Source organism: Nonomuraea lactucae (genome assembly GCF_003313395.1).
Taxonomy (GTDB): Bacteria; Actinomycetota; Actinomycetes; order Streptosporangiales; family Streptosporangiaceae; genus Nonomuraea; species Nonomuraea lactucae.
On record NZ_QNFZ01000287.1, the window covers coordinates 1 to 50,198 of the forward strand.

At 69.7% G+C, this 50,198-nt stretch carries 51 protein-coding genes and 3 pseudogenes; 22 read left to right on the forward strand and 32 right to left on the reverse strand.

The genetic code is table 11. From position 1 onward, the window contains the following. Window positions 1–698: pseudogene (locus tag DQW85_RS46950) on the reverse strand (Tn3 family transposase); the annotation flags it as partial. Window positions 699–753: 55 nt separating this feature from the next. Next, window positions 754–831: pseudogene (locus tag DQW85_RS48230) on the reverse strand (hypothetical protein); the annotation flags it as partial. Between the two features lie 232 nt (window positions 832–1,063). Here DQW85_RS48230 and DQW85_RS19705 point away from each other — a divergent pair. After that, window positions 1,064–1,702 carry a TetR/AcrR family transcriptional regulator gene (locus DQW85_RS19705; RefSeq protein ID WP_113701765.1) on the forward strand — a complete coding sequence of 213 codons (639 nt, stop codon included), beginning with the start codon at window positions 1,064–1,066 and terminating at the stop codon, window positions 1,700–1,702. A gap of 429 nt (window positions 1,703–2,131) precedes the next feature. On the opposite strand, the gene DQW85_RS19710 is transcribed toward DQW85_RS19705, so the two are convergent. Further along, the gene (locus tag DQW85_RS19710; RefSeq protein ID WP_113701766.1) at window positions 2,132–2,656 is read right to left on the reverse strand and encodes a peptidase inhibitor family I36 protein; all 525 of its coding nucleotides are present in this window, start codon (window positions 2,654–2,656) and stop codon (window positions 2,132–2,134) included. A gap of 203 nt (window positions 2,657–2,859) precedes the next feature. Here DQW85_RS19710 and DQW85_RS19715 point away from each other — a divergent pair, with 203 nt between their 5' ends. From DQW85_RS19715 to DQW85_RS19730, 4 genes are all read left to right on the forward strand, one after another. Continuing rightward, a complete protein-coding gene (locus DQW85_RS19715; RefSeq protein WP_205315246.1) occupies window positions 2,860–4,059 on the forward strand; it encodes a PucR family transcriptional regulator in 1,200 nt (399 codons plus the stop codon). A gap of 726 nt (window positions 4,060–4,785) precedes the next feature. Beyond that, window positions 4,786–5,343: an RNA polymerase sigma factor gene (locus DQW85_RS19720; protein WP_240197297.1), complete on the forward strand. Its 558-nt coding sequence runs from the start codon at window positions 4,786–4,788 to the stop codon at window positions 5,341–5,343. Further along, entirely contained in the window at window positions 5,297–5,674 is a 378-nt protein-coding gene (locus DQW85_RS19725; protein WP_113701767.1) for a hypothetical protein, read from the forward strand. Before DQW85_RS19720 ends, DQW85_RS19725 begins: the two co-directional genes overlap by 47 nt. Further along, on the forward strand, window positions 5,668–6,537 hold the full coding sequence (locus DQW85_RS19730; protein WP_162795140.1) for a hypothetical protein: 870 nt from the start codon (window positions 5,668–5,670) through the stop codon (window positions 6,535–6,537). Before DQW85_RS19725 ends, DQW85_RS19730 begins: the two co-directional genes overlap by 7 nt. Window positions 6,538–6,547: 10 nt before the next feature. Here DQW85_RS19730 and DQW85_RS19735 read toward each other — a convergent pair whose 3' ends face one another. Then, complete coding sequence (locus DQW85_RS19735; protein WP_113701769.1) at window positions 6,548–7,264, reverse strand: DUF4386 domain-containing protein; 717 nt, start codon at window positions 7,262–7,264, stop codon at window positions 6,548–6,550. A 132-nt stretch (window positions 7,265–7,396) separates the two neighbouring features. Between DQW85_RS19735 and DQW85_RS19740 the strand changes: the two genes are divergently transcribed. Continuing rightward, window positions 7,397–8,086, forward strand: a complete 690-nt coding sequence (locus tag DQW85_RS19740) for a TetR/AcrR family transcriptional regulator C-terminal domain-containing protein (RefSeq protein WP_113701770.1) — start codon at window positions 7,397–7,399, stop codon at window positions 8,084–8,086. Window positions 8,087–8,145: 59 nt separating this feature from the next. Here the strand turns inward: DQW85_RS19740 and DQW85_RS45945 are convergent, their stop codons facing one another. Both DQW85_RS45945 and DQW85_RS19750 read right to left on the reverse strand, forming a co-directional pair. Then, complete coding sequence (locus DQW85_RS45945) at window positions 8,146–8,673, reverse strand: helix-turn-helix domain-containing protein (RefSeq protein ID WP_205315247.1); 528 nt, start codon at window positions 8,671–8,673, stop codon at window positions 8,146–8,148. A gap of 244 nt (window positions 8,674–8,917) precedes the next feature. Then, complete coding sequence (locus tag DQW85_RS19750) at window positions 8,918–9,655, reverse strand: VOC family protein (protein WP_113701771.1); 738 nt, start codon at window positions 9,653–9,655, stop codon at window positions 8,918–8,920. 145 nt (window positions 9,656–9,800) lie between these two features. Here DQW85_RS19750 and DQW85_RS47680 point away from each other — a divergent pair, with 145 nt between their 5' ends. From DQW85_RS47680 to DQW85_RS47685, 3 genes are all read left to right on the forward strand, one after another. Continuing rightward, window positions 9,801–9,932 carry a hypothetical protein gene (locus DQW85_RS47680; protein WP_275888216.1) on the forward strand — a complete coding sequence of 44 codons (132 nt, stop codon included), beginning with the start codon at window positions 9,801–9,803 and terminating at the stop codon, window positions 9,930–9,932. A 172-nt stretch (window positions 9,933–10,104) separates the two neighbouring features. Continuing rightward, window positions 10,105–10,794: a nuclease-related domain-containing protein gene (locus DQW85_RS19755; RefSeq protein ID WP_113701772.1), complete on the forward strand. Its 690-nt coding sequence runs from the start codon at window positions 10,105–10,107 to the stop codon at window positions 10,792–10,794. A gap of 328 nt (window positions 10,795–11,122) precedes the next feature. Then, window positions 11,123–11,527: an AMP-binding enzyme gene (locus tag DQW85_RS47685; RefSeq protein ID WP_275888218.1), complete on the forward strand. Its 405-nt coding sequence runs from the start codon at window positions 11,123–11,125 to the stop codon at window positions 11,525–11,527. Between the two features lie 370 nt (window positions 11,528–11,897). Here DQW85_RS47685 and DQW85_RS44635 read toward each other — a convergent pair whose 3' ends face one another. The 11 genes from DQW85_RS44635 to DQW85_RS45950 form a co-directional block, all read right to left on the reverse strand. Next, window positions 11,898–12,257, reverse strand: a complete 360-nt coding sequence (locus DQW85_RS44635) for a hypothetical protein (protein WP_162795141.1) — start codon at window positions 12,255–12,257, stop codon at window positions 11,898–11,900. A 328-nt stretch (window positions 12,258–12,585) separates the two neighbouring features. After that, entirely contained in the window at window positions 12,586–12,954 is a 369-nt protein-coding gene (locus tag DQW85_RS19765) for a hypothetical protein (RefSeq protein WP_113701774.1), read from the reverse strand. Window positions 12,955–13,336: 382 nt separating this feature from the next. Then, window positions 13,337–14,722 (reverse strand): sensor histidine kinase, encoded by a 1,386-nt coding sequence (locus DQW85_RS19775; RefSeq protein WP_240197298.1) that lies wholly within the window; start codon window positions 14,720–14,722, stop codon window positions 13,337–13,339. Window positions 14,723–14,766: 44 nt separating this feature from the next. Further along, the gene (locus DQW85_RS19780; protein ID WP_113701777.1) at window positions 14,767–15,450 is read right to left on the reverse strand and encodes a response regulator transcription factor; all 684 of its coding nucleotides are present in this window, start codon (window positions 15,448–15,450) and stop codon (window positions 14,767–14,769) included. Further along, window positions 15,447–15,971 carry a GerMN domain-containing protein gene (locus tag DQW85_RS19785; protein ID WP_205315248.1) on the reverse strand — a complete coding sequence of 175 codons (525 nt, stop codon included), beginning with the start codon at window positions 15,969–15,971 and terminating at the stop codon, window positions 15,447–15,449. Before DQW85_RS19785 ends, DQW85_RS19780 begins: the two co-directional genes overlap by 4 nt. A 44-nt stretch (window positions 15,972–16,015) precedes the next feature. Further along, window positions 16,016–17,206, reverse strand: a complete 1,191-nt coding sequence (locus DQW85_RS19790) for an acyltransferase family protein (protein ID WP_113701778.1) — start codon at window positions 17,204–17,206, stop codon at window positions 16,016–16,018. Beyond that, on the reverse strand, window positions 17,206–17,961 hold the full coding sequence (locus DQW85_RS19795; protein WP_205315249.1) for an SGNH/GDSL hydrolase family protein: 756 nt from the start codon (window positions 17,959–17,961) through the stop codon (window positions 17,206–17,208). Before DQW85_RS19795 ends, DQW85_RS19790 begins: the two co-directional genes overlap by 1 nt. Window positions 17,962–18,301: 340 nt before the next feature. Then, a complete protein-coding gene (locus tag DQW85_RS19800) occupies window positions 18,302–20,680 on the reverse strand; it encodes an NACHT domain-containing protein (protein WP_113701780.1) in 2,379 nt (792 codons plus the stop codon). Window positions 20,681–20,744: 64 nt separating this feature from the next. Beyond that, the gene (locus DQW85_RS44640) at window positions 20,745–21,080 is read right to left on the reverse strand and encodes a hypothetical protein (RefSeq protein ID WP_162795142.1); all 336 of its coding nucleotides are present in this window, start codon (window positions 21,078–21,080) and stop codon (window positions 20,745–20,747) included. 106 nt (window positions 21,081–21,186) lie between these two features. Beyond that, window positions 21,187–23,397 carry a M64 family metallopeptidase gene (locus tag DQW85_RS19805; RefSeq protein ID WP_205315250.1) on the reverse strand — a complete coding sequence of 737 codons (2,211 nt, stop codon included), beginning with the start codon at window positions 23,395–23,397 and terminating at the stop codon, window positions 21,187–21,189. A gap of 956 nt (window positions 23,398–24,353) precedes the next feature. Further along, the gene (locus tag DQW85_RS45950) at window positions 24,354–24,554 is read right to left on the reverse strand and encodes an alpha/beta fold hydrolase (RefSeq protein ID WP_205315251.1); all 201 of its coding nucleotides are present in this window, start codon (window positions 24,552–24,554) and stop codon (window positions 24,354–24,356) included. A 175-nt stretch (window positions 24,555–24,729) separates the two neighbouring features. Here DQW85_RS45950 and DQW85_RS47690 point away from each other — a divergent pair, with 175 nt between their 5' ends. Beyond that, window positions 24,730–24,864, forward strand: a complete 135-nt coding sequence (locus DQW85_RS47690) for a hypothetical protein (RefSeq protein ID WP_275888217.1) — start codon at window positions 24,730–24,732, stop codon at window positions 24,862–24,864. 74 nt (window positions 24,865–24,938) lie between these two features. Here DQW85_RS47690 and DQW85_RS19815 read toward each other — a convergent pair whose 3' ends face one another. Then, window positions 24,939–25,940, reverse strand: a complete 1,002-nt coding sequence (locus tag DQW85_RS19815) for a helix-turn-helix transcriptional regulator (protein ID WP_113701782.1) — start codon at window positions 25,938–25,940, stop codon at window positions 24,939–24,941. Between the two features lie 137 nt (window positions 25,941–26,077). Between DQW85_RS19815 and DQW85_RS19820 the strand changes: the two genes are divergently transcribed. The 4 genes from DQW85_RS19820 (at window position 26,078) to DQW85_RS19835 (ending at window position 28,529) form a co-directional block, all read left to right on the forward strand. After that, on the forward strand, window positions 26,078–26,473 hold the full coding sequence (locus tag DQW85_RS19820) for a RidA family protein (RefSeq protein ID WP_113701807.1): 396 nt from the start codon (window positions 26,078–26,080) through the stop codon (window positions 26,471–26,473). A gap of 83 nt (window positions 26,474–26,556) precedes the next feature. Beyond that, on the forward strand, window positions 26,557–27,033 hold the full coding sequence (locus DQW85_RS19825; RefSeq protein ID WP_205315252.1) for a DUF488 domain-containing protein: 477 nt from the start codon (window positions 26,557–26,559) through the stop codon (window positions 27,031–27,033). A gap of 288 nt (window positions 27,034–27,321) precedes the next feature. Next, window positions 27,322–28,155, forward strand: coding sequence for a hypothetical protein (locus DQW85_RS19830; RefSeq protein ID WP_113701784.1), 834 nt, complete (start codon window positions 27,322–27,324; stop codon window positions 28,153–28,155). Then, entirely contained in the window at window positions 28,152–28,529 is a 378-nt protein-coding gene (locus DQW85_RS19835) for a GntR family transcriptional regulator (RefSeq protein WP_113701785.1), read from the forward strand. Before DQW85_RS19830 ends, DQW85_RS19835 begins: the two co-directional genes overlap by 4 nt. 395 nt (window positions 28,530–28,924) lie before the next feature. Here the strand turns inward: DQW85_RS19835 and DQW85_RS19840 are convergent. Both DQW85_RS19840 and DQW85_RS19845 read right to left on the reverse strand, forming a co-directional pair. Next, window positions 28,925–29,230 (reverse strand): annotated as a pseudogene (locus tag DQW85_RS19840) (Tn3 family transposase); the annotation flags it as partial. 118 nt (window positions 29,231–29,348) lie between these two features. Continuing rightward, window positions 29,349–29,753 carry a glycoside hydrolase family 38 C-terminal domain-containing protein gene (locus DQW85_RS19845; protein WP_476703605.1) on the reverse strand — a complete coding sequence of 135 codons (405 nt, stop codon included), beginning with the start codon at window positions 29,751–29,753 and terminating at the stop codon, window positions 29,349–29,351. A 734-nt stretch (window positions 29,754–30,487) separates the two neighbouring features. Here DQW85_RS19845 and DQW85_RS19850 point away from each other — a divergent pair. Then, window positions 30,488–32,038, forward strand: coding sequence for an acyl-CoA synthetase (locus DQW85_RS19850; RefSeq protein WP_113701786.1), 1,551 nt, complete (start codon window positions 30,488–30,490; stop codon window positions 32,036–32,038). A 252-nt stretch (window positions 32,039–32,290) separates the two neighbouring features. On the opposite strand, the gene DQW85_RS19855 is transcribed toward DQW85_RS19850, so the two are convergent. Further along, window positions 32,291–32,935, reverse strand: coding sequence for a TetR/AcrR family transcriptional regulator (locus tag DQW85_RS19855; RefSeq protein WP_113701787.1), 645 nt, complete (start codon window positions 32,933–32,935; stop codon window positions 32,291–32,293). Window positions 32,936–33,147: 212 nt separating this feature from the next. Here DQW85_RS19855 and DQW85_RS19860 point away from each other — a divergent pair, with 212 nt between their 5' ends. Beyond that, complete coding sequence (locus tag DQW85_RS19860; protein WP_113701788.1) at window positions 33,148–34,086, forward strand: zinc-dependent alcohol dehydrogenase; 939 nt, start codon at window positions 33,148–33,150, stop codon at window positions 34,084–34,086. A 377-nt stretch (window positions 34,087–34,463) separates the two neighbouring features. Here DQW85_RS19860 and DQW85_RS19865 read toward each other — a convergent pair whose 3' ends face one another. Next, window positions 34,464–35,387 carry an endonuclease/exonuclease/phosphatase family protein gene (locus DQW85_RS19865; RefSeq protein ID WP_113701789.1) on the reverse strand — a complete coding sequence of 308 codons (924 nt, stop codon included), beginning with the start codon at window positions 35,385–35,387 and terminating at the stop codon, window positions 34,464–34,466. A gap of 405 nt (window positions 35,388–35,792) precedes the next feature. Continuing rightward, complete coding sequence (locus DQW85_RS19870) at window positions 35,793–36,524, reverse strand: hypothetical protein (RefSeq protein WP_113701790.1); 732 nt, start codon at window positions 36,522–36,524, stop codon at window positions 35,793–35,795. Window positions 36,525–37,136: 612 nt separating this feature from the next. On the opposite strand from DQW85_RS19870, the gene DQW85_RS19875 reads away from it, so the two are divergent. Then, window positions 37,137–38,678 (forward strand): endonuclease/exonuclease/phosphatase family protein, encoded by a 1,542-nt coding sequence (locus tag DQW85_RS19875; RefSeq protein ID WP_113701791.1) that lies wholly within the window; start codon window positions 37,137–37,139, stop codon window positions 38,676–38,678. A gap of 136 nt (window positions 38,679–38,814) precedes the next feature. Continuing rightward, window positions 38,815–39,156, forward strand: a complete 342-nt coding sequence (locus tag DQW85_RS44645; protein ID WP_162795143.1) for a hypothetical protein — start codon at window positions 38,815–38,817, stop codon at window positions 39,154–39,156. A 36-nt stretch (window positions 39,157–39,192) separates the two neighbouring features. Here DQW85_RS44645 and DQW85_RS19880 read toward each other — a convergent pair whose 3' ends face one another. The 5 genes from DQW85_RS19880 to DQW85_RS19900 form a co-directional block, all read right to left on the reverse strand. Beyond that, window positions 39,193–40,068 carry an LLM class flavin-dependent oxidoreductase gene (locus DQW85_RS19880; protein WP_113701792.1) on the reverse strand — a complete coding sequence of 292 codons (876 nt, stop codon included), beginning with the start codon at window positions 40,066–40,068 and terminating at the stop codon, window positions 39,193–39,195. 110 nt (window positions 40,069–40,178) lie between these two features. Beyond that, the gene (locus DQW85_RS19885) at window positions 40,179–40,646 is read right to left on the reverse strand and encodes a cupin domain-containing protein (protein WP_113701793.1); all 468 of its coding nucleotides are present in this window, start codon (window positions 40,644–40,646) and stop codon (window positions 40,179–40,181) included. Between the two features lie 102 nt (window positions 40,647–40,748). After that, a complete protein-coding gene (locus DQW85_RS19890) occupies window positions 40,749–41,333 on the reverse strand; it encodes an isochorismatase family protein (protein ID WP_113701794.1) in 585 nt (194 codons plus the stop codon). Between the two features lie 177 nt (window positions 41,334–41,510). Beyond that, a complete protein-coding gene (locus DQW85_RS19895) occupies window positions 41,511–42,467 on the reverse strand; it encodes an alpha/beta hydrolase (RefSeq protein WP_113701795.1) in 957 nt (318 codons plus the stop codon). 58 nt (window positions 42,468–42,525) lie between these two features. Further along, the gene (locus tag DQW85_RS19900; RefSeq protein ID WP_113701796.1) at window positions 42,526–43,455 is read right to left on the reverse strand and encodes an NADP-dependent oxidoreductase; all 930 of its coding nucleotides are present in this window, start codon (window positions 43,453–43,455) and stop codon (window positions 42,526–42,528) included. A 146-nt stretch (window positions 43,456–43,601) separates the two neighbouring features. Here DQW85_RS19900 and DQW85_RS19905 point away from each other — a divergent pair, with 146 nt between their 5' ends. Then, a complete protein-coding gene (locus tag DQW85_RS19905) occupies window positions 43,602–44,090 on the forward strand; it encodes a MarR family winged helix-turn-helix transcriptional regulator (RefSeq protein WP_113701797.1) in 489 nt (162 codons plus the stop codon). 154 nt (window positions 44,091–44,244) lie between these two features. Beyond that, window positions 44,245–44,685, forward strand: a complete 441-nt coding sequence (locus DQW85_RS19910; protein WP_162795144.1) for a hypothetical protein — start codon at window positions 44,245–44,247, stop codon at window positions 44,683–44,685. Between the two features lie 87 nt (window positions 44,686–44,772). On the opposite strand, the gene DQW85_RS19915 is transcribed toward DQW85_RS19910, so the two are convergent. Beyond that, window positions 44,773–45,267 (reverse strand): SRPBCC family protein, encoded by a 495-nt coding sequence (locus DQW85_RS19915; RefSeq protein ID WP_113701799.1) that lies wholly within the window; start codon window positions 45,265–45,267, stop codon window positions 44,773–44,775. Beyond that, window positions 45,264–45,620 carry a metalloregulator ArsR/SmtB family transcription factor gene (locus DQW85_RS19920; RefSeq protein ID WP_113701800.1) on the reverse strand — a complete coding sequence of 119 codons (357 nt, stop codon included), beginning with the start codon at window positions 45,618–45,620 and terminating at the stop codon, window positions 45,264–45,266. The genes DQW85_RS19915 and DQW85_RS19920 overlap by 4 nt, the downstream gene beginning before the upstream one ends. A gap of 119 nt (window positions 45,621–45,739) precedes the next feature. On the opposite strand from DQW85_RS19920, the gene DQW85_RS19925 reads away from it, so the two are divergent. Continuing rightward, a complete protein-coding gene (locus tag DQW85_RS19925; protein WP_113701801.1) occupies window positions 45,740–46,681 on the forward strand; it encodes a DUF5996 family protein in 942 nt (313 codons plus the stop codon). A 75-nt stretch (window positions 46,682–46,756) separates the two neighbouring features. On the opposite strand, the gene DQW85_RS19930 is transcribed toward DQW85_RS19925, so the two are convergent. Both DQW85_RS19930 and DQW85_RS19935 read right to left on the reverse strand, forming a co-directional pair. Next, a complete protein-coding gene (locus DQW85_RS19930) occupies window positions 46,757–47,659 on the reverse strand; it encodes an enoyl-CoA hydratase/isomerase family protein (protein ID WP_205315253.1) in 903 nt (300 codons plus the stop codon). Continuing rightward, window positions 47,623–48,303 (reverse strand): TetR/AcrR family transcriptional regulator, encoded by a 681-nt coding sequence (locus DQW85_RS19935; RefSeq protein WP_113701803.1) that lies wholly within the window; start codon window positions 48,301–48,303, stop codon window positions 47,623–47,625. Before DQW85_RS19935 ends, DQW85_RS19930 begins: the two co-directional genes overlap by 37 nt. Window positions 48,304–48,729: 426 nt before the next feature. Between DQW85_RS19935 and DQW85_RS19940 the strand changes: the two genes are divergently transcribed. Beyond that, on the forward strand, window positions 48,730–50,198 hold a 1,469-nt coding region (locus DQW85_RS19940; RefSeq protein WP_162795145.1), incomplete at its 3' end, for an acetate--CoA ligase family protein.

The following is a 50,198-nucleotide window of genomic DNA, read 5'->3' on the forward strand; positions in this document are numbered from 1 at the left end:
TCGACGCGGACGGCCCGACAGGAACCTTCCAAGACGAAACCGGGCCATTGCGCTGGTAGGCGCGTGGAAACGATCGAAGGGCAGCGCAACCGCGCCGCCCCCCGATCGTTTCGCGACGGATTGCCCTCATGCACCGCCGAGGCAACCCAGGCGCCGATGCCCAACCGGGGCGGCTCAAGATCGAGGCGCACCTCGCCGTAGCGGCGGACATGCAGCCACAACAGCGGGGTCAGGCCGCGCCGGTCGACCGGGACGAGCAGCGCGGCCCACCCGGGTTCGGCGAGGACGTCTTGAAGCATCACGACATTCACCATGACGAGCAAGGCCTGCAAGATGCGCAGACACAGCGCCGTCATCTCCACCTCGTCCCGCCGATCGGCGGAGATCTCGCCGCCGCGGCCGTAGCAGATCACCGCGTCGGCGCTATTTCACGCCTCCACTACGTTCAGCCCTTCCTCGATCTCCCGCTGCACGTCGCGGTCATATAAGGAGCGGGCGACTCAGTAGCGGGCGACGAACGTGGTGCGCGCCGCCCGGCCGATCTCCAGCACCGCCTGGTAGGCCGGGTGTGAGGCGGTGCGGGTGCGGATCGCGGTGGCGTGCTTGACGACCTGGTCGTAGTTGTGGGCGATGATGTCCCAGCGGACCGGCCGAGTCATCGCCGATGCCAGGGTTCGCATACCGGGCCAGCCCTCCATGATCGACCTGGTGAAGCTTGACCCGGTTGATCTGTTTGATGCGCGGCAGCAGGTTCACGTTCAGCAACCGGGTGACTCCGAAGCCAGACTCCGACTCCCCGTGCGAGTCCACGTAATTGCCCTCGACCTGCATGGTGGTGCCATGCAGGTCGAGGCCTTGAGCGTCTGAGAGTGCACGACCACCGACCCGCGTTCGGCGTGCCAGCACACTTCACGGCTGCGCGGCGGGGTTGCTCGTCAGGATCGGGGCGACCAGACGCGGGGCGCGCCGCGCTGCATCGCTCACGGGAATTGCGACGCAGGCTTGACCGTATCAGGACCCGTGCTTAGCCACTCCGCCTGCGGCAAGAGCTTGAATCGGAGTCATGATTCGTGCCGAGGACCCACACCACGAAGCGGTGATCGCGGTGGCGATGCGGCTCATTGCCGCATTCGGCTACGACGGCACATCGCTGCAGCAGATAGCAGAGGCATCGGGGCACGACGTGGCGTGGATGCAGGAGCGGTTCGGCGACAAGCGGGGCCTCTATCTCGCCGTCATCAAGCACGCCTACGAGGTGGAACGGGCCGCCATGGAGGATGCGCGCGGCGCGGTGGCCGCCGCCGGCCCTCGGGAAGTCGCCCGCCACATGCACGGACTGGTGGACCGATACCTGGATTTCTGCATGGCCAACCCGCAGATCCCCTCGTTGTGGATGCACCGCTGGCTCGGCGATGCCGCTGACATCCCCGATCTGGAGGAGACCTATGCCATACCCCTGCTCAACCGTACCCGCGACGTGCTGCGCTCGGCGGCCCGGGCGGGACTGATGGACGACCGTGTGGACATGGACCTGATGGTGCAGACGCTGGTGTGGAGCACATACGGCTTCCTACACGGCGAGGCCCTCGGCCATGCGGACCACTCCCCCTCTGGCGATTCTCGCACCCGACAGCGCTTCCGGGCTCATCTCCACCAACTAGTCGACCGCATGCTGAAACTGCCTGGGATACCGTCCGCATAGACGACCGACATCGCCGGACCTCCTATCCTTGAGCACACTCGCAGTGTGCGGTGCTGAGTCCGGTGACGTCGGACGGCAGCGGGGGCGCGGCCGCTGTCGCTGATGCGGGCATGATGCCGATCAGCGAACCAGCAACGCCGAGCATCAGGCTCGCCGCTGACGTTCGCCAGCGCGTCAAGCAGGTAGACAACGGTCCTCCATCTTGATCAGGCCGATCGCAGCTGCAACTGCGAAGGCACCTAAGGGCGTCTTGGGCGTCGCCGAGTGCCCGGTGGCGGCCGCCGAGCGGCCGCCAGTAGCCGATGCGGGCCCAGGCGGAGCGGGCCCGCATCAGGCACCACCAGTGGTCCGGGCGGGGCAGTTTCGGTGACGTCGAGGCCGGCCGTGCTGTGCATGGTCAGTACCCGGCGGCCGGCGTCGAATGAATTACTAGAAGCAGTTGAGGCTGGAGGCCCTGTCGTTGAGGTTCTTGGGCAGGCCCGCGCTCTCGGTGAAGGTGAACATCTGGAAGAGCCGGGGACCACCGGCCCCGATATCCGACCACACGTCGACGTCGAAGTCGGTGTTGTTGGCCCAGGATGAGGTTTTGTCGTTGAAATTGAACGAGGGCAGGTTGATGATGCGGTTGTCGCACAGCCTGTCACGGAAGGATACGAAGTCGCCGCCGAAGTTGGCGTCGTTGAACAGGCAGAACCGGCCGTCGGGGCAGGGCGCCGCAGCCGCTGCCTGGACGCCCTTGGCGTTCTGGCCGGCCAGGGTCAGGATAACGTCGCCGTTCTGCCAGGCGATGGTGTTCTTGCTGGTCTGAGTGCCGCCGGGGTGCTCGGCCAGGACCTTGTCGATCTTCTGTTGGATGGGGTCCGGGGCAGCGGAGGCCGCCGTGGCGCCGCCGGTGGCGAGCAGGGTCAGCCCCGCCGCGGTTGCGGTGAGGATAGCGGCCAGATGGTGTTTCATTTTTCAGTTCCTCCGGGAACGTGAGGTGAGTTTGACGTCTCCATTAACATCGCGCTGATTCGGTACAGGCAAGAACATTTGGGGGATTTGCGTACCGTGATGAATTTGCTTTGGCCACCCAACGCAAATTCACCGGCACTGATAAAACGCCCCCGCTTGGCCGAACCCGGACACCGAATAATCCAGGGCCGCCGCTCGCGCGAATGACGAAGGAGGAACGGGTCTCACTGGAGGTGCACGTGGGTGACTTCTTCGGCATGCTGGCGAAACGCGTGGACGCCAATGCGCGCAGGGCGGTCCAGATCTACGCACGTGACCTGCCTGAGTGGCGCACAATGGCCGCCAGTGACCACGAGCACGCGGCGGTGCTGGACTTCGCGGTGCTGCTGCGGCGCCGCACCGTGGAACTGGCCTCGCACGACCGGCCGTTCACCGACGACGACCTGGCCGTCATCGCCTCCGTCGGGCACGAACGCGGCCGCGCCGGGGTCTCGCTCGACTCTGCCCGGCGCGTGCTGGGCATGCACACCACCCTCATGGTCCAGGAGATGCAGGAGGTGCTGGAGGCGGCCGGGACCGCGGGACTGAACGACCAGCTGACGATGCTGAGCTGGCTTGGCCAGCAGGGCGTCCCAGCCCAGGACTCATACACTCGCGGTTTCCTGGACGGTCAGCGACATCTTCTGCCGGACGCCGAACGCGTTCAGCAGTTCGCCGCAGCCTTGCTCGCCGGCGGCCCCGCCGCCGAGCTCGCGTTCCAGCTGAACATGCCGGCCGCCTCCCACTACACGGTGACGGTCGTACGGATCGCTGACCCGGACTTCCGGCCCGCCCCGGCTACCCGTGCCGAGATTCTCGGCCTCCTGATCGACAAGGACCGGCTGCCCATGCGCTGGAACAACCGGCTGGAGTTCGTCGTGCTGCTGCCCGCCACGAATCAGGATCGGGAACGGGCCCTCCCGTTGGTCACCGCGTTCGCCGAGTCCGTGGGGCGTCCCTGTGCCGTCGGCGCCACCACCGCGAGCGTGTCAGCCCTGCCCGGTGCCTTGTCCCTGGCGCGGCAGATCAGCCAGGCCGCTCCCATCGAGTGCGTCCCACGCCGGGTCAGCACCATCGCTGATGTGTTCGTAGAGCTCGGCGCGGCCCGGCTGCCCGAGGTCGACCAATGGCTGCGCCAGGTGGCCCACCGGCTCTCGCAGGGACCGGACCTGGTGGCCACTCTGGCCGCCTACTACCGCCATGACATGAACCGCATGGCCACCGCGAGCCACCTCTACATCCACCCGCGTACTCTTGACTACCGCCTGCGCCGAACGAGAGAGCTGACCGGCATCGACCCCACCACCACGCACGGCGTGCGCACGCTGTCCGCCACCGTCACCCGCATTCTCGCCAACGGCTGACATTACCGGGAGCGTCCGGGAGGGCCTGATGACCGCCGGCGCAAATCACCGTCGTCGCACTGAACGCAACGCCTCACGGGATCATGGGCCGGATCTCTGGCCCGGCCAGGTCTTCGATGTCCGTGCCACCGCGGCCGGCGAGCACCAGCCCTCCAGCATCTGACCACGGGAACACGGTGATCCCTTGGTTCCGTGATGGTTCACCTGTGGCTCTGTTTCTCCGCGCTGCCTACGGCTCCGTGCCACGTCCCCCTGGAGCGGACGGCTGCGCAATACGTCCCCAAAATCCATCTCGCCTGGTCGCAGCGTCGTGCTCAGAGAAGCTCACCTGACCTGCGCGTGAGGGCTGGCGTGTCAGCGGGCAATCCCTGGCCGCAGCAGGGGCAAACCCGCGCCGCTGACGTGCTCGAACATGTTAAGACTGCGCCGTAGCCGGCGGCGATGTCGTCGGGTGGGTTGGTGTACAGGCGCAGGTAGCGGTCGTTGGTGTGGCCGAGGCGGCGTTCGAGCTGTCACATCTGGCTGACAGCGGCGGCGCGCCTGATCTGCTGACCCGGGTTTTCGCACGCTGCCGGTCGGGGGCCCGCTCGGATTGGTTCAGTCGTTCCTGCCTGGCCGGAAATTCTGCCGTCGGCCGCGGACACGTAGGAACTGAAAGCCCGCAGCGCTCGGAAGGTCTGACGAGGATGACGCGGGAGTGAACACGACCGGTCCCGGTTCGAGGCGGTGTACCGGCGAACCTATGAGCAGATCCTCGGCCATGCCGTGCGGCGGTGTTCCTCTCCCGAGGACGCCACCGATGTTGTGGCCGAGACGTATGTGATCGCTTGGCGGCGGATAACCGAGCTGCCTGACGGCGAGGCCGGCAAGTTGTGGCTGTACGGCGTGGCCCGTCGGGTCCTCGCCAACCACCGCCGTAGCGAGCGGCGCAGGCTCACCCGGCACACCGAACTCATCGACGAGATCGAACACCTCTACATCGCCCCCTCCCACCACAGTGAGCAGCACGGCGTGGATGAAGCCATGGACATGCTCGCCGACAGCGATCGTGAACTACTGGCCCTGACCCTCTGGAAGGGGCTCGACCCCGGCGAGATCGCCACAATGCTGGACTGCTCCCGCAACGCCGCCCGTATCCGCCTGCACCGGGCCGCAAACGCTTCGCCAAGGCCCTGGAGCAGACCCGCCCATCGGCCGCCGGTTTCGCATCACGGCCGCTCATCGAGAAGGAGTCAGGGTGAACAACGACCAGATCTTCAAGAACCGGGCGCGAGTGCTGGATGAGGACCTGGCCGGCCGGGCGTCCACCACGGGGGCGGACGCGCTGCTGGCGAAGATCGTCCGGCTGGAGCGCGTTCCGGCCCGGCGGCGGCTCCTGCCCTCTCCTGGCCGCGATCTGCTCGGCCTGGCCGCGGCCGCCGCCGCGGTAGCGGTTATCGCCCCCGCGATGCTGTCTGACAGTACGATCCCCGTCGTGCCTCCGCCCGGCACGTCGTCGCACCCGACAACCGGACCGACCGGCCGGCAGATCCTGCTCGCTGCTGCCATCGCCGTGGAGAGGCCCCTGCGAACGGCGACTACTGGCGCACCGCGACCGTCCACCAGTGGATGTTGACCGACCCCACGCGCAGCTATGTGCTGGAGGCCGGCCGGTCCCTTGAGACGTGGCTGGCGAAGCGGCCGGATCTGCAGAGCTGGCGCATCCGGCAGGATCTCGGCGTCAAGCCCGCGACCCCACAAGACGAGGCGGCCTGGCGGGCTGCGGGGGCGCCTACCATCTGGCGATACCCCAAGAACATGAAGACGGAGCAGCTGTTCGCCGTCCCGTTCGGATCCTGGAAGGAGGTGCGCGCGATCCCGAGCGAACCCGAAAAGCTCCGGAGCTACCTGGAAGAGCGCATCACCCGGCGGCTGACGGCGAACTCTGACTCCGCGCCAGACGTGGAGAAGGTCCTTGTGCAAGCCTGTGAGGACATCATCAGTGGCGTGCCTGCCTCGCCCGAGGCTCGGGCATCCGCGTACCGGATCCTCGCGTCCATGCCCGGCATACGAGCTGAGGGGGAGGTCACAGATCCGCTGGGCAGGCGCGGGCAGGCGCTCAGCTATCAGAGTGAGATAGAGCCGGGCCTGTTCACCCACGTTCTGCTCGTGGTCGATCCCAGCGCCGGCCTGCTTCTCGCCCACGTGACGACGAACACAACCAGGCTCGCGAACGGGCGGCAGGCGGAGCTCCGTGTCTCCGCCTCGTACCAGGCGATCGGCTGGTACGAGGAACGCCCAGAACTGCCCACGCATTGCGTGCAAGGGCCGGCAAGCCGGCGGCGCCGTAGAACTCGGTGCGGAACCCCGAAGCACACCGATCGTGTCTGGCCGATCCGTCACGACCGACCCAGCGAGCACCACTGCCGGCAAGACGCGGCCGGCAGTTACATGGTCCGGCGCGGACTGCCCGAGCGGGTCGGCGTCCAGGGCGGGTAGGGCGGGGTGTTCAGGCGCGGGATCGCTCGGGGAGCGGGGGGACCGCTGCGTCGCGTGGCAGTTCGTCGATCGCGTGAGGGCTGACGCCGCGCACGAGCAGGTAGCCGATCATCCAGAACTCGCCTACGGTCGAGGGAAGTACCAGGGCGTCGGCGACGACCGCCGCCTGGGGAGCGAGGTACCTGACGAACACGCTCAGCAGGTAGCCGACGCCGCTCGCGACGAGGAGCCAGCCCAGCGGCCGGGGCATCCACCGCGAGCGCAGCACGCACCAGCCCATCGGGACGAGCCACAGGCCGAAGAACAGCGCGCCCACTCCCCACAGGTCGCCGCTGAGGACGTACAGGAGCTGGACGGTGGCTGCCGCGTCGCCGATGGGATCGGTCGCGACCGTGACCGCGCTGGCGAGAACCGCCGCGCTGGCGAGGATCGCGACCGCGTTGACGAGGCCGAAGGCGGCGATGCTGCCGGCGGCGACAGGGGCCGCGGTGCGGAACAGGCGGTAGAACCACACGGCGGTGAGCGCCTGGGTCAGGACGACGAGCAGCTCGACGGCGATGCCGGTGCGCGCCAGCGCCTCGTGCTCGACCAGGCGGGCGAGCGTCGCGGCGGGGTCGTCGGCGACGAACAGTCGCGACCGGATGAGCAGGAAGCCGAGGGCGCCGCTGATGGCGAGGCCGAGGTAGAGCAGCCCGGTCGTGCGGGCGCTGCGGATCAGTGGGTGCATCGTGGCGCCCTTCCTCTGGTGCGTCAGTGGCCGACGACGTCGCTCGGGAGGTCGACGGGCTGGCGCCGATGATCTGTCTTACGATGTAAGGGAACCATACATCGTAAGATGCTGGCAAGAGTCAGGAGACGGATGGATGAGAAGACCTTTCGGGAGCCACTCAGTCGCGAGCGGGTGCTGGCGGCGGCGGTCGCCCTGGCGGATGCGGAGGGGATCAAGGCGCTGACGATGCGCCGCCTCGCCACCGATCTCGGCGTCGAGGCCATGTCGCTGTACTACCACCTGCCCGGCAAGGAAGGCCTGCTCGACGGCCTCGCCGACACCGTCGTCGGTGAGATCGACGCCGCGGTCGGCCGCATCGAGACGGCCGGGGCCGACCAGGACTGGCGTGCCCGACTGCGGCAGCGGTTCCTTGCGGCGCGTGAGGTCATGCTCCGGCACCCGTGGGCTCCCGGGCTCCTTGGCACGCGCGCGAGCATCCCGGCCGGGGTGTACGCCTACTACGACGGGATCGTGGCCACGCTCATCAGCGGCGGGTTCTCCTACCGGCTTGCGCACCGGGCGCTGCACGCGTTCGGCAGCCTGGCGCTCGGGTTCGCGCAGGAGGTCTTCAGCCCCGCATCGGCGGGCGGGAGCATGGACGACGAGGTCGCCGAGGCGGAGTTCGCCGCGATGGCCGAGGCGCTGCCCCACCTGATGGCGATGGCGGCGGCCGAGACCCACGACGTCGCCGACCCGACGCTGGGCTGGTGCGACAGCCAGGTCGAGTTCGAGTTCACCCTCGACCTGCTCCTTGACGGGCTCGAACGCATCCGGGGCTAGCACAAGCGCCCGCCGGCGCGCGGGGCAGCCGCCGCCCCGCCAGGGCCACCCGCAACCGGTCAACGCGGCCGCGGCTGAGCCCGTCGTCGAGAGCGCCGTGCCCGCGCCGGTGCTACTACCGAGATGGCCGGGGAGTAGCGGGGCCGCGCGAAATCCCTATCGCCCAGGGACGGGCGTCCCCTTCTCCGCCCCCTTGATCCCCCTGACCGAGGGGGCGGGATCGGCTGGTCAGGCAGCAGCCCGGCCAACGAGGTCAGGATGGCGACCCGGCTCACCTCGTGCGTACGCGCGAGAGCCGCGATCGAGGCGCCCTGTTCCTGGAACGCAGACCGTCCATCTTCAAGCCGGGCGCCGGTCAGCGCGGGCGGGCGGCCGCGGTAGCGGCCTTGCGCCTCCGCCGCTGCGATCCACTCGACGGTCAGTTCATTCTGCAGGTAGCGCTGGAACTGCCCAACAGCGGTGATCACGTTGATGATCACATCGGTGGTGGCGTCGATGGCGGCCAGATCGTGGAAGTTGGACAGCACCACGGACGACCCGGCCCAACCGGCGATGGCCAGACCCGCCTTGTTCACACCTCCTGCCATCGTGGCTACCTTGCCCGACTACGCGCGAGGCCAGCACAGCGCACCTGAACCGCCCATCGCGGCTTGCTTGAGCCGTGTGCCGCGACGAGTGGCACGCACGGTTCTGAGAGGGCCCCGGTGCAGCAATGCACTGGGGCCAGCCGGCGAGCGGAGGGCCTCTCTGAACAGCCGAACACCACCTGGGCCGCCGTCCCACCCCTGACCTGCCAGGAAGGAGCCCGTCGCTGACCCGTAGCCTACGGGGTCAGCCGGGACCGAGGAGGCAGAACTCGTTGCCTTCCGGGTCGGCGAGGACCGTCCAGGGGATGTCGGACTGGTCGATGCCGGGGTCGATGGCGCCCAGGGCGCGCAGCCGGGCTTCCTCTGCTGCCAGGTCGTCGCCGCGGTAGGGGCGGACGTCGAGGTGGACGCGGTTCCACACGGTCTTGGGGTCGGGGTTGCGAAGGAACTCCAGGTAGGGGCCGACGCCCTCAGCGGAGCGCATGACCGCGTGGTCGTCGGTGACCTCGTGCAGGGTCCAGTCCATCGCCTCGCCCCAGAATCGGGCCATCGCTCGCGGGTCGGTGCAGTCGACCACCACCGCGGCGATCGGCCCGGTGTCCTGGTAGAGCGGCCGCGGCTCCAGGACGCAGAACTCGTTGCCTTCCGGGTCGGCCATGACCGTCCAGGGGACGTCGCCCTGGCCCACGTCGGCGGGGGTCGCGCCGAGAGCCTGGAGGCGCGCGACCACGTCCGCCTGGTGGGCGGCCGAGGTGGTGGTCAGGTCGAGGTGCACCCGGTTCTTCACCGTCTTGGGTTCCGGGCGGGCGATGAGGTCAATGCAGACGGCGGCGGGGTCGGGGTAGGCGAAGCCCACGGGCTCGAGGTTGGTGACGCCGGGCCCCTCGCTGTCGATACTCCAGCCGAGCGCCTCCGCCCAGAACCGGCCGAGCGCGGAGTCGTCCCGGGCCTTCATATTGATCTGCACCAGTCTCGTTGCCATGCCGCAGATCCTAAGGGCTGCCGTCACCTGGGCTTATTGGGGGCGAGGAAGGGGGCCAGGGATCCCAGGCCCTGGATGACCTGGTCGGTGGAGGGGGTGCCTTCGGGAGCGGCGGGCCTACCTCGTCGACCTGAGCGGCGACTCCATGGCACTGCCCGACCACGACCACGTGCTCCTGCATCAGATATCGCCCGTGGGCTGGTGGATGATCACACAGGTCGACGAGGAATACCTGCAGCGGATCGAGAAGGATCGGGAGCCGGAGACCAACCCGTGACCGCCTGGCCCGAAACACTCGTTTCGGGCCCTCCTCCAGGTGAACTCGGATGCCACTGTCGGTGTAGGCGACTACCGTGGCTGATCAGCTGGCCTCAACTCTCAAGGAGAGGTGCCTGGTGACCATCCCCCGACCCTCAGCAGGCAAAGCAGCAGCGGGAGCATCAGCGCGGGTGGCCTACCACGCCAACCTGTCAGCCACGCGCGCCCGGCGGTGGACAATGCGCGCCGGCCTCGCTCTGCTCGCCGGCATCATGGCGGGATGGCTGCTCGGCTGGCAGGCCGGCCTGGCGGCAGCCGTTCTGACCACGGGCGCGGACTGGGTCTACCATCACCGGCGGCACTCCTCCGCTGCGGCTTGGCGGAAAGGGGCTGCGGGAGAGCGGGCGACCGCTCGCCGTCTTCGGTCCCTGGAACTGGCCGGCTACATCGTGCTGCACGACCGCGCGCTGCCGCGCAGTCGGGCCAACATCGATCACCTGGTCATCGGCCCGACCGGCGTGTTCGTGATCGACTCCAAGAAGTGGCACCGCCGCACCACCATCAAGCCAGGCGGCGGCACACTCTGGGTCGGCCGCACACCGATCGACAAGATCGTGCGGCCTGTGGTCTTCGAGGCTCGAACGGTCAGCGAGGTGTTGCGGCGCGCGACAGGGCGGCCAGTCGACGTAGTCACCGTGATCGCTGTGCACGGGGCGCGCCTGCCTCGCTGGGGAGCGATCACGGTGGGCGGCACGACGCTGATGCGTGCGTCACGGTTGCACGGGCAGATCACTCGCCGCGCCAACCGCTACAGCTTGACCGACGTTGCAGCGCTGGCCCAGGCCGCCGAACACGCCTTTCCTCCATACACCTCCGAATAGCCAGGGCTCCTCCAGGCGGCGATTCAGCGCGGGACGGCGCGTTTCGGGGCTATCAAGGCCGGCCGTGACAGTGCCGGGGCAACGCCGGTCCCCTGACCACGTGGCGCTCACTCACCCCTCAGGTGACCACTATGGGGTCCGGGGACTATTTCCGCAGGATTGAACGCTTTCGCGGCTTGTGGCCGAGTATCTGCCTGATGAGCAGATAGCGCGGTATGGCCGTTGCCCGGCCGATCCTTCGCCGGTGGATCTGGAGCGGTTTCTATCTGGATGCTGCGGCGCTGGCGCAGGTCACGGGCAAGCATCGTGACAACCGTCTGGGTTGGCGGTGCAGTACGCCCCTCACAGCGAAGTCGTCATCCTCGGCGAGAACGCCTCGCCGCTGCCTCCCTACGAGGTGGTTGAGGTTTTTCTCAGCAGCAGCGCGACCACCGCCACCAGCAGGCTGAACGACGTCGTGATCGTCGGCGGCGCCAACGTCAGTGCTCGCGAGGTGGAGGAGATGCTCCTGGAACACGCGGACGTCAGGGAGGCCCTGGTCGTCGGGCGGACGGATCTCGTCCTGGGCCAGGTGGTGCACGCGATCGTCGTGCCTGCCGACCCGGCACGCCCTCACAAGGAGGCTTTCCTCGCGGAATTCGGGCCGCATGCCTCTGTCCAGCGGAGGTGGCCAGGCACCGATACGAGGAGCCCAACTCCGCACGCCACAAGGGACACGAGGAGCCGGATCTGAATGCCGCCTTTGGCCGCCAGGCTCAACCCGCGTAAGACCATCGGACTCCACGCCTGCCACGCCTCGCTCGCTCCCACCCCACGGAGGTGGCCGACCTCATCGACGCCGCGGGATCCGAGACCGCAGGTCTCTGACCGCTCCGGCTGTTTGAACTATCTCCAGCCCGTGCCCTCGCCCGCCGAGCGAGGGCACGGGCTGGCTGAGTGACCAGGCGGTCCCTAAGGCTCCGCTCAGCCGCCCGGACGTCGCAGGCCCGGAGCGGGCGCTTCGGAGACCTGGCAGTGAGCCAGGACTCTGTGCGGGAGATGTCTGCGACCGCGCTCGGCCCGTTGCGGCCCACGGGCTGAACAGCGCCGACACAGGCGGATGTTCATTCCTGGATTCTCCTGCACACGCCTGCCGCCCGGTCCGTGGCACTGGCGCCGCCTGCATCGGTGACTGCGATCTGGACATCGAAGGGGCGGCCCACCACGCAGCCAACCCGCAAGGTGGATGAGTTCTTGAAGAAGGGCTGTTCCACTCCGTTGACCTTCCATGTGATGCTGAACGGTGGTGTCCCGTCGATCGTCGCGGTGCAGACGATCAGAGCAGCACCGGAGTCGCAGTCGAAGTATGAGATGCCGGCAGTTCTTGACAGAACGTCCGCGGCGGAGGCAGGCGTGGTCCCCGTGAACAGACCTCCGACTACTGCGGCTAGCAGCATGAAGAGGGCTGTGGTTTGTCGGCGCATCTGATCTCCTCATCAGGTGGATGCTGGTCGATGGTGAGTTGTCCTCGGTGGACGACGTAAGTACTACGCTCGCCAAGGAGTCACGGATCGCCGGTTCCATCGCCTGCTTCCGGGCCATCCCCTTGAACCTGGATATTTGAGGCGGATGGGTGGGCGCTGGATACGGGCGGAGCTGTTGTCCGACGGTGCGGAAGGGGTTGAGGAACGGCCACTTGACGTCGAGGCGGGCGGTCTGGACGTTCGTGCACCCGGCAGGGGACGGCCCGCCCCGGGTTGAGGTACCAGGAGCGGGCCCGCATTACAGACGATCAGCCCTCAGCGTGTTCGGTCAGCAGGAGATAGAGGCCTCCACACTGACGCCGCTACCGTCGACCGTGATCTTGAACGAGCCCGTGACCGCGGTGGTGACCGCGGCCGCCTGGTCGACCCGAACGAACAATGGGTCACCCTCGCGCAGAGCCCGGGCGACCGGCGCGAACGTGGAACGGGTGCGCTCTAACCTCATCCGGGACAGCCCGGCCTGCTGGGCCCGCGAGAGCGCGAACAGCCTGGCGAGCAGCACCCGTGGATCGCGGTCGAGCTCGGCGGCGACTTGCCAGGCCAGTTCGTCGTCCGCACGGATCTCGTCGACGATGCGCTGCGCGTCCTCGGTGGTGACTGGGGTGGACACGGGGAGCTTCTCGATGGTGTTGGCCATGTTCATCCTTCTGTTGAGGTGTTGTCACCCACACTTCGGTTGTGACCAGCACCCTGGATGACTCCTTACATCGGCGTTCTGGCGTGGACGATGCTCGACTTCCCCGTCGCCGCCGGTACCAGCGGTCACCTGTTGGGAGGCGCGCCGGCCGCGATTGCGACAGCCGCACCTGCGGCAACCCGCATGCACGTGCCCGCCTACCGTGCCCGCCGCCGCACGTGGGCACCCGGCTCCAGACGGATCGCGTCCAGCAGTGCGGTCCAGGAGGTGCGGCCGCTCTCCGGCGCAGCCACGATCGAGTACGGCCGGCCGGAACGCGTGAACGTTCTTCCCTGGGTCCGGCCTGCCCGTTTTACCTGGTGCCGCGCACAACGGGCGTTCCTCATGGTGGATTCCGCGGCAGGGTGAGGGTCAGGATGGTTCCGCCGTGGGGGGCGTTGGTCGCGGTGAGAGTGCCGCCGTGCAGGCGCGCGTTCTCGATGGCGATGGCCAGGCCCAGGCCGCTGCCGTCGGTACGGGTACGGGCGGCGTCACCTTTGGTGAAGCGGTCGAAGACGTGGGGCAGCAGGTCGGCGGGGATGCCCGGCCCGTCGTCGGCGACGGTGACGGCGACCTGATGGGTATCGGCCCGAACCTGGACGAGCACCGATACCGCCGTGCCGCCGTGCCGCAGCGCGTTGCCGACGAGGTTCGCCAGGATGACATCCACGCGGCGCGGGTCGAGCCGGGCGCGCAGCCCGGGGGGAATATCGGTGCCGACCCGGTCGCGCCAGTGCCGCAGCGCCAGCGTCTTGCCGATGAGCTCGCCCACGTCGACTTCGTCAAGGTTCAGTACGGCGACGCCGGCGTCGAAGCGGGACACCTCGATCAGGTCCTCTACCAGGCGGCTGAGCTTGCGTGTCTCGTCGGAGACGAGTTGCAGCGCCTCGGCGGTGAGTGGCGCGAGGCGGCCGGAGGCGGCGTCGGCATCGAGGACTTCGGTCACGGCGGACATGGCCGCCAGCGGGGTGCGCAACTCGTGGGAGACGTCGGCGGCGAACCGGCGTGCCCGCGCTTCCATGTCGCGCAGCGCGGCCGCGTCGGACTGGAGCGTGGCCGCCATGGTGTTGAAGGTACGGCCCAGGTCGGCGAGTTCGTCGTTGCCGGTGACGCCTACGCGGGTGTCGAGACTGCCGCTCGCCATCCGCTCGGCGGCCGTCCGCAGCCGCCGGACCGGTCGCAGCAGTCTGCGCGCGGCCAGCAGCGCGGGAACGATGGAGACCAGGGCGACGGGCAGGGCTCCGGCACGGGCGGCGGCCGCCAGGGTGTCCACATCCCGCTGCTGGGAGGCCAGGGAGAAGGCGGCGTAGACGACGAGGGGCGGGGGGCCGTGTGGGCGGGCGGCGGCGGTGACCGGAAGGGCCACGGCCAGCCACGGCGCCTCGCCGCGATGGAAGCGCTGGGCCAGCGCGGTGGTCGCGGTGGCCGCTTGAGTGCGCAACTGCGCGGGCAGTGGCGGCTGCGCTCCGGCGGCGATGAGCGGGCCGCCGCGGTAGGACACCGCGGTGCGCCAGCCGCGGATGCCTGCCGCGCGGTCCAGTTGCAGCGCCAGCGTACGCAGGTCCGTCTCGGTGGGGTCGGCGGGCAGGTCAGGCGTCCGGGAGGCGAGGTGGGCGCGCAGGTCCTGCAGGGCGTCGACCTGGGCGCGCTCCACGATCGCGGTGCGGCCCTGACGGAAGGTGATGGTGGCGGCGATCAGCGCGCTGAGCACGGAGACCAGCAGGAACACCAGGACCAGCTGAGCTCGCAGGCCACGAGCGAGGGACGGGTGGATCACAGCGGCCCGAAGCGGTAGCCGAAGCCGCGTACGGTCTGGATGTAACCAGGGTTGCGGGGGTCGTCCTCGATTTTGGCCCGCAGCCGCATCACGCACGCGTCGACCAGCCGGTAGTCGCCGTGGAAGGTGTGCTCCCACACCTGTTCCAGGAGTTGCTGGCGGCTGAAGGTCTGTTCGGGCGCGGCCGACAGGAACAGCAGCAGCTTCAGCTCCGTCGGCGCCAGCGCGACTGGCGTGCCGTGCTTGAGCGCGCGCAGGGCGACCCGGTCGATGAGCAGGTCGCCGTGGGTGGTGCGTGTCTGGTCGGAGGAGGCGGGCGGCGTGGTACGGCGCAGCACCGCGCGCATGCGTGCCTCGATGACCTCGCTGCTGGCAGGCTTGATCACGTAGTCGTCGGCGCCGGCCTCCAGACCGACCACGATGTCCACGTCATCGTCGCGCGCGGACAGGATCACGATGGGCACCTGGCTGAAGGCGCGGATGCGGCGGCAGGTCTCCAGGCCGCTCATGCCGGGCAGCATGAGGTCGAGCAGCACGACCTCGGGGGCGCTCGCGACGAGTTCTGCCAGCCCGTCCTCACCGGTCGCGACCAGCACGGTTTCGTGGCCCCTGTGGCGCAGGCCGACGCTCACGCCCCGGCGCACGGCCGGATCGTCTTCTATCACGAGCACGCGGGTCATGAGAAGGCTCCTTGGTCGGCTGGGACAGCCGATCCGTTCTCGTCGCACCTGACCGGCCAGGGCCGGTCAGTGGCGGGCTCGACCACTTCGACGACGGGATCGTCGCTGACGCCCGCGGCGGCGGCCGTGCACACGAGCTGGCTCACCGCCACCGGCCGCAGGTCGCGTACCTGCCAGGGCAGACGCAGTTCCACCCGGCCTCTGATCGTCGTGGCCCGGACCGGCTGGGGTGACGAGGGAAGCTGTGTGATCAGCCCTCTGGCCCGCTCCCCCGCCGTGGGGCCGGCGAGCAACGCGTTCATGGCCCGTTGCAGCCGGTTGCCGGCCGGGGCCGGCCGCGAGACCGGCCAGGTGCCCTCTTGCGTGACGAAGTACACCCGCAGTAGCTGGCTGCTGTTCTCGGTCAGGCCGCCCTGGACCGGCTGACCGGCGGGCAGCGCATCGGTGTCGGTGATCCCGCAGCCCGCCAGCACCGCCGCCGCGACCAGGACCGTCGCCACGCGGCTCAGCGCCCCCGGCATGTGTTGTTCCTCCTCTTCGACGCGATGTCGCCGGCGTGAACTGGCTAGAGCCGGCCGAGCCTGCTCACATCGACCGTCCCGGCACCGGGCTGCGGCCGAGGTATCGCCGCCCACAGTCCCGCCGCCATCACTCCCGCGACGGCCAGCGCCGCCCATCCCCGGCGTCCGGTGGCCCACCGGGCGCGCAACCGTACCGGGTCCTCGACGGTGACCTTCGACACTACCGCAGCCAGCAGCGACAGGCCGATCGCAGTGACCGTCCAGCCCCAGCCGGCGAGCCCGGCCACCGGCCGTGGCAGCAGCAGATAGACCGGCCAGTGCCACAGGTACAGGCCGTAGGACAGCTCGCCCAGCCAGCGCGGTACGGCGCTACCCACTGCCCGGCCCGCCAGACCGTCCGGCGCGTGGGCGAGGAGCGCGATCAGCGCGGCGCCGGCCAGCGCGTGCGCGAACATCCCGCCCTGGAACAGGCCGGGGGTCGTTTCCCCGCTGGTCAGCACCCATGACACGAGCAACCCGCCCAGCAGCGGAACGCAGATCGCGTCCACGGCCGTGCGGGACAGGCCGGCCACGGCGTGGCGGACGGGCGCGGTGGCCGCGGCCGCGCCGAGGAGCAGGGAGCAGGCCCGGGTGTCGGTACCCTCGTAGGCGCGGGTGGTGTCCACGGCCGCTCCGAGCCTGATCATGAGCAGGAGTGAGACGAACGCGCCGGCGACCGCGACGAGCGCGACCCGCCGCTGCCCGCCGTGCCCCTTCCCGACCAGCGCCACCACCACAGGCCAGGCCAGGTAGAACTGCCACTCGACGCTGATGCTCCACAGGTGGGCGAGCAGACGGGTGCCGGAGGCGTTCCAGTATCCGATCTGCTCACCGATGAAGTGCCAGTTCAGGCTCTGGGCGGCCGCCCATGGCGCGTCCCGCAGGGCGGACCCCAGCACGTCCGGCCCGGCGAACGCCCAGGCCAGCAGCAACGTTCCCGCGACCATGACGGCCAGCGCGGGCAGGAGCCTACGGGCCCTGCGCCCCCAGAAGGCCACCAGGTCGATACGGCCGCGCCCGGCGAGCTCCTCCAGCAGCAGACCGGTGATCAGAAAACCGGACAGGACGAAGAACAGGTCGACGCCCAGGAACCCGCCGCGCATGTGCCCGGCGTGGAACAGCAGGACCGCGGCGACGGCGAGCCCGCGCAGCCCATCGAGCGCGCCGATATGCGCGCGGCGGGAGGCTGAAGCCATCAGCCGCAGCCGAGTTTGACGAAGCGCTCGTCGCCGGTCCACGGCCCGGTGGCCCAGGCGCCGGGGGCGGCCGGAGTGAAGCCGGCCAGCTTGCCGAGCCGCCTGGCGAACCAGGTGGCGAAGGCCGCCGACCCTTGTTGACAGGAGTGGATCCCGTCCTTGGCACGCTGGGCCTGGTCGGCGGCGTAGTCGTCCCCCCACAGCTCAGAGGCGTCCAGGTAGCGGACGTCAGCGACCTTGGCGGCCATCGCGGGCGCGCTCTTGATCGCGTCCTCGTGGGGCTTGAAGAATTCGTCGATCTTGAACGGCGGGGCGGACACCAGAACGAGCCGGGCACCGGCGTCCTTCGCCGTCCGGGAGAGCTTCTGGTAGGCCACCAACTGCTGGCGGGGCGTGCCCCAGTCGTAGGTGGTGATCTGGTACGCGATCACCGTCGGCCGGAAGGAGGCGAGGTCCTCCTGCAGCCTCTTCCAGGTGTCCTTGGCCCCCACGGCCGTCACCGGGTGATCACCGGCGACGATGTTGCCGCCGCCGTCAGAGGTGGCGTTCTTGAACTGCACACCGCTGGCCTTCAACGCGGCCTCCACAGCCGGGGCCTCCGCGCCCGCGATGGAGTCGCCCATCCACAGCACCCTGACGCTGGTCGCGGCCTGACTGGCGTGCCGGGCCGTCGCGTCCGTCGCGGGCGATCCGCCGCCGGGGGCGGCGGTGAATGCGCCGCAGGCCGCCAGCGTGGCCCCGACCGCGACGGCCACGGCCGCCATCACACCGGCACGACGGCGGCCAGTGAATCCATGGAGGAACGGGGAGTCAGGAGAGGGGTTCGTCGGTTGCATGATCCGTAGGCAATCAGACGAATCCGGTGATCAACCACGTTGTCATCGTTTCATCACAGAATGAGGGATCAGCCATCACAGAGCATCGCTGACCCTCGCCTCCGGCGCGGTACTGCCCGCCGGCGCAGGCACGCGACCGGGGATCGCCGGGCGCGAGAGGAACGTCCGCCCCGCACCCGGCCAGCAGCACCGACGGACGGAACCAGGGGTTGAGCGGCCACCGCTCGCGCAGACCGACAGCTCATCCAGTCAGACTTGATCACTCGAAACGAGCCCTGAAGTCGAAGATCTGGTCGACGCTGAAATGGGGGTTGTGCCAGGCGATCACAGCCGTGCACGGGGCCGCGTCCAGGCGGCGGAAGGCCACCGTCAACGTCTCGAACCTCTTGGGCAGCGGCCAGTCCAACTCCCCCAGATCCACCTCCTGCCGCCCGCCGAGCGTCCGGCGCACCGCTGGAGCCCCGAAACCGTCCGCCGACACCGACATCAGCACCGACGCGGCCGGGCACCCCTCCACGGCGATGTCCCCGCCGAGCCCCCCATACGCGGGGCTCATGAAGAAGTACTGCTTGACCGACACCCGGCTGGTGCTGCCGCCCGCCGGGGGAAGACTCCACCGCCAGGTGAACGACACCACGCAGGCGCCGTTCGGCCCCCCGCACACGCTGCGGTCGTCCACCTCCGGCCTGACGCCGGAATGGTGGTGGACATACTCGATGAACGGCAGCACCGCCAGCAGCGCGGCGGGCACCACCACGACCGACACGTGGATGGCCAGCCGCAGCAGCGGCGCATACAGAAGCCGCACGAACATGCCCAGCCGCGGCCCCGCCCCGGCGGCGCCGTAGTGCGCGACACGGAAGGGGCTCGGACCCGCCGTGGCGCGCAGCCGATCCTGCAGGCGTGCGTGGCGGAACTGGTAGGCGACACCGGGCTGCCGCAGGACACCCCGCCGGTGCGCGTCCTCCATGAACCTCAGCAGCCGCAGCGGGAGCCGCCCGGCGAACGCCAAGCCGACACGGGTCAGGAAGAACGCCCCCCACGCCGTCCCGATCAACGTCATCAACCCGAACGCCACACCCCCGGCCACCACGTAAAGCCGGACCGTGGCCGCCTCGGCACCCAGCCCGCCGCCGAGCGCGGCCCCGACGATCCCACCCGTCAGTACCCCCGCGGCGGCAGCGCAGAACCCGGCGAACATCCGATAGGCCCGCAACTGCGCGCGGACGCCCGTCTCACGCTCTCCCGCCACGACGTTCAACCGGTCGAGGTCGAGCCACTCCTCCACCTGGGGGTAGCTGAAGAAGACCAGCGCCCCCATCAGGAACCCGAACATCGGGCCAAGGACCAGATGGCTGGCCCAGCCGGCGCACGCCGCGAGGATCAGCACCGTCAACAGGACTCCGTCACCCGAGGCGAGATTCCACCACCTCAACTCCCTGGGCGCGTGAGCCAGCGTGCCCAGCCACCGCCCGGCCTGCACGGGGGCGTACGGCAGACCGTGGTACGGCGCATAGGTGGCGGGAACGAACGCGTCCAGCAGGTGCTCCTCGATCGCACGCGCCGTGCCGAACCGCGAGACGTCCAGCAGCTCGGCCGGCCGCGTGCCCGGATGCTCATACGTCGTACGGACGAGATACAGCATCAAAGGCGTGGTCAGGGCGGTGGCAAGCGGACCGTCCGGCTCGGCGCGCAGCCGGTCCAACAGCGGCTCCCAGCGGTCACGGTCGAGGGACGTCGCGGGCAGGTACGCGATCGCCGACCGCGCCGTGACCCGCTCGATCTCCATGATCGTCGCCCGGCTGAGTGGCACATCGAACTCCACCACGGCCGCCTCGAACTCCTGGGCTCGGCAGGTAAGCACGAAACCGGCACCGTCGGGAAAGACCAGATCGACACGCTTGATCACCTCCTCGAACGAGGAGGCCGTGATCTCGTCCAGGCCGTCCAGCACCGGCAGCACGCGACCGGTCTCCACCAGCCGCCGCGCCGTGCCCCTGCCGTACGAGCGCGCCAGGACCGGGTAGTCCTCCACCAGCCGGTCGGCCATCCACGTGTCGAGTCGGGTGTCCGGATTCCACGACGCCATGGGCAGGAACACCGGCACAAGCGCGCCCGCAGACCGCTCCCGTAACAGGGCCAGCGTGAGCAGCATCGCCAGAACGGTCTTGCCCGCACCGGGCTCGCCGAGGATCACCAACTGCCTGATCGGCAGCCCGCGGAACAGGTCCGCCACGCCCTCGGCACCATCAACCGCCGCATGGCCGATCGGGCCGATCCCGCCCAGCAGCGCCTCGGGGAGAGCCTGCACCGGCCGCCCCGTCGGGCGCACAGTCAGCGAGATCGGAGCCGGACGCCCGAGATCACGCCGCTCGGTCTCCCCCCGAAGACGCACGCCCACCTCCTCGGCCAACAGCTCCGCCGCCCGCGCCAGCCGCTCATCCACACCATCCGAACGGCCCGAACCCTCAGCGACGATCAGCCACGCCTGCAGGCCACCACCGGCCACGACCAGCACCCCGGTCGCCGCCAACCACGCCACGTCCCACTGCTGGGTGAGCATGCCGGCGGTGACATTGACCGCCGCCGCCACCGCGACCGTCCCCGCCGCCGCGACCCCTCTGGCGCCCCAGCCCATGCGCACCCCTCCTCGGTTATACATCGACGCCCGCCCACAGCCCGGTACACGGCTCCAGAAGGTGTTACGGAGCACGCGCTCGGCACAGCAGGCCACGTTCGGCGGCGGCGAGCTCCACGCGCACGCCCGCGCTCTCGGCGCGGGCGACGGCTGCGGCGGCCCTGAGCTCGCTGATCCGCTCGGCGGCCTCGCCGGCACGGTGGCGGGCCATGTCGGCCCGTGCGGCGGTCAGCTGGGTGCCGAGTTCGTCCTGGCGGGGCGCACTCCTCGGCAGCGCCGCGGCGGACGGCCTCGGCCTCCGCGTGGGCGTTGTCGGCGCGGCGCTCAGCGCGCTCAGCTGCCTCGAGCGCTTGGCCGCCGCGGCGGGCAGCCATGACCACCGATGCGATCGAGAAGCCACGAATGCTCCGCTACACCGACCAGCAGACCAGCCGCGTCACCACCGCCGCCGAGAGCCCCTGGAGCCGCTATGCCCCATTAGGCGAGGTCGCCAGTGTGGCACCCGTTCAGTTCTCGTGTCGGGATGTCGTGATGACCGCCTCGTACGGCGCCGCCGCTCTGTCAGCCGCCTTGGCCACCGCGCACTGTCCGGTGGAGGCGCCGGTGACCTGGTTGGGCACCCCCACCTCGTCAGGGGCCGCGCTGTTGCCCGTGCAGGCCAGCGCGCCTTTGACCGTGCTGCCGGCCACGACGGGAGCCTGGTTGCGCGTCAGCAAGGCGGCGCCACGGATCTCGGCGCCCACGATCGCGAGCGTGCCTGTGGTGCCGCTGAGCTCCACGGCCCCGTTCACGCGCGTCTTGAGCAGGTGCACCGCGGCCGCCTTCGCCGCGCTCAGCACGCCGGTGATGGCGCCGCCGCGCGCGACCAGCGAGGCGCCCCGCCCTACCGTGACAGGGCCGTCGACCTGGGCGCCGTCCAGACAGGTGACGCCGGTGGTGACCGCCAGCGCGCCGCGGTGGGCGCCGGTGATCGTGCGGTCGCAGGCCGGGGGCGGCGCGATGGTGGCGACCTTGAAGCTCCTGGCCGGGCCGTAGTTGCCGGCGGGGTCGATCGAGCGGTACTCGATGGTGTGGCGGCCCCTGGGCAGCTTGCCGTACACGAGATGGTCGATGGTCGTGCCGGTCTCGCTGAACGTCCACGGCAGGTCGGCGGAGGTCGGCCAGCCGAAGTAGTTGAACCAGCCGTCGCCATCCACCCTGGACTCCGAGACGACGTGGCCGTCCCTGTCGTCGCGGCCGGTGAGCCGCATGGTGAACGGCCCGTTGTAGACGTTGACGTCGCCGCTGCGCAGCAGCGGCTCGGACAGCTCGTAGGCGGTCGCGGGCGGCGTGGCGTCGACCGTCCAGGTGGCGGTGTCCGCGCCGACGGCGGCGGTGATCGTGTGGGTGCCCTCACCGAGCCGGAGCTGTGCCAGGTCCAGGTCGCTGCCCTGGTCGCCGACCTGCGCGCCGTCGAGCTTCCAGGTGACCGCGGGTACCTCGCCAGCCGGATGGGTGGTCTCGACGGAGAGGACGTCGTCGCGGCCGGCAGGCCTGCCGGTGGGGCTCGAGGAGACGATGCCGGGCACGACGCCGTCGGGCGGGGTGGCTACCGCGGTGTCGACCGTCCAGGTCCTGGTCATGGTCATGGCGACGCGGATGGCAGGATCGCGGACGAAGCCGGTCGGGTCGGTAACGGTCGCCCGCACGCTGTGCGTCCCCGGCGACAGGCCGAGCGTGCGCAGGTCCAGCGCGGTGGCGTCACCGGGCAGGTCCCGGCCGTCCACGGTCCAGGTGACGGTGAGCGCGTGGCCGAGCGGCCGCATCGGCTCCACCCAGAGCACCCGGTCGGCGCCCACGGGCGCCGCGGTGGGCGTGGCAGCCTGGATCACCTCTGTCTTGGCGGTGATCCGCTGCACCATGATCTCGCGACTGACCTGGTCGAAGTAGTAGCCGAGCGTCTTCATCATCGAATGCCTGCTCGGCCGCCACACGCCGGAGGAGTAGTACAGCCCGCCCTCGTAGCGGGCGATCGGGCCGCCCGACTCGCTGGGCTCGCCGAGCCAGCGCCACCACTTGCGCTTGTGGTCCCGCAGTTGCTGCTCGGTGAGCAGGGTGTGGTGCGGCGAGGACGGCTCGCCTTGCGGGTAAGCGCCGCCGGGGACACCGCGCTGGTAGTAGTCGTACTCGTCCTGCAGGCCGCCCAGCGAGTGACCCAGCTCGTGCGGGCTGATCAGCGCCGACATCGCGTTGCTGCCCGAGGCGGTGGCGTAGGAGCCGCCCGCACCGCCGTACGTCGTGCTGTTGCCCAGCGCGAGGATCTGCCGGTTGCCCGCCGAGGTGCCGGTCACCAGGTTGGCGTAGCGGGTGGCGGCCGCGTTGTTCATGGTGATGAGGCGCTGCACGCTGTTCGGGTTGCACTGGCCCCAGAAGCCCATGCTCAGCGGGGTGTTCTTGCGCGGCGAGGTCAGGTCCGGGTCGCAGCTGATCCCGGAGTCGGCCGAGACGATGTCGACCCGGTAGACGTTGATGTAGGTGCGGTAGGTCTTGAACGGCTCTATGGACCACAGGACGTTGAGATGCCGGTCGGCGTCGGCTCTGAAGGAGTCCTGCTCGCTCATGGTGTAGCCGTCACCCAGCAGGATCAGGTTGAACCTCTTGGCCGGATCGCCGGTGACCTGCACGGGGACGACGGTGGCGGATCCCGGCTCGGCGGCCTGCGCGGGAGCGGGGGACACGAGAAGACAGGCGGTCAGAACGAGCGCGGATAACGGCCCGAATCTCAGCATGAGGCGACCTCGAGGGTAGGGGACGACATCACCAGCACTATCTGCCAGCGCGGCCCACGCGGTCACATCTCACATCGGGATAACGCGGCGTTATGGGCCAGCACAGCGCGGCCACGATGTGGTGCCGCTGGTGCAGCTTCTGCATCCCCTCCCACCGTCGAGCGTGCGCGTCACGGGAGAGGCGATTCAGTGCCCAGGCGGCCAGCTCCGCGTCAGCACGGGCGTAACCGGCTCGACGGATGTGCCGACCGGTCCCCTGACGAGGCGGTTCCGCGCCGAACTACCCATCACCGCCTCACCGGCACCCAACTGCGGCTCCGTCATCTATCCTGCTGGTCGAGGTGGGGCCGCAGGTCACCGACCCGCCAGAGGAAACTCGGCATTCCTGGAGCGCGCCTGAGGCGGCGAGCCGGGAGCACCGCGCGATCTGCTGACCCGGTCCTGGTATCGGTGGACCACCCTGGTCCTGGTTGCCCACGCCTTCCGCTGGAGCACCAGGTGCTTCTCCTGACTTAGCCGGCTGGACGACGAGGAGCTGTGTCTGTTGGCGCGTACGGGCGAAGCCCCGTTCCAATATGGGTTGCAGGTTCATGATTTTGTATGAACCGAGCGTCTTTACATTGTAGACTTCTAGGCCCCTTCGGGACGTGGCGCGTGTGGGAAAATCCGACCGGGCCGCCCGCCGACGTCGGTGAATCATGGCGCAGCTGAGGCCGAACTGTAGCTTGATGCAGGGAGCCGTCTTGCGGGGCTGCGCGTTGTCGCCACGAGCACGAGGGTTCGGCCTCATCGCCCTCGCGTGCGGCGTCACCCTGGCCGTCCGGCACCTCCGTAGCCGGCGCCGATGATGACGATCGCAGCGCGCCGGTGAAGGACTCCTACAGCAGCCGGCCGTTCCTCCCGTGTCAGTGCCAGGTCGCGGGTACGGCGCGAGCGGCGAACGCGGACAGCCACGCGGCGATGACGCGATCGATGACGCGGTCGATGAACCGGACGAGGTCGCCGCTGAAGATGTCGAGGCTGTAGCGGCCGGGTGTCCAGGTGGAACGGCCCTGGCCGCGCAGATCGACGGCGAAGACGTGGTATCGGTCGGCGAGCAGCCGCATGGCGTCCTCGTAGCCCCACCACGATTCGGTCTGCGCGGGATGAGCATCAGGGCGGGGTTGCCCGGATCGCCGACCACGGCCTAGTTCATGCGGATCTCGGCGAGGTCGACGGGCTGCTCGTCGCCCGCGCTGCGACGACGGTGAGTGCACGGCGACTCTCGACCAACGTCCGGCTGTGACGGCCGACGAGCGTGATCACCTGCTCCTGCTGTGCGGGCACCGCACCCCGCACCGGTGGCTGCGCGGCGACCACGTCAACCCCGGACTGATGCGCGTACCAAACCGGCTGCGGGAACCCCCGCGCAGGTGAAGGGGCCGGTCGGCGAGACGTTGCTCCAGATGGCCTCGACAGGAACGCGGCCTGCCCGCAGAAGGCGACAACTCTCAGGATGACACTCCGTAGCGGGTGGCGATCGCGGCGGCGCGGTTGCGCAGGGCGTCGCGCAACCACTGCCGGGCCAGGGCCTCCGCGTTCGTGGTGAGCTGCCACAGCGCCCATTCGGCGTGTCTCGGATCTTGGAAGGTCACCTCCAGCCGCAGCCAGCCGTCTGCGTCGGCTTCTTCGGCTTCTTGGGCTTCTTCGGCTTCTTCGGCGCGGACGGCCAGCGCGGTGCCCACCAGGTCCTCCCGCCGCGCCGGGTCCACCCGTACCAGCACGGTGACTTGGTCGCCACTGGTCCGGAACCGCGTGCTGCGTTCCTGCCAGGCCCGGTCCAGATCGACCCGGTCTGGTCGCTGTGCGGGTTCGGCGAGCTCCTCGGCGGCCAAGACCCGGGACAGCCGGTAGGTGCGGTCCGCGCCAGACCTCGTGGCCAGCAAGTAGCCCCGGTCGCGTACGGTGACCAGGCCGATCGGGTCCACCGTGCGCCACTTCGGGCTCTGGTCCACAGCCGCGTAGTGGATGCGCAGCTTGTGTCCGGCGAAAACCGCGCGCAGGACCTCGGCCGCTATGGCGTCAGGCACCTCCTCAGCGACCAGCCGGCGCGAGAGGAGGTCGGTCCGCGGGTCGATGAGCAATCGCTCGGCCGCGCCGGCCGCAGTGTCCCGATAGCTTTCGGGTAGCGCGTCAACCACCTTGAGCATCGCCGAAGCGAGCGCTGAGCCGAGGCCGAACGCCTGCGCGCCGCGCCGCGATCCGGCGACCAGCAGGGCAAGGGCCTCGTCGGGGTTCAGTCCGGTGAGCTCGGTCCGGAAACCGGGCAACAACGCGAAACCGCCGTGCCGGCCGCGTTCGGCGTAGACCGGGACGCCGGCCGCGGACAGCGCCTCGATGTCGCGCAGCACGGTGCGGGTGGATACCTCCAGCTCGCGGGCCAGCGCGGCCGCGGACAGCCGACCGTGCCGCCGCAGCAGCAGTACCAGCGAGACCAACCGGTCGGCGCGCACACGAAAACTCTACAGAAATACACGACACAGGATGTCGTGTATTCGCTGGCAAGCTCATCGACACGACGAAGAATGACGGCGGCTACCGGGCTATGGACGTACGTGATGTCGACGAATCGAATGGAGCTGATGTGGCGATGGAGCGAACCGCGGTCAATCCGTGGGCGTGGTCGGTGGAGCTGGGGTACAACCAGGGCGAGATCGTCTCCGGGCATACCCGGACCCTGTACTGCTCTGGGCAGACCGCGATGAGCGGCGACGGCAAGCCCGAGCACGCCGGTGACATGGCGGCGCAGTTGGCGCTGAGCCTCGACAACCTGCAGGCCGTGCTCGGCGAGGCCGGCATGTCCCTGGCGAACCTCGTCCGGCTCAACGTCTACACCACCGACGTCGATCGGCTCTTCGAGCACTACGGCGTGCTGGCGTCGCGGTTGGGCGCCGCCGGGGTGGCGCCGTCCACCACGATGCTCGGGGTGACACGGCTGGCGATCCCCGACCTGATGGTCGAGCTTGAAGGGACCGCCGTCGCGTGATGCGACCTCGCCGCCTCCGGCAGCAGGGCCGCCGGTCGAACCGGCACGAGTAGTAGGCAGGTGGGTGATCTCCGGTGCTCAGGGTGGTGACAATCGGCGTCTATGGCTTCAGCGGCGAGTCCTTCCTGCAACGACTGCGGCACGCGGACGTTCGTCTGCTGCTCGACGTACGCCAGCGCCGCGGCGTCCGCGGACCCGAGTACGCCTGGGCGAACTCACGCCGGCTGCAGGCGGCCCTCGCCCATGCCCGGATCGCCTACGAACACCACCATGAGCTCGCCCCGACCACCGAGCTACGCCAACTCCAATACGCCGAGGATGACCGCCAAGGGGTCGGCAAGCGCTCGCGCCGCGAACTCGCTGCCGAGTACACCCGCCGCTACACCACCGAGATCCTCGACCGCGCCGACCTCACGCCGATCGTGTCGGAGTTGCCGAGCAGTGGGACCACAGCGCTGCTCTGTGTCGAGCGCGACCCCGAGGCCTGCCACCGCTCGTTGATCGCCCAGCGGCTGACCGAGCAGCACCACGTCACGATCGAGCACCTGCGCCCGTTGTGACGCGTGAATTCCCAGGGTTCGCGGCAGCGGTGATCGCCGCCGCTGCTCCGGCCGGGCGTCCGCCTCAAGGATCGCGCATCCTCGTGCGCGATCCGGCCCCGGTGTCCCTCAGAGCCGGTTCCCGCTGCGTGGCCGGCGCCGGCCGCCGTCCACTTGATGGTCCGGGGCGACGGCCGCCGCAGAGCCCGGGCCCGCGCCACCGGGACGATGAGAGCCCAAGGGGCGTTGACTTTGTCGCAAGGCATGACTCACTATGTTGCTACAAATCTTGCGACAAAGGAGCCGCCCGTGACCTGTGAACCGTTACCGGACGCCGGCCCGCCGGCGCGTGCGGCCGATCTGCGACTGGCGGGCGCGTGGCTGGCCCGGCATGACCTGGCCGGTGCCCGCCCGACCCCGCTGCTGGCCAGCCGGCTGGCGGTCCGCAGACGCGCCCGCCTCGCCGCCCACGTCATGCTGGCCGTGCTGATCCTCGCGAGCGCGCTCGCCGCGACCTACGACCGGTTCGCCAGTTCCGCCTTCGGCGGCTTCCAGCCGTATCGCCCGCTGCCGCTGCTGGCCCTGACCGCGCTGGTGGCCGGGCTGCTGCTGGCACAGTCGCTGCTCGACTGGTGGGTGCGACGCGTCGACCAGCGGGCGGGCGCGGCACTGTCCCGCAGGGCCGCCCATCTGATCCAGCCCGGCTGGCGGGCCGTGCTCGGCCAGCCGTACGCCGTCTTCGCGGTCGCCACGTTCGCCGGTGGCATGGTGCTGGCCGGGAGCGCCCTGGCCGTTCCCGACCCCACCGTGCGGCAGCTGGCCGTCGTCCTGCTGATCGGCCTGCTCGGCGTGACAGCCATCATCGCCATGCAACTGCGCCACCTGCTCAGGCGCCCGGTGGTGGCGGAGGACGAGGAGTCACTGACCGCCGACGTCATCATGCGCGTCGAGGACGCCCGCGACCTCACCACGCCGAACGTGCAGTGGTCGCTGCCCATGGTGCTGCTGTTCGGCACCGCGCCCGGCTGGTGGAGCGCCGCTTCGGTCGCCTACCTGATCCTGGGCCTGGCCGCGTGCGTCGCGCTCCATGCCAGGACGCCGTCGAGCGCGACGGTGGCCCGGCGGGCCATGAGCGTCCGATGATCGTCATCGATGCGGCCTCGCCGGTGCCGCCGTTCGAGCAGCTGCGGGCCCAGCTCGCCCGGCAGATCCAGGACCGCACGCTGGCCGTGGGCGCCCGGCTGCCGACCATCCGCCACCTCGCGGCCGACCTCGGCCTGGCCGTCAACACGGTCGGCCGGGCCTACCGGGAGCTGGAGGAGGCGGGGCTGATCGAGACGCGCGGGCGGGCGGGCTCGTTCGTGTCGGCCGCCGGCGAGGAGGGCCTGGAGCGGGCCCGCCGGGCCGCCGCCGACTACGCAGCCGTGATCGCCAGCGTCGGCATCGACACGGGCGAGGCAATCCGCATCGTGCAGGCCGCTCTGACGTCCGGCGCGGCAGCACCGGCCTCGCCATGAGCGCGACCCGGCCACGGGGTCACCTCGCCGGACGCACGACCCCCGGATTGTCTCCTCAGGCATCGTCGAGCGAGCCGTCGGCGGGGTGTGTCGGCGCGGGCAGTCGCCGAGCGACTCAGCGGCTCACTGCTCCCTTTCTCCGTACTTGGTCTGCCCTCCCATACGAGTTCGGGACCGGAACGGTGGATGGCGGCAACTCCGCCCCCAGACTCGGCCACCCACTCACCAACTTCCAGAACCTCGATTACGCACAGATACATTGCCCCTGGTGAAGCCGGCCCGAGTGGGGAGCCTCGAAGGGTTTGCCGCTGTCCGGCTCGAAGGCGGGGAGGCTCCGCGTCAGGCCGGAGTGAGGACGCACGGTCTTCACGTCGGGCGTGCGGAGGAACTCAAGATACGGCCCGCCCCTGGGCGCGGAGTTGGTCGACGGCGGCCGACAGGTAGCGGGTGTTCCACAGCGCGACGGCGTTGACGACCAGGCCGACGGCGAGCTGGTCTTCCTTGCCCTCGCCGTAGGGCTGACGGATCTGGCCACCTCCGCCGTGGCAGATCTTCCGGGCGAGCCGGTGGCGGGACTCCTGCACGGGGAGCTGCTTGTTCAGGCGCCGGTGGTAGGTGTCGCCGATCGGGTCGAGGGTGCCGAGCAGGTGAAGGGTCTTGTCGATGCGGCCGTACTCGGCGAACGCCTGTCCGAGCGGGCTCGCGTTCCAGCAGATCGGTCACGGCCGCCGACTCCAGCTGTAAGCCGGTGGTCAGAACCGCTTCGGCCCGCCCTCCGTGGGCTTCGTAAGGCGTACGACAATGTCGCCGGACCGGTCGTCAGCGAGCAGACGGTGCTGCCCCTGATCGGCGCAGGGGTCGGGGAAGCGAGGTGCGCGGAGCAGCGAAAGCCGGACGGTGGTAAGTGCTACAGCCGTCGGCGCGGACGTCGCGGGTGACCTCGTGCCCGTAGGTTGAGTGGTTGACAACGGCCGCGCCCCACCCCCGTTCGCCGGGGTGCAGGAACCGGTGGGCGCAGATCTCGAACTTGGCGGCATCCCAGCTGGTGTTGGCGTGCGTGGGCCGCGGCACGTGTCCGAAAGGGATCTCCGCGCTGGAGTTGTCGGCCCGGACGTCGAGCGGGAAGGCGGCCTTGAGGAGCTTCTCCTCCCGGGCACCGAGCGGCGGTGGGTGACGAGCACCGGCCCGCAGGGGCGGCCCGCGCAGCAGGCGGGACAGCAGCATCCGCCACAGCGTCTTCTCCCGGAGGTGCACCTCGCGCCAAGCGATGAGTCGGTCGACGGCACCGATGCTCCGGCGGGCGTTGCAGGTATTGACCACCGCGGTGCCTCACGAAGTTCCAGGGCCTCGCAGATATAGGGCGTTATCTGTGGAACAACTTCAGATCGACCCCGGCGCCGACGTTCCGCCCGCCGTCCACCAGGGACGAACGCCAAGCGCACGATCTGACACGGATGTCCCTCAGACTCGGGGTATGCGGAAGATCTGGCCCGCGTGCACGTAGCACTCGACGTCGCAGACGGCGCCCGACCATCGTGACGCAGGAATCCGGCACCACCACCACCACGACGATCGCCGAAACCGACCGAACCTCGAGGCCGAACTCTTCGGGTACAGCTGGTCAGAACCGCCTTTCACGCCGGAACCGACGTCACGCAGCGCCGCGGCCTCAGATGGGATCGCTCACCACGACAACGGCTCACTGACCAGCGCTAACGACCCTCGCATGTGCTGGTGACAGCTGTCTTTCCGACACCCCGCATTCCGGCCGACGTCAGAAAGTGGGCATTCTTCGGTCTGTTCAGTGGTTGTGCGCCTTCTTATGGTTGCTCCTCGCGAAGCTTGCACGCGAGTACCCCATCGCTCGGATGTACGCCGATGCCCGCGTCCAGAAGATCTACGGCGGGGCCGAACGAGGTCATGAAAGAACTGATCGCTCGATCCCTGTGAGGAGTCCGATGTACCTGACCCAAGGGCTGCACCGCGCGCTGCAGCAGACGCCCGACCTTGCCGCCACCGTCTACGGTGATCGGATCCGCACCTACAAGGAGAGCGCCGCGCGGGTGGCCCGGCTGGCCGGGGCGCTGCGCGGCCTGGGCGTGGCCGAAGGAGACCGGGTGGCCATGCTGTCGCTCAACTCCGACCGCTACCACGAATATCTGCTGGCCGTGTGGTGGCTGGGCGGCGTGGTCAACCCGGTCAACATCCGCTGGAGCCCCGCCGAGATCGGGTACTCGCTGCGCGAGTCGGCGACCACGGTACTGCTGGTGGACGACGCCTTCGCCGGCCAGGTCCCCGCGCTGAGATCCGAGGCCCACCAACTGGCCACTGTGATCCATTGTGGCGACGGCCCCACCCCCGAGCAGATGCTCGCCTACGAGGAGCTGCTGGCCGGCGCGGACCCGGTGGAAGATCTGCGGCGGGGCGGCGACAGCCTGGCCGGGGTCTTCTACACCGGCGGCACCACCGGCCTGCCCAAGGGAGTCATGCTCAGCCACACCAACCTGATGACCTCCGCGCTGGGCACGACGGCACTGGGCGGGCTCGTGCTGCCCGGCGGCCGGTTCCTGCACGCCGCCCCCATGTTCCACCTGGCCGACCTGGCCGCCTGGACCGCACAGAGCCTCGTGGGCGGCACCCATATCATGATCCCCGCCTTCGACCCGCTCACAGTGATGGCCGCCGTACAAAAGCACCAGGTCACCTCCACCCTGCTGGTCCCGATGATGATCCAGATCATGACCGACCACCCCGAACGCACCGGCTACGACCTGTCCAGCCTCATCAACATCGCCTACGGCGCCTCCACCATCCCCCAAGCCGTCCTTACCAGAGCCATGAAAGCCTTCCCCACCGCCCGCTTCGCCCAGGCCTACGCCATGACCGAACTGGCCCCCGTGGCCACCCTGCTCACCCCCGAAGACCACCTGACCGGCGGCGAACTCCTGCGCTCAGCCGGCAGGGCCGCACCACACTGCGAGATCCGCGTGATCACCCCCGACGGCCAACCCGCCCCCACCGGCACCATCGGCGAAGTGACCGTCCGAGGCGACAACGTGATGCTCGGCTACTGGAACCAGCCCCAGGAGACCGCCACCGCGCTACGCGACGGCTGGATGCACACCGGCGACAGCGGCTACCTCGACGAACACGGCTACCTCTACATCGTCGACCGGCTCAAAGACATGATCGTCACCGGCGGCGAAAACGTCTACTCCGCCGAAGTGGAGAACACCCTCGCCCAGCACCCGGCAGTCGCCTCCTGCGCGGTCATCGGAGTGCCGGACCAGCAGTGGGGCGAACGGGTGCACGCCGTCATCGTGCTGCGACCAGGCACCACCACCACCGCCGAGGAGATCCGCGCACACGTCAAAGAACGGATCGCCGGATACAAGGCACCCCGGACCTGCGAATTCGTCGACACCCTGCCCCTCTCAGGAGCAGGCAAGATCCTCAAACGCGAACTGCGCAAACCGCACTGGCAAGGCGCCGACCGACAGGTGGGTTGACCTCTCCCCCGGTGACCTCCTTGGACACCAAGCAGCGATCAACAACCTGCCGGGTTCGCGTCGCAGCCCCTGATTGCCGGTCCACAGCAGGCCCGGCCCGGCTGCCGTCACTGCGTCCGGGTGCTGCCCCGCACGCTGAGAGGCCGCGCCGCCGTAGGCGGCCCTGGGATCCGGCGAACTCGGCGGTTACAGCGACGAGCAGAGCAGCCACGGCGCCGCTGAAGCGCCGGCCTGCACCCCGCCGGGCCCACGTCAGAGATCGAGCTGATCAGTCGTACCGCGGACCGCGACCGTGATGCCGTCCAGAAGCATCTTCAGCCCGAACTCGAATTCCTCATCACTTCCCACCCCGGCGATGTCGGTGGCATGCTGCACCATCCGGGGATGGGTCTGCGGGTCGAGACGTTCGTAGAGTGCTTGTCGCGCCTGCTGTTCCCCGGGATCGGTGGCGTCGAGGTACAGGTTGAACTGCACAGAGCCGATGATCAATGTGGCCAACGCGCCCGAGGCCGCCGCGGCGTGTCTCGGGCTCAGGCCAGCGCCGATGAACCGATCGACCGCGAACTCCACTCCCTGGAGCGAATTCGGGCCGAGGCGCTCGGTGCCGCGCAGGAGCAGGGCAACGGCGGGATGAGCGAGGAGGAAACCGCGGAAGGCGCGCGCCAACCACTCCGCCTCCGATCGCCAGTCCAGAGCCGGGGGTGGTGGTTGCAGCCCCAACTGGATGGCTTGGTCGGCCACGATGATCGTCAGCTCGTCCCGGCTGCGGACGTGCCGATAGAGCGAGGCCTGGCTGCAACCCAGCTCCTCGGCGAGTCGCCGCATGGTCATCGCCTCGATGCCGTGCTCGTCCAGCAGTCGTAGCGCGGTGTCGGCGATCGCCTCCAGTGAAAGCATCCGATTTCGCCGCCTGCGCGTGGGGGGCTCGCCACGAGCGAGCCACCAGGATGCAGAGCCCGGCCGGTCCGGCGATGAGATACGGGCGCGGTTCGGTGAGCTGGGCTTCTCTCGTGTCATGTCGGTGTCCAGCCTGCCATGCCTTGCGTAAACAAAACGAGATCACGTAGCTTAAGCGAACGTCGTTTACTTACGAGGTGGGAGGAAATAGAGTGCTGGCTGTCAGGAACACAGACGATGGGATCCAGGTGCAGGACGTGGTCGGCCCGGAGGGGTCGGGTGTCCGGCTGGACGTCGCATCGGCGGGGATCTGCGGCACGGATGTCGCGTTCGTCGCGAGCGGACTCCAAGGCTTCACGTTCGGCCACGAGTTCGCCGGCACAACGGCCGACGGTGCCGCCTTCGTGGTCGAGCCGTCCATCTACTGTGGTCGTTGCCCCGAATGCGCGGCGGGCAATACCCAGCGCTGCGCCGACCCGGCGCACGGCACGCTGGGCATCTTCCGGGATGGCGGAATGACGGAATCCGTGGTGGTCCCGGAATACACGCTGCTGCCGCTGCCCGCCGCCCTGCCCGTGCGGGACGCCTGCCTGGTGGAGCCCGGTGCCGTCGCGTGGCACGGAGTGCGGAAGGCAGGGCTGCGGCCCGGTGAGAGGGTGGTTGTCGTCGGCGGGGGATCGATCGCACTGCTCGCGGCGGCCGTCGCGCGTCATCTGGGCTTCGACGTCGATGTGGAGGCTCGTTACGAGCACCAGAGGTCAGCAGCGGAGCGCCTCGGTGCCGGACGCCCGAAGGGCGATTACGACGTCGTCATCGACGCTGCCGGCAGCGCGTCGGGCCTGGCCCGATGCGCCGAACTGGCTGCGGTGGGTGGCCGGGTCGTCGTGTTGGGCGTCTACTACGACACGATCGGCCTCCCGGCGACACATAGCCTCCTGAAGGAGCTGACCTACGTCAATGCCATGGCCTACGGCCGACCCGACGGCGTGCGGGAGTTCGGCCAGGCTGCGGACATGCTCGCCGCCCGGCCGGAGATCGCAGAAACCGTCATCACTCACCGGTTCCCGCTGAACGACGCCGTCGAGGCGTTTCGAGTGGCCCGCGACAGGTCCGCAGGAGCGATCAAGGTGGTGCTGGAGCCCTCCCGGTAGGCGGGCGGGCAACTCCCTCAGCAAGGCCGAGGAAAACGGCGCATACACCGCCTCCACCAGCGCATACCCGTCAGCGCCATAGGCGATCGCCAACTCCTGGCGTTTGGCCCGCGAGGCGGGCAGCCGCCAGGAGCCGATCCTGGCCAGGGAGCGTGCCTACCTGCCTGGCCGGGCCCGGGAGGCCGGGCAATCATGGTCGGAGGTCGAGGCCCGGCGATGCGGGTGGCGTGGGCGTGGTCGGCGGCGGTAGGCGCGGCACTCCTCAGCGCCAGGTCGGCGAGGTGGTCGGACAGCGGGGACTGATCGGGGAAGATGCCTGCCCGAGCCGTGGACAGTGGCTGCGCCCAAGCGGCCGGCTGGGCTGCGCGGTGCCCCCATCACGGGAGCCTGACCTCGGCGAACACCGGCCGGTGATCGGTGTGCCGCAGCTCCAGTACGCGGAAGTCCCGCACCGCCATCCGCGAGTCCGCCAGCACGTGGTCGATGGTCACGCCGGGCGGCCGGAACGTGCGGCCCAGCGCCTGCGGCCAGGTCGCCGTGAATCCGCGTCCCATGACGTCAGCCGCGTCCCGATAGCCGGACGCCAGCAGCTCACGCATCGGCAGGTGGTCGAGCGTGGCGTTGAAGTCCCCCGCCAGCAGCCGCAACTCCCCGCCGCCGCGCGGCAGCGCGTGGAGACCGCCCTGCCAGCACGGTTGCCGGCCGGTGCGTTTGGGCGCACACGGGTGCACGGAGACGATCTCCACGCGGGCCCCGCCGGGATGCGCGAGCCACGCCCTGGCCTGGCCGAACGCGCCCTGCTTGATCGTCTTTCCGGCCGTCAGCGGATGCCGCGCGTACACGGCGGACCCGCCGACCCCCGGCAACGGCCGCGCGACGGTGTGTGGCAACGTCTTGCGCAGGCCCGCCTCTTCCAGCCGCCGCATCGCGTCCGGCGTGAGCTCCTGCAACGTCAGCACGTCCGGCCGCACCTGGCCGACCAGGGCCATCAGCTGGACCGCGTCCGCCTGGCCCACCATCAGGTTGGCCGCCAGCACCCGCAACACCGGCCCGCCCGCGGGCGGATTGCCGTCGGTGAAGGCCCGGGGCGCGACGGCGAGGCCCAACCCCACCACGGCCGCGATCCCCACCACCCCCGCCGCCCGCCGTCTCACCACCCAGGCCAGCGCCCCGCCGGCAACCGCCCCGACCGCCGCGTAGGGCGTGTACGCCACCACCGGCACCCACGGCCAGTCCGGCTCGAACCCGCTCAGCCGCAGCAGCGCCCACCCGGCGAACGGTACGACGGCGATCCAGCTCATCCATGTACGCACGCCCTGTATCGCCACACGGCCCGATATGCGTTCACAAGACGGTGTGCAGCATGCGCGCGACGCCGAACCCAGCGTCCTGGCCGCCAACAACAGGCCGGTCGACGCGGCGTAGACCGTGACCTACTGGCCGAGGTGACGGCCGAGACGCCGTACCCCTCGTTTCCGGGGTCTCGGTGCCGGGGAAGCCGGGGCGGGCGCCAAGGCCGGCGAGGGCACAGCGGCTTCTGGGTGCTGCGCGCCCAGTCCTGTCGGGGTTCGCCTGAGCCGCTGCCGCCAGGGGCGGGGCCGCCGCCCACAACTGGCAGCGGCGGCCGACACTCCAGTCCGGCGTCGTGTTCCTCCCGCCAGCCGTACGCAGCACTCACCGTCACCGGGGAGGGAGCGGAGCGGGGGTCAGCGGAATTCGGTGGCCACCTTGGCGGGATCCGGCGCCTTGACCGACACCTTCGCACCCCACCCGCTGTAGCGGCTGTCCACGGCGATCATGGCGCTTCTCCCGGCCTCCGTCGCCGTGTACGAGCTCTGCACCCTGCTCACCAGGCCCGCCGAGGTGAGCGTGAGGGTGTAGGAGACCTTCGTGTCGTCGAACGAGCTGGGCGCCTTCGCGCCCGCCCACCACATCGAGGCCCGCCTGAGGTCCTTGAAGGTGATCGTGCCTGTGATGGAGCTCTTCGCCGACTTGCCGTGCTTGATCAGTGCGGCCAAGGTCTTGGGCTCGGCCGGATTGAGAATCTGGCCGTAGGAGTCGGGCAGTCCATACCTCTCGACCTTGTACCAGGACTTGCCTTCCGGGAGTGCGGCGGGCAGGACTCCGCCGGAGTGGTACGTGTTCTTGCCGATGCCGACGACCCGCTGCCGCCCGTAGTCGTCGTCGTTCCAGTGGATCTTGATGTCGAACGCGGCGACGCCCTTCCTGTCGAACTGGAAGACGCCCTTGCGGTCCTGGGCCTCCCTCTCATCCGTGCCATTCGACCAGGTGACCTTTTCGGTGAAGCGCACGCCGTGCCCGGGTACGAGCTTGGCCTTCAGCGCGCTGACGGGGTCCTTCGGCGCCCCCTGCGCAGGGGCGGCAACCACCGACAAGGCGGCGCAGGCCGCCAGGGCCATGATCATGATCTTCTTCATGGCCAGCGATGATGCCGGAAGCCGATCACAAACGGGGCACAGACGATGTCACCGAGAACGACCGGACCCCGGGTGTGACCCTGGTGGCCCACCGCGTATCGCCAGCGCTCCACGCCCGTCGCCACGTCCGGCGCGTGAACCGCAAAGCCTGAGCCCCTGCACCCAACGAGGATGGCGACACCGTCTCGCCTGCTTTGACGAGGGCAGATCCGCCCGCGCGACGAGCCACCGCGTGCCTGGCCTCACCAACCATTGCTGGAGCGAGACCCCCCTCCCTGAGCTTCCACGGTCTTGATCACATCTTCGGCACAGCGACAAGGAGGCACTTCACGGGCCGGACCGGAGCCGGGCCCACCTCGCCGGGTGAGCGGACCCGCACCCCCGTGACCTCCCCGCGGCGAAGGGACCACACGTCAGAAGAGCGTTCTGTGGAGAGGGAGATCGAGCTCACCTGCACAGCGCAACAGGTCTGCGCGCACCTGTCCAGACAAGCCACATCCTGGCAAGGGTCTGAGCTGGCCATTTGCCGCAACAAGCTAGTCAAGCTGTGTACATCTGTTCTTTACTTGGGCAAGAGACGCTTCCTCCGCTCACCTACGCAAAGGAGCCTCCATGCGCCGGACCATTCCGATCGCGATCGCCGCACTCACCCTCACCGGCCTGGCCGCACCCGCCTACGCCGCCGCCCCCGATGGGAAGCTGGCCCTCGCCTCCACCACGGTGAAGAGCGGCGAGCCGATCAACCTGAGCTACTCCACGCCCAGACCGGACCCGCGGAACTGGATCGGCCTCTACAACGACCCCGGCAACGGGCCGGTCGAGGAGAAGTACGTCGGCCCCTCGCTCAAGTGGGTCTACATCCCGGCGGCGAGTGGAACCGCGTCCCTGCCGACCGATGGCCTCGAGCCCGGCAATTACGTGGTCTACGCTTTGGCCAAGGACGGGTACGCATGGCTCGCCCAGCCTGCGAAGCTAAAGGTCGTGAGCAACGAGACCCTTCACTTCGTCACCCAGGACTTCACTCTGCGCAACGCCCGGGCCGCGAGCCCCTACACCGCCACGGTGAAGGGCACCTTACGCGGGCAGGCCGCGAGCTTCCGCAAGGTCGAGGGTCCCCGCTGGCTCACCGTGGGTGACGACGGCACCGTGACCGGCACCCCGCCAGCATCGTCGTCCGCCAAGACGGCCACCGTCAGGATCGAGGCGCGGAGCGAAGCCGGCGAGTCGGCGACCGCCACGGTGCGCATCCGGGTCCGTCCACCGGGCGCCCGGCTGGTGCCCGAGCTCAAGGCGATGAGCTGGAACCTCTGGCACGGCGGCAGCCAGGTGCGAAACGGCCGCGAGAAGCAGCTCAAGTTCCTGCTCGACCGCGATGTCGACGTTGTCGGGCTGCAGGAGACCTCCTCCACTTCGGCCAAGGCGCTGGCTGACGCGCTCGGCTGGGACTACTTCCAGGCCGGCCCCGACATGGGCATCATCAGCCGCTACCCGATCGTGTCGCGTGGCCCACTGCCCGCGCAGTCAGGCCTGGCCGGGATCACCGCCCGGATCAGGCTCGACGACAGGCGCGAAGACGACCTGGTGCTCTGGAACGTGCACCTCGGTTACACGCCCTACGGCCCCTACGACGCGTGCTTCGGCAAGATGAGCACCGACCGGCTGCTCGCCAGGGAGGTCGAGTCAGGTCGTACTCCACAGATCGAGAAGATCATGACGGCCATGGCCGGCGACCTCGGCGCCACTTCCCGCACGCCCGTGCTCCTGGTCGGCGACTTCAACGCGCCTTCGCACCTCGACTGGATCCCCGCGGCCAAGCGCTGCGGCCTGCCCTCCATGGCCTGGCCCACCTCCGTCGCCCCCGCGCGGGCCGGGATGAAGGACTCCTACCGCGTCGCCCATCCCGACCCGGTGGCCGAGCCCGGCATCACCTGGTCGCCCATCTACAAGACCTTCACCGGCGGCTACGGCCACGACTCCCACATTGGCGAGCCCGAGCCGCAGGATCGCATCGACTTCGTCCACTTCAAGGGCGGCCTCAGGGTCAAAGCCTCCGACGCCGTGGTCGAGGGCACGCCCAGGCCCATTCCCGACCATCAGGACAACACCTGGACCTCCGACCACGCCGCCGTGCTGACCACCTTCGCGGTGCGCTGACCTGCCGGGCGGCGCCGGACCTCGTGCCGCGCGTCGCTCTTCACGGCGTACGGCACTCGCCGCCGGACAGCTCATGCCAACGGGGGCACGGTGTGTTCGTGGCCGGGCGGGTGTGGTGCGGCTCAGCCTTGCCCGCGTGCTGAGCCGCACCGCGGTGCACCGCATCCCGTACGAGCTGTGTGTGCTGGTCGCGCTGCGCAAGGCGATCCGCCGGCGGGAGAGCCGGGTCGAGGGCGGCAAGATCCGGCGCAACCCCGAGGCGGATCTGCCGTCCGACTTCGACGACAACCGGGATGTGCACTACCAGGCATTGCCGAGCCCCGCGACCCGGCACCGTTCATCGCCGGCCTGCAGCGCGCCAGGGCGCCATCGCGCGGCTGCTGAGCGTGGACGGCAAGGCGAACACGCGGAACCTCCAGTACCGCTGAGTACCGCGCGCCGTTCAACTCCGCGAGTCACAACTGGTGTGGCACGATAGCCGACCCGCCACCTGGGACCGGCTGCTCCCGCCGGGTCAGGGGCGGGCGAGCAGCTGGCGGGCGGCGGGGACGATCTCGGTGGCGAAGCGGGCGATCTGCGTGTCGTGGTCGGCGGCGGGCCAGTAGACGAAGGCGTTCATGCCGTCGTCGGCGGCGGCGGCGAGTTGGTCGGCCCATTGGCGGGCGGTGCCGGTGAACGGGCTGCTGGAGGAGGTGTCGCTGATGTGTCCGGCGATGTTGTAGACCTTGCGGATCAGCGACGGGTCCCGTCCGGCGCGGTGGGCGGCGGCGTCGATACGGGCGGAGGCCTCGGACAGCCGGTCCAGCGGCAGGTAGGCGTGGGAGGGCAGCCAGCCGTCGGCACGCTGTCCGGTCAGGGCGAGGGTGCGCGGGCCGTAGGCGCCGAGCCACAGGCCCAGGCCGGGACCGGGCGTGGGGCCGGGGTGCACGCCGGCCACTCGGTAGGAGGTGCCGTCGGTGCGGACGGCGCGCTGTCCGCTCCACATGGCTCGGATGACGTCGATGGCTTCGACCAGGGCGTCGACGGCCTCGCCCGGGGTGCGGCGGGGGCCTCCCATGGCGGCGATGGCGTCCCAGAAGGCGCCGCTGCCCAGTCCCAGTTGGAGGCGTCCGCCGGTGAGCAGGTGCAGGCTGGCGGCCGATTTGGCCAGTATGGCCGGCGGGCGCAGTGGCAGGCTGGCGACGGTGGGGACGAAGGTGATGCGGTCGGTGCGGGCGGCCAGGTAGGTCAGCAGGGTCCAGGTGTCGTGGAAGGCGGCCTGGTAGGGATGGTCTTGGATGGTGATCAGCTCAAGGCCGAGACTCTCGGCGGCCAGGGCCTGGCGCAGCGGTGCGTCGGCGGGCTGCCAGAGAGGGTCGACGTTCGCGCCGAACAGCAGAGGAAGACTCATGGCAGATCCTTCGGAAGAGGGGCCGGTGCTGCCGGGAGGGTTCCCGGGCAGATGATGGCGTGGGTGAAGGCGGTGACACGCACGGCGAGGTTGCGGAGCCGGTGCCGTGGTCAGCGGGGCGGGCCGATGATGACGTTGCCGCGCAGGGCGGCTGCTTCGGCCAGCTTTTCCTTGGTGATCTCGAAGCCGTCAGGTCGGGCCGTGGTGATGTCCCGGCCGGCGTGGCGGAACATGTCCTCGAGTCCGGCGGGGGTCGCGATGAGCAGCAGGTCGGCCCGCTCGGACGTGATGCGGTAGCCGTGTGGGACGTTGCGCGGCAGGTAGACGATACCGCCCTCGGTGAGCTCGTGCCGTTCGTCGCCGGCCCACACCAGCGCGCTGCCCTTGAGTAGCAGGAACACTTCGTCTTCCTGGGTGTGCAGGTGGAATGGCGGGGCCTCGTCTTTGGGGACGTCGAACCTGCCGACGGTGAGCTTGCCTTCGGTGGCCTGGCTGTCGAGCAGGATGGTGAACAACCCGCCGTCGATCCATTCCAGGGTTTGCTGCTGGTCGGGCTGTGCCAGGTACGCCATGCTCATGACTGGTCTCCGATCTGGGTGGCCGGCCGCCGGGGCGGCGTGAACCGGTGCGTACGGCCGGCCGTTGGTGGATGTCGGGCGGGGTGGGATGCCGGACTGGGTTCAGGCCGGGATGAGATCGAACATGATGGGCAGGACCTTCTGGCCGGAAGGTGAAGCCCAGTCGGCGGCGAGTTCGGCCAGGACCTGGTTGGTGGAGGTGATGTCGGCGCCGGCGCGTTCCATGCGGCGCAGGGCGATGTCGTCGGCGTCCTTGGTGATGGACGCGCCGGCGTCGGCGACCACCTGGACGCGGTAGCCCTGCCGCAGGGCGGTGAGCACCGGGTAGACGGTGCAGACGTCGTTGGTGACGCCGGCGACGATGAGATTGCGCCGGCCGGTGGCCTCTACCGCCGCGGCGAAGGCGGGGTCCTGGAGAGCGTCGACGGCGCCCTGGCGGCGGATGCGGCCGGCGTACTCCTCGGGGGCGATGTCGGCGAAGTCCGACAGCAGCGGGCCCTGTGCCTGCTCCTCCAGCGAGGAGGTCAGCACCAGCGGCATCTCCAGGGACTTGGCGCCGCGGGCCAGGGCCAGCGCCCGGGTCTTGAGCTCCTCGAACGGGGTCGAGGCAGCCCATCGCATGGTGCCGACCTGGTGGTCGATCAGCAGGATCGCGGCGTCGTTCGGGGTGAAAAGGGTGGTTGTCATGGTGTGTTCCTCTGCGATGTGATCAATGGGAGAGATGGCCGGCGACATGGGTGCATGTGGCTGGCCGGAGGTCATTCCGTGCACCTGTGCCGGGTCCTCCGGCGGGGACGGCTCGGCCGGTGTGCCACCGGCAGGGGCCGTTCGGGCGGCCCTCGCCGTCGGCACCGGCGCATGCTGTCAGAGCGAGGAGAGGACCCGGATCCGGTCGGCCATGACACGCTTGGCCACGTCGGAGGTGAAGGCGATGCTCTCGAACTCGTGCGGCACGCCCGGGTGGAGGTGGAACTCAACCGGTACGCCGGCCTGGCTGAGCCGCAGGGCGTAGGTCAGGTCCTCGTCGCGGAAGATGTCCAGCTGGCCGACCTCGATGTAGGCCGGGGGGAGTCCGGCCGGGTCCGCCACCCGCGCGGGTGCCGCGTGGGCCGGCACGTCGGGGCCGGCGATGGCGTCGCCGAGCAGCGCGCCCCAGCCGGTGCGGTTGTCGTCCGAGGACCACAGCGCGTACGGCGCCACCTGCGGGTCGGGGGTGAGGTTGCGGTCGTCGAGCATCGGCATGACCAGTATCTGCTGGGCGATCGCGGGCCCCTGCCGGTCTCGCGCCAGGATCGAGACCGCCGCGGCGATCCCACCGCCGGCGCTGTCGCCGAAGACCGCGATGCGGGCCGCGTCGACGCCGAGCGCGGCGGCGTTCTCGTGCAGCCATTCGAGGCCGGCGTAGGCGTCCTCGACCGGGGTCGGGTGGGGGTGCTCGGGAGCGAGCCGGTAGTCCACCGAGAGGATCGGGGTGCCGCTGGCGGAGACGTAGCGGGAGATGGCGCCGTCGAACAGCCCGACGTGGCCGAGGATCATGCCGCCGCCGTGGAAGTAGACGGCCGCCGGGCCGGGCTCGCTGGGCGCGCCCTGCTTGGTGTACCAGCGCAGCAGGATCTTCTCGCCGTCGGAGGTGAGCAGGTGGTGGTCGGTGATCGTGACGTCGGCGGGCCTCGGCTGGGCCGCGTCGGTGTGGCCGATGAGCCCTTCCAGCGCGGCGCGGCGGCTGGCGACGTCCCCGACCGGCGGGGGCGTGCTGCCGGCCATGGCCGCGGCGATCGGCGCAAGGGCCTCGGCAACCTGGGGATCAAGAGCGAAAGACATGACGGTACTCCATCGTGGATGTGTCGGGAGATGAGTATGGGATGGGGGCGTGGAAGGGTCAGACAGTGATGACCGTCTTGCCGGCGAGCTTTCCGGTGACGGCCTGTGCGTGGACGTCGGCGAGGTCGGCCAGCGGGCGCCGGTCGGCGACGTCGATCCGCAGCTCGCCGGCGTCGACGCGGGCGACGAGCTCCGCGAGCTGGGCGGCGTCGCTGCGGGCGAACACCCGCACCGTCCGCACCCCGCGCGCTGCGTCCTCGGGAGCGGGGGTGGTGGTGCTGACCAGGACCCCGCCGTCGCTGACGAGGTCGACCAGGCCGGCGGTCTCTTCCGCCGAGGTGGTCACCAGGTTGAGCACGACGTCGAACCGGCCGCCGGCGGCCTGGGTGACGGGGGTGACGGTGTAGTCGATGATCTGGTCGGCCCCGTAGGCCCGGACCCGGTCGGCGCTGCGCGCGCTCGCGGTGGCGGTGACGGTGGCTCCGGCCCGCTTGGCGAGCTGGACGGCGTACCCGCCGACCGCGCCACCGGCGCCATTGATCAGGACGGTCTGACCGGCCCTCAGCCCGGCGTGCTCGAACAGCGCCTGCGAAGCCGTCAGGGCGGTCGCCGGGAGGGCGGCGGCATCGGCCAGATCCACCGTCCGCGGAGCGGCGGCCAGAGCCTCGGACGGCGCGAGCACGTAGTCGGCGGCGGCGCCGGGCGCGTTCATCGGCAGGAACGCCACGACCGCGTCTCCGGCGCTCCAGCCGGTGACGTCCGGGCCGAGCTCGGCGACGGTGCCGGCGACGTCGATGCCCGGCACGTGCGGGAATACCAGCGGGAACACCTGCTGCAGGTAACCGGCGCGGATCGCCACGTCGACCGGGTTGAACGAGGTGCCGGCCACCTTCACCAGCACCTGTCCCGCGCCGGGGACGGGGCGGTCTGCCTCCTCGTAGGTCAGGACGTCGCTGTCGCCATAGCGGTGGTACCGGACTGCCTTCATGATCTCTCCTCGAGCCATTGCTTCGAATTCGAAGCGGTGTGATGACAGTAACCTGCTTCGAGTTCAAAGCAATCCCAGTGAGGGTGTGACCTTCATCACCGCGCTTCCGTGGTGTGCTTTGAATTCGAAACACATAGGATGGGCGGATGCCTGACACCGAACCCCTCCACCCCGCGCAGCTGGGCACCTACTTCGCGCTCATGGAGGCCGTCAGCCTGCTCCAGCATGCCGTCGAGCAGCAGTTGCGGGCGGAGGGCGACCTGAGTTACGTGCAGTTCCAGCTCCTGGCCCACCTCGCCGACGCCAAGCAGCTGACCATGACCGAGCTGGCCGACGGCGTCGTCTACAGCCGCAGCGGCCTGACCTACCAGGCCAGCCTGCTGGAGAAGGCCGGCCTCGTCACCCGCGGCTCCTGCCCCGACGACGAGCGCGCCACACTGGTCACCATCACCGACGGAGGCCTCGCCCTCGTCGGGCGCGTCCTGCCCGGCCACATCGAGGTCGTGCGCCGCCTGCTGTTCAACCCCCTCACCGAAGAGGACCTGCACGACCTCGGCGACATCATGACCCGCGTCCGCAACCACATGCGCGCCGAGCCGCCCCGCTCCGCCGCCCCCCGCAAACCCCGCAAGTAAGCGCCCAGCCGGCGGCGTCGTCCGCGAACAGACCCGCTGGGGCGCACGACGGCTGCGACATCATCGCCGAGCACGGCCAGGTCGACGTGAGTCCCTGCTCGACGCTACGATCACGGCGCCGCCGCAGGTGCTCGTCGCGCTCTTCACCGGACAGATGACCCTGCGGACGGCCGAGGCCCAGGGGCTGATCGTCGACGGCTCCGCGGCGGCATTCCAACGCTTCTGCCGAACAGAGGACACACCGATGCCTGACGGTCACGACGCGCTGGGTCTCCTCGAGGAGATCGCCGCAGACTTCAGCGACGAACCCGACGTCGTCCTGGGAACGATGTTCCGCAACCCGGGGCTTCGCGTAGGCGACAAGATCTTCGCGTTCCTGGGCCATGGCGGCGAGCTCATCGTGAAGCTCCCCCAGGGTCGAGTTCGGCAGCACGTCGACGCGGGAACCGCCGAACAGGTGACCATGGGAAAGAGGACCATGCGCGAATGGGTCGCGTTCCCGGCCCAGGAGAGCGACACGGCGACACTCGCGCTGTGGCGGAACGTGGCGCACGACGCCCACCGGTACGTCCGCGCCCTGCGAGGATCAAGCTGATCGCCAGGCCCGCACCTACCTGCCCCGCCAAGCCGCGTCCAGCGGGTGTAGCCGGCGAGGCCTCCGCGGCCGCTGCGGTATGAACCACTACTGCGCGAGGTCCGTGAAGTACGCCTTCAGCGACGGGTAGTAGTCGTCGAAGGAGGGCGCGGTGGTGCCGTCGCGGGAGGCGACGAGCAGATCCAGATAGTACTCCCAGCCGGGCCCGATCTCCCCGATCCCGTCCTCCGTCTCCAGATGCTGTACGAACCGCAGCTCCGTCCCCCCGTCCACCTCGGACAACAGCAGTTCCAGATGCCAGGCTCCGGATTCGTCCAGCGACGACACCGCCAGCCGCCGCGGCGCCTCGCACGCGTCGATGCGCAGGTCGTACCAGGGCGCGCCCTCCTCGAACAGCAGTTGCACCTTCACCGTACGACCGGGCCCCGCGTCGCCCTCCCAGGGCCCGAACCAGCGGGCCGTGCGGTCGGGCTCGGTGATGCTGGCCCACACGTCTTCGGCGGGCGCGCGGAAGGTCCGGGTGAGGACGAGGTCGCTGCCCTTCTCCGTCCGGAACAGCCGGCCGGTGGGGAATCGGCTCATGCGGTGTGCTCCTCTCTGCTCTCGGCACCGGAACGGCGCTCGCGGCGCGTCCGGTAGACCTCGGTTTCCAGCGCGTCGAGGTGGTGCTCCCACCCCGACGGCCGGACGAACTGGGCGAGCCAGGCGGCCAGCCCCGTGAACGGCTCGGGATCGAGGGAGTAGAAGCGCTGCCGGCCGACGAGCTCGGCGCGTACGAGCCCGCTCTCCCTGAGCACCCGCAGGTGGCGGCTCACGGCGGGGCGGCTGATGGCGAAGCGCTCGGCGATCTCGCCGGCGGCCAGCCGCCCGTCTTTGAGCAGCACGAGGATTTGCCGCCGGACCGGATCCGCGATCGCCCCTGCCACCTCGTCCACCCGGAAAGCGTAACCTATTAGTTACGCTTTTCGCCAGGAACGTCCGCGTCGGCGGCCATCACGGACCTGACGCCGCCATCGCATGGGTAGCGCTGGAGATGTGAGGGAATGGTGGTGTCATGGAGCTGCTCGCCGTCCCGCCACTGGCCGAGTGGCGGGACACCAAGGCAACGCTGCACCGGTTCTGCCAGGTAGTGGGCAAGATCCGGCTCGCCTCGGCGGTCCGGCGCAACCACTGGTGGAACGTACCATTCCATGTCACCGGGCAGGGGATCACCACCCGTCCGATGGGACAGTCCGACGGCAACCCGATCTTCACGATCGACTTCGACTTCGTCCGCCACCGATTGGTCGTCACCACGGTAGACGGCCGGGCGGTCTCGCTCGCGCTCCACGGCCAGTCGGTGGCGTCCTTCTACCACAGCACCATGCGGGCCCTGGCGGCCCTGGACGTGCGGGTGGACATGAGGGTACCGCGGCCGTTCGACCTGCCCGACTCCGATCGGCCGTTCGCCGAAGACACCGAGCACGCCGCCTACGACCCCGTCGCGGTCACCCGCTACTGGCAGGTCCTCAGCCAGGTGAACCTGCTGCTGGAGGAGTTCGCAGCGGGCTACTCGGGCAAGATCAGCCCGGTGCACCACTTCTGGCACACCTTCGACCTCGCCTGCACCCGCTTCTCCGACCGCCTGATCGACCAGCCGCCCGAGGCCGATCCCGTGACCCGGGAAGCCTACTCCCGCGAGGCGATCAGCTCTGGCTTCTGGTTCGGCGACGACGCCTTCCCCGAGCCGGCCTTCTACTCCTACACCGCTCCCGAGCCCGACGGGCTCGACAGCGAACCCCTGAAACCCGAGGCCGCGCAGTGGATCACGCAACGAGGCGGCCATCTGGCCGTGCTGCGCCACGCCGACGCCCGATCCGAGCCCGACGCGCGCGCCGCCGTCCTCGCCTTCTACGACAGCGCCTACCAGGCCGGAGCCCGGCGCGCCGGCTGGGACATCGCGCGGCTCGCCTGCCCAGGCGGTGTCACCGATCCACAGTTGAGCGCCGGAAGGTGATGGACGGTCCTGCCCCGCCAAGCGCCGCCAAGCGCCGCCAAGCTACCGGTGCCATGCTGCTCCTTCGGGGTGTCGTCAGCGGCCTTCGAACGTCGGCGTGCGCTTCTCGCGGAATGCGGCCATCGCTTCCCGCGAGTCATGTGTCGTCTGGACCACGGCCATGTGGGACGAGATCAGGTCGAGCGCGGTCCGCAGGTCGGTCCGGGTGGACTGGTACGCGGCTCGCTTGATCATGCGAATGTTGACCGGCGGGCTCGCCGCGAGCCTTCGAGCGAAGGCGAGCCACGCCCCGGGGAATTCGTCATCGTCGTGGACCCTGTTCACGAGGCCAAGCCTGTGTGCCTCCTCCGCGTCGACGAAGTCACCGGTCCACAGCAGTTCCAGCGCCTTGGCCATGCCGACCAGTCGTGGCAGGAAGTAGCAACCGCCGTCGCCAGGCACGAGGCCGACCTTGATGTAGCCCTCGGAGAAGCGCGCGGATCGCGCGGCCAGTCTGATGTCGCACATCAGTGCCATGTCCATACCCGCGCCCACGGCGACGCCGTTGACGGCCGCGATCACCGGCTTGTCGAGGTCCTCGAGCGCGAGGGCGACGCGGTGGATGTGATCGGACAGCAGGCTCTTGTTCTCGAGCGGAGTCGGGCTGCCGCTGAAGCCGCTGAGGTCGCCGCCGGAGCAGAACGCGTCTCCCGCGCCGGTGACGACGATCACCCGGACAGCGGGGTCGGTGCGTGCTTCGGTCAGGATCCGCACCCACTCGTCGATCATCGCGATCGTGAACGCGTTCTTCTTCGCCGGCCGGTTCAGCAGGATCGTGCCGACCCCTTGCTCGACGGTGTATTCGAGTTCCGTCACGGAGCCCTCCTCCGACAGGGCGTCTGCCCGATCAATCGATATCGATGTCGACAACACGGCGGAGCCCGCCTGATGAAGCCCGAGCCCTACCGGGCGTCGTGGTAGCCGATGGCGCCGAGCCACATGCGGTGCAGCGTCGCCTTGGCGAGCTCCTCGTCGAACGGCTCGCCCATCGCGAACCAGTAGTAGGCGAAGTTGCCCACCATCGCGGCCAGCGCGGCGGCCGCGGTGCGCGCGTCCAGATCGCGGTCGACCAGTCCCCTGCCCTGGAGTTTGCGGATGCTCGCCGAGATCCGTTCGACATGAACCCGGCGGTGGAAGACACGTTGCTCGCCGACCTGGGGGTCGATGGTCGCGACCTGCTCCATGAGTCGCAACATGGCGTGGTTCTTGCGATAGACATCGAGGAACCGCCGGTTCGACAGGTCCAGCCGTGCGGCGAAATCGGACGTGCTCGTGTCGGAGTCCCCGCCCAACGGGACCGTGAGCGCGTCGACCACCTCCTCGCTGACTTCGTTGATCAGCGCGCGGAACACTTCGAGCTTGGAGTCGAAGTAGGTGTAGAAGGTGCCGTGGGAGACGCCGGCGAGCTGCACGATGTCGGCGACTCTCGCATCGAGGTAGCCGTCGCGTTCGAAGACCTGGCGGGCGGAGGCCAGCAGGAGTGCCCGCATGCGTCTTCCGCGTTCGGAGACGCCGCGGCCGTACTGCGACCTGCGAGCCTTCGCCGTGCCCTCGGGCGTCGCGCTGGGCGTCTTTCCGGCCATCCGCTTGCTCCTGCCTGCCAGTCGGTCGCTCGCCCGAGGGGTTCGATAGCGACATCAATATCGACGTCAGGCGGGAGTGTACCCCCGGCGCACGAGCGCCCATGCCGCGTATGTGCCCGAAGCCGCCCCCCGGCATCGGTGGGGGCTGCGGTCGGTACGACACGGTTCCTCCGATGGAAGGCGGAGCCCATCAGGCCCTGGCCGCTGGGGGCCGGAAGTGGACACCACCGTCGCGTATTTCGACATCGATGTCAATGCCGAATCTGGATGCGAGCACTACACACTGCGTCGCAGCGATCGCCTTCAGCGACTACTGAGCCGCACCAGGCGAGCCGCGGAAGCGTAAGTGGGCCCATTGCTCACATACCGGACGCGGGCTACAGTGAGCGCCTATTCGACATCGATATCGACTTATGGAGGCGACCAGTGGCAGCCCTCCCTGTGCCACCGGAGCTGGCACCCGCGCGGCCGGATGTGATGGAGGCTCTGTTCAGGCCGCGATCGGTCGCCGTGATCGGGGCCTCGGCTCGTCCAGGGTTCTCCGCCATCACGCTGAGGAACCTCGTGGAGTCCGGATTCCCCGGCGCCGTCTATCCCGTGAACCGCAACCACGCCGAGCTCGCCGGGCTGACCTGCTACCCCTCGCTCGAGTCGCTTCCCGGGTCCGTGGACCTCGCGCTGGTGGTCGTTCCCGCGGCGCGCGTCGTCACGGTGCTGGAGGAGTGTGCCGAGGCGGGGGTGCGCTCCGCGATCGTCTATTCCTCGGGCTTCGCCGAGCTGGGTGAGCAGGGACGCCAGGCGCAGGACCGCATCGTGACCATCGCGCGTCAGAGCGGGATGCGCGTGCTCGGCCCCAACTGCATGGGGCTGTTCTACCAGCCCTCCGGGCTGGTGGCGTCGTTCACCGGCTCGCTGCAGGGGGGATTGCTGCCGAGTTCCGGTGTGGCCTACGTCGGCCGCAGCGGGGCGATCGGCGGTGCGCTCCTGGGCATGGCCCACGAGCGAGGGGTCGGGTTGGCGGCCTGGTGCAGCACAGGCAACGAGGCAGACCTGAGCACCGCCGAGCTCGCCCTGGCGCTCGTCGAGCAGGACGACGTGCGTGTCCTGGCGGCGTATCTGGAGACCGTGCCCGACGGCGACGCCTGGACGCGGCTGTCCGCGCGGGTCCGCGAGCTCGACAAGCACCTGGTCGTGCTGCGCAGCGGGCGCTCGGAGGCCGGACGGAAGGCCGCCGCGTCGCACACCGGAGCGATGGTCCGGCCGGACGCGGCCTTCACGCTGGTCAGCGGCGACCACGGGGTGATCGGCGTCGATGACATCGGCGAGATGGTCGAGGTCATCGACATGGTGCTGGCCGGCCGGCGCCCGGCCGGTCCCGACGTCGCCGTGATCACCAGCTCGGGTGGTGCGGGCAGCATCCTGGCCGACCTGCTGGAGGGCGCGGGCCTGCGGCTGGCAGAGCTGCGACCGGACACCCGCACCGCGCTGGCGGCGCTGATCCCCGAGTACGGCTCCGCGGCGAATCCGGTCGACGTGACCGCCCAACTGTTCACCCAGGGCGGCGGGGCGTTCGAGGCGGCATGCCTGCCACTGCTGTCCGACACTGGCGTCGGCGCGCTGACAGTCGTTCTCACCACTGTGACCGGCGAGCTCGCCGTGACGGTGGCCGAGGGGATCGTCCGGGTCTCCCGGCAGACCACGAAGCCGATCGCGGTCATCTGGATCGCCGCGCTGGCCGAGACATGGGAGGCGCGGCGGATCCTGCGCCACGCCGGCATACCCGTGACGTCGTCGATGCCGGAACACGTCGGGTTGTTGCGCAACCTCCTCACCGGCGCTCGGACACCGGCACGCGGCATCCGCGCGGTGGCCGGCGCCGCCGCCGACCCGCCGGC

Bases quoted from the DNA above. Each gene is read 5' to 3' on its own strand.
- DQW85_RS19705 (WP_113701765.1), top strand. From the start codon at position 1,064: ATGATTCGTGCCGAGGACCCACACCACGAAGCGGTGATCGCGGTGGCG.
- DQW85_RS19710 (WP_113701766.1), bottom strand. From the start codon at position 2,656: ATGAAACACCATCTGGCCGCTATCCTCACCGCAACCGCGGCGGGGCTG.
- DQW85_RS19715 (WP_205315246.1), top strand. From the start codon at position 2,860: ATGACGAAGGAGGAACGGGTCTCACTGGAGGTGCACGTGGGTGACTTC.
- DQW85_RS19730 (WP_162795140.1), top strand. From the start codon at position 5,668: ATGTTGACCGACCCCACGCGCAGCTATGTGCTGGAGGCCGGCCGGTCC.
- DQW85_RS19735 (WP_113701769.1), bottom strand. From the start codon at position 7,264: ATGCACCCACTGATCCGCAGCGCCCGCACGACCGGGCTGCTCTACCTC.
- DQW85_RS19740 (WP_113701770.1), top strand. From the start codon at position 7,397: ATGGATGAGAAGACCTTTCGGGAGCCACTCAGTCGCGAGCGGGTGCTG.
- DQW85_RS45945 (WP_205315247.1), bottom strand. From the start codon at position 8,673: ATGGCAGGAGGTGTGAACAAGGCGGGTCTGGCCATCGCCGGTTGGGCC.
- DQW85_RS19750 (WP_113701771.1), bottom strand. From the start codon at position 9,655: ATGGCAACGAGACTGGTGCAGATCAATATGAAGGCCCGGGACGACTCC.
- DQW85_RS47680 (WP_275888216.1), top strand. From the start codon at position 9,801: ATGGCACTGCCCGACCACGACCACGTGCTCCTGCATCAGATATCGCCC.
- DQW85_RS44635 (WP_162795141.1), bottom strand. From the start codon at position 12,257: ATGCGCCGACAAACCACAGCCCTCTTCATGCTGCTAGCCGCAGTAGTC.
- DQW85_RS19765 (WP_113701774.1), bottom strand. From the start codon at position 12,954: ATGGCCAACACCATCGAGAAGCTCCCCGTGTCCACCCCAGTCACCACC.
- DQW85_RS19780 (WP_113701777.1), bottom strand. From the start codon at position 15,450: ATGACCCGCGTGCTCGTGATAGAAGACGATCCGGCCGTGCGCCGGGGC.
- DQW85_RS19785 (WP_205315248.1), bottom strand. From the start codon at position 15,971: ATGCCGGGGGCGCTGAGCCGCGTGGCGACGGTCCTGGTCGCGGCGGCG.
- DQW85_RS19790 (WP_113701778.1), bottom strand. From the start codon at position 17,206: ATGGCTTCAGCCTCCCGCCGCGCGCATATCGGCGCGCTCGATGGGCTG.
- DQW85_RS19800 (WP_113701780.1), bottom strand. From the start codon at position 20,680: ATGGGCTGGGGCGCCAGAGGGGTCGCGGCGGCGGGGACGGTCGCGGTG.
- DQW85_RS45950 (WP_205315251.1), bottom strand. From the start codon at position 24,554: ATGCGGCTGCTCGCCGACCGATACCACGTCTTCGCCGTCGATCTGCGC.
- DQW85_RS19820 (WP_113701807.1), top strand. From the start codon at position 26,078: ATGGAGCGAACCGCGGTCAATCCGTGGGCGTGGTCGGTGGAGCTGGGG.
- DQW85_RS19835 (WP_113701785.1), top strand. From the start codon at position 28,152: ATGATCGTCATCGATGCGGCCTCGCCGGTGCCGCCGTTCGAGCAGCTG.
- DQW85_RS19845 (WP_476703605.1), bottom strand. From the start codon at position 29,753: ATGCTGCTGTCCCGCCTGCTGCGCGGGCCGCCCCTGCGGGCCGGTGCT.
- DQW85_RS19850 (WP_113701786.1), top strand. From the start codon at position 30,488: ATGTACCTGACCCAAGGGCTGCACCGCGCGCTGCAGCAGACGCCCGAC.
- DQW85_RS19855 (WP_113701787.1), bottom strand. From the start codon at position 32,935: ATGCTTTCACTGGAGGCGATCGCCGACACCGCGCTACGACTGCTGGAC.
- DQW85_RS19865 (WP_113701789.1), bottom strand. From the start codon at position 35,387: ATGAGCTGGATCGCCGTCGTACCGTTCGCCGGGTGGGCGCTGCTGCGG.
- DQW85_RS19870 (WP_113701790.1), bottom strand. From the start codon at position 36,524: ATGAAGAAGATCATGATCATGGCCCTGGCGGCCTGCGCCGCCTTGTCG.
- DQW85_RS19875 (WP_113701791.1), top strand. From the start codon at position 37,137: ATGCGCCGGACCATTCCGATCGCGATCGCCGCACTCACCCTCACCGGC.
- DQW85_RS19880 (WP_113701792.1), bottom strand. From the start codon at position 40,068: ATGAGTCTTCCTCTGCTGTTCGGCGCGAACGTCGACCCTCTCTGGCAG.
- DQW85_RS19885 (WP_113701793.1), bottom strand. From the start codon at position 40,646: ATGAGCATGGCGTACCTGGCACAGCCCGACCAGCAGCAAACCCTGGAA.
- DQW85_RS19890 (WP_113701794.1), bottom strand. From the start codon at position 41,333: ATGACAACCACCCTTTTCACCCCGAACGACGCCGCGATCCTGCTGATC.
- DQW85_RS19895 (WP_113701795.1), bottom strand. From the start codon at position 42,467: ATGTCTTTCGCTCTTGATCCCCAGGTTGCCGAGGCCCTTGCGCCGATC.
- DQW85_RS19900 (WP_113701796.1), bottom strand. From the start codon at position 43,455: ATGAAGGCAGTCCGGTACCACCGCTATGGCGACAGCGACGTCCTGACC.
- DQW85_RS19905 (WP_113701797.1), top strand. From the start codon at position 43,602: ATGCCTGACACCGAACCCCTCCACCCCGCGCAGCTGGGCACCTACTTC.
- DQW85_RS19910 (WP_162795144.1), top strand. From the start codon at position 44,245: ATGACCCTGCGGACGGCCGAGGCCCAGGGGCTGATCGTCGACGGCTCC.
- DQW85_RS19915 (WP_113701799.1), bottom strand. From the start codon at position 45,267: ATGAGCCGATTCCCCACCGGCCGGCTGTTCCGGACGGAGAAGGGCAGC.
- DQW85_RS19925 (WP_113701801.1), top strand. From the start codon at position 45,740: ATGGAGCTGCTCGCCGTCCCGCCACTGGCCGAGTGGCGGGACACCAAG.
- DQW85_RS19935 (WP_113701803.1), bottom strand. From the start codon at position 48,303: ATGGCCGGAAAGACGCCCAGCGCGACGCCCGAGGGCACGGCGAAGGCT.